Annotated in this window: 55 protein-coding genes and 2 pseudogenes (1 of these 57 only partly in view); 34 read left to right on the top strand and 23 right to left on the bottom strand. The window is 73.7% G+C overall.

All coding sequences use genetic code 11. From position 1 onward, the window contains the following. Together AVL62_RS15895 and AVL62_RS15890 are read left to right on the top strand one after the other, a co-directional pair. A protein-coding gene (locus AVL62_RS15895; protein ID WP_083519032.1) for an ABC transporter substrate-binding protein crosses the window boundary here: on the top strand, positions 1-700 show its end. It extends 716 nt beyond the left edge of the window; only the last 700 of its 1,416 coding nucleotides appear in the window; its start codon lies off the left edge, out of view; it ends in the stop codon at positions 698-700. Positions 701-705: 5 nt separating this feature from the next. Then, positions 706-2,511 carry a purine-cytosine permease family protein gene (locus AVL62_RS15890; protein WP_058892638.1) on the top strand — a complete coding sequence of 602 codons (1,806 nt, stop codon included), beginning with the start codon at positions 706-708 and terminating at the stop codon, positions 2,509-2,511. A gap of 91 nt (positions 2,512-2,602) precedes the next feature. On the opposite strand, the pseudogene AVL62_RS15885 reads toward AVL62_RS15890, so the two are convergent. The 3 genes and pseudogenes from AVL62_RS15885 to AVL62_RS15875 form a co-directional block, all read right to left on the bottom strand. Continuing rightward, positions 2,603-3,479, bottom strand: a pseudogene (locus AVL62_RS15885) (GTP 3',8-cyclase MoaA). Continuing rightward, a complete protein-coding gene (locus AVL62_RS15880; protein ID WP_058892637.1) occupies positions 3,473-4,021 on the bottom strand; it encodes a MogA/MoaB family molybdenum cofactor biosynthesis protein in 549 nt (182 codons plus the stop codon). Before AVL62_RS15880 ends, AVL62_RS15885 begins: the two are co-directional and overlap by 7 nt. A 20-nt stretch (positions 4,022-4,041) precedes the next feature. Beyond that, entirely contained in the window at positions 4,042-4,551 is a 510-nt protein-coding gene (locus AVL62_RS15875; RefSeq protein WP_083519031.1) for a MarR family winged helix-turn-helix transcriptional regulator, read from the bottom strand. Between the two features lie 96 nt (positions 4,552-4,647). On the opposite strand from AVL62_RS15875, the gene AVL62_RS15870 reads away from it, so the two are divergent. After that, on the top strand, positions 4,648-6,948 hold the full coding sequence (locus AVL62_RS15870) for an MMPL family transporter (RefSeq protein ID WP_083519030.1): 2,301 nt from the start codon (positions 4,648-4,650) through the stop codon (positions 6,946-6,948). Positions 6,949-7,064: 116 nt separating this feature from the next. Here AVL62_RS15870 and AVL62_RS15865 read toward each other — a convergent pair whose 3' ends face one another. The 5 genes from AVL62_RS15865 to AVL62_RS15845 all read right to left on the bottom strand — a co-directional run bounded on the left by AVL62_RS15865 (position 7,065) and on the right by AVL62_RS15845 (position 11,715). Further along, positions 7,065-7,478 carry a hypothetical protein gene (locus tag AVL62_RS15865; protein ID WP_058892636.1) on the bottom strand — a complete coding sequence of 138 codons (414 nt, stop codon included), beginning with the start codon at positions 7,476-7,478 and terminating at the stop codon, positions 7,065-7,067. Between the two features lie 256 nt (positions 7,479-7,734). After that, positions 7,735-8,553, bottom strand: a complete 819-nt coding sequence (locus AVL62_RS15860; protein ID WP_058892635.1) for an ABC transporter ATP-binding protein — start codon at positions 8,551-8,553, stop codon at positions 7,735-7,737. Next, complete coding sequence (locus tag AVL62_RS15855; RefSeq protein WP_058892634.1) at positions 8,550-9,599, bottom strand: FecCD family ABC transporter permease; 1,050 nt, start codon at positions 9,597-9,599, stop codon at positions 8,550-8,552. The genes AVL62_RS15860 and AVL62_RS15855 overlap by 4 nt, the downstream gene beginning before the upstream one ends. Then, on the bottom strand, positions 9,596-10,654 hold the full coding sequence (locus AVL62_RS15850; RefSeq protein WP_058892633.1) for a FecCD family ABC transporter permease: 1,059 nt from the start codon (positions 10,652-10,654) through the stop codon (positions 9,596-9,598). The genes AVL62_RS15855 and AVL62_RS15850 overlap by 4 nt, the downstream gene beginning before the upstream one ends. Continuing rightward, positions 10,651-11,715, bottom strand: coding sequence for an iron-siderophore ABC transporter substrate-binding protein (locus AVL62_RS15845; RefSeq protein ID WP_058892632.1), 1,065 nt, complete (start codon positions 11,713-11,715; stop codon positions 10,651-10,653). The genes AVL62_RS15850 and AVL62_RS15845 overlap by 4 nt, the downstream gene beginning before the upstream one ends. A gap of 105 nt (positions 11,716-11,820) precedes the next feature. On the opposite strand from AVL62_RS15845, the gene AVL62_RS15840 reads away from it, so the two are divergent. After that, positions 11,821-12,651, top strand: a complete 831-nt coding sequence (locus tag AVL62_RS15840; protein ID WP_058892631.1) for a siderophore-interacting protein — start codon at positions 11,821-11,823, stop codon at positions 12,649-12,651. Between the two features lie 88 nt (positions 12,652-12,739). Here the strand turns inward: AVL62_RS15840 and ilvA are convergent, their stop codons facing one another. Continuing rightward, entirely contained in the window at positions 12,740-14,059 is a 1,320-nt protein-coding gene (gene ilvA / locus AVL62_RS15835; RefSeq protein WP_235585735.1) for a threonine ammonia-lyase IlvA, read from the bottom strand. A 190-nt stretch (positions 14,060-14,249) separates the two neighbouring features. Here ilvA and AVL62_RS18265 point away from each other — a divergent pair. From AVL62_RS18265 to AVL62_RS15810, 6 genes and pseudogenes are all read left to right on the top strand, one after another. Further along, positions 14,250-14,600, top strand: a pseudogene (locus AVL62_RS18265) (hypothetical protein); the annotation flags it as partial. A 128-nt stretch (positions 14,601-14,728) separates the two neighbouring features. Further along, entirely contained in the window at positions 14,729-15,004 is a 276-nt protein-coding gene (locus tag AVL62_RS17985; RefSeq protein ID WP_058892630.1) for a hypothetical protein, read from the top strand. Continuing rightward, positions 15,001-15,564, top strand: a complete 564-nt coding sequence (locus tag AVL62_RS15825; protein WP_058892629.1) for an extracellular solute-binding protein — start codon at positions 15,001-15,003, stop codon at positions 15,562-15,564. The genes AVL62_RS17985 and AVL62_RS15825 overlap by 4 nt, the downstream gene beginning before the upstream one ends. Then, on the top strand, positions 15,561-15,959 hold the full coding sequence (locus AVL62_RS17980; RefSeq protein ID WP_058892628.1) for a carbohydrate ABC transporter permease: 399 nt from the start codon (positions 15,561-15,563) through the stop codon (positions 15,957-15,959). Before AVL62_RS15825 ends, AVL62_RS17980 begins: the two co-directional genes overlap by 4 nt. After that, positions 15,911-16,435: a sugar ABC transporter permease gene (locus AVL62_RS15815; RefSeq protein ID WP_327282558.1), complete on the top strand. Its 525-nt coding sequence runs from the start codon at positions 15,911-15,913 to the stop codon at positions 16,433-16,435. Before AVL62_RS17980 ends, AVL62_RS15815 begins: the two co-directional genes overlap by 49 nt. Next, the gene (locus AVL62_RS15810) at positions 16,432-17,280 is read left to right on the top strand and encodes a carbohydrate ABC transporter permease (RefSeq protein WP_058892626.1); all 849 of its coding nucleotides are present in this window, start codon (positions 16,432-16,434) and stop codon (positions 17,278-17,280) included. Before AVL62_RS15815 ends, AVL62_RS15810 begins: the two co-directional genes overlap by 4 nt. A gap of 24 nt (positions 17,281-17,304) precedes the next feature. On the opposite strand, the gene AVL62_RS15805 is transcribed toward AVL62_RS15810, so the two are convergent. Then, complete coding sequence (locus AVL62_RS15805) at positions 17,305-18,324, bottom strand: 6-phosphofructokinase (RefSeq protein WP_058892625.1); 1,020 nt, start codon at positions 18,322-18,324, stop codon at positions 17,305-17,307. A 188-nt stretch (positions 18,325-18,512) separates the two neighbouring features. On the opposite strand from AVL62_RS15805, the gene AVL62_RS15800 reads away from it, so the two are divergent. Then, positions 18,513-19,124, top strand: coding sequence for a biotin transporter BioY (locus AVL62_RS15800; RefSeq protein ID WP_058892624.1), 612 nt, complete (start codon positions 18,513-18,515; stop codon positions 19,122-19,124). Positions 19,125-19,265: 141 nt separating this feature from the next. Here AVL62_RS15800 and AVL62_RS15795 read toward each other — a convergent pair whose 3' ends face one another. Continuing rightward, positions 19,266-20,249: a hypothetical protein gene (locus AVL62_RS15795; RefSeq protein WP_058892623.1), complete on the bottom strand. Its 984-nt coding sequence runs from the start codon at positions 20,247-20,249 to the stop codon at positions 19,266-19,268. Between the two features lie 181 nt (positions 20,250-20,430). Between AVL62_RS15795 and AVL62_RS15790 the strand changes: the two genes are divergently transcribed. The 9 genes from AVL62_RS15790 to AVL62_RS17600 all read left to right on the top strand — a co-directional run bounded on the left by AVL62_RS15790 (position 20,431) and on the right by AVL62_RS17600 (position 31,987). Next, the gene (locus AVL62_RS15790; RefSeq protein WP_058892622.1) at positions 20,431-22,350 is read left to right on the top strand and encodes a cation:proton antiporter; all 1,920 of its coding nucleotides are present in this window, start codon (positions 20,431-20,433) and stop codon (positions 22,348-22,350) included. A 176-nt stretch (positions 22,351-22,526) separates the two neighbouring features. Continuing rightward, a complete protein-coding gene (locus AVL62_RS17390) occupies positions 22,527-23,174 on the top strand; it encodes a hypothetical protein (protein ID WP_058892621.1) in 648 nt (215 codons plus the stop codon). A 19-nt stretch (positions 23,175-23,193) separates the two neighbouring features. Continuing rightward, positions 23,194-23,775, top strand: a complete 582-nt coding sequence (locus tag AVL62_RS17385; protein ID WP_058892620.1) for a class F sortase — start codon at positions 23,194-23,196, stop codon at positions 23,773-23,775. Between the two features lie 144 nt (positions 23,776-23,919). Continuing rightward, positions 23,920-25,185, top strand: coding sequence for an MFS transporter (locus AVL62_RS15775; RefSeq protein ID WP_235585734.1), 1,266 nt, complete (start codon positions 23,920-23,922; stop codon positions 25,183-25,185). Between the two features lie 83 nt (positions 25,186-25,268). Next, positions 25,269-25,979 (top strand): VIT1/CCC1 transporter family protein, encoded by a 711-nt coding sequence (locus AVL62_RS15770; RefSeq protein WP_058892619.1) that lies wholly within the window; start codon positions 25,269-25,271, stop codon positions 25,977-25,979. A gap of 57 nt (positions 25,980-26,036) precedes the next feature. Beyond that, positions 26,037-27,404, top strand: coding sequence for a glucose-6-phosphate dehydrogenase (locus AVL62_RS15765; protein WP_058892618.1), 1,368 nt, complete (start codon positions 26,037-26,039; stop codon positions 27,402-27,404). Positions 27,405-27,460: 56 nt separating this feature from the next. Next, complete coding sequence (locus AVL62_RS15760) at positions 27,461-29,056, top strand: phenylacetate--CoA ligase family protein (RefSeq protein WP_058892617.1); 1,596 nt, start codon at positions 27,461-27,463, stop codon at positions 29,054-29,056. After that, on the top strand, positions 29,056-29,391 hold the full coding sequence (locus AVL62_RS15755) for a monooxygenase family protein (protein WP_058892616.1): 336 nt from the start codon (positions 29,056-29,058) through the stop codon (positions 29,389-29,391). The genes AVL62_RS15760 and AVL62_RS15755 overlap by 1 nt, the downstream gene beginning before the upstream one ends. Further along, on the top strand, positions 29,378-31,987 hold the full coding sequence (locus tag AVL62_RS17600) for a hypothetical protein (RefSeq protein ID WP_201023306.1): 2,610 nt from the start codon (positions 29,378-29,380) through the stop codon (positions 31,985-31,987). Before AVL62_RS15755 ends, AVL62_RS17600 begins: the two co-directional genes overlap by 14 nt. A gap of 36 nt (positions 31,988-32,023) precedes the next feature. Here AVL62_RS17600 and AVL62_RS15745 read toward each other — a convergent pair whose 3' ends face one another. Beyond that, positions 32,024-35,299 (bottom strand): efflux RND transporter permease subunit, encoded by a 3,276-nt coding sequence (locus AVL62_RS15745; protein ID WP_058892615.1) that lies wholly within the window; start codon positions 35,297-35,299, stop codon positions 32,024-32,026. Positions 35,300-35,359: 60 nt separating this feature from the next. Here AVL62_RS15745 and AVL62_RS15740 point away from each other — a divergent pair, with 60 nt between their 5' ends. Then, positions 35,360-35,827: a MarR family winged helix-turn-helix transcriptional regulator gene (locus AVL62_RS15740; RefSeq protein ID WP_058892614.1), complete on the top strand. Its 468-nt coding sequence runs from the start codon at positions 35,360-35,362 to the stop codon at positions 35,825-35,827. Between the two features lie 3 nt (positions 35,828-35,830). On the opposite strand, the gene AVL62_RS15735 is transcribed toward AVL62_RS15740, so the two are convergent. The 5 genes from AVL62_RS15735 to rpmB all read right to left on the bottom strand — a co-directional run bounded on the left by AVL62_RS15735 (position 35,831) and on the right by rpmB (position 39,072). After that, positions 35,831-36,067, bottom strand: a complete 237-nt coding sequence (locus AVL62_RS15735; protein WP_058892613.1) for a hypothetical protein — start codon at positions 36,065-36,067, stop codon at positions 35,831-35,833. Positions 36,068-36,185: 118 nt separating this feature from the next. Beyond that, positions 36,186-38,255 carry a M3 family metallopeptidase gene (locus AVL62_RS15730; protein WP_058892612.1) on the bottom strand — a complete coding sequence of 690 codons (2,070 nt, stop codon included), beginning with the start codon at positions 38,253-38,255 and terminating at the stop codon, positions 36,186-36,188. Positions 38,256-38,364: 109 nt separating this feature from the next. Next, complete coding sequence (gene rpsN / locus AVL62_RS15725; RefSeq protein ID WP_058892611.1) at positions 38,365-38,664, bottom strand: 30S ribosomal protein S14; 300 nt, start codon at positions 38,662-38,664, stop codon at positions 38,365-38,367. Position 38,665: 1 nt separating this feature from the next. Then, positions 38,666-38,836, bottom strand: a complete 171-nt coding sequence (gene rpmG / locus AVL62_RS15720; RefSeq protein WP_058892610.1) for a 50S ribosomal protein L33 — start codon at positions 38,834-38,836, stop codon at positions 38,666-38,668. Further along, positions 38,836-39,072, bottom strand: a complete 237-nt coding sequence (rpmB, locus tag AVL62_RS15715; protein ID WP_058892609.1) for a 50S ribosomal protein L28 — start codon at positions 39,070-39,072, stop codon at positions 38,836-38,838. Before rpmB ends, rpmG begins: the two co-directional genes overlap by 1 nt. A gap of 60 nt (positions 39,073-39,132) precedes the next feature. Between rpmB and AVL62_RS15710 the strand changes: the two genes are divergently transcribed. The 6 genes from AVL62_RS15710 to AVL62_RS15685 all read left to right on the top strand — a co-directional run bounded on the left by AVL62_RS15710 (position 39,133) and on the right by AVL62_RS15685 (position 43,124). After that, on the top strand, positions 39,133-39,399 hold the full coding sequence (locus AVL62_RS15710; RefSeq protein ID WP_058892608.1) for a type B 50S ribosomal protein L31: 267 nt from the start codon (positions 39,133-39,135) through the stop codon (positions 39,397-39,399). Continuing rightward, on the top strand, positions 39,396-40,493 hold the full coding sequence (locus AVL62_RS15705; RefSeq protein ID WP_058892607.1) for a GTP-binding protein: 1,098 nt from the start codon (positions 39,396-39,398) through the stop codon (positions 40,491-40,493). Before AVL62_RS15710 ends, AVL62_RS15705 begins: the two co-directional genes overlap by 4 nt. Positions 40,494-40,594: 101 nt before the next feature. Beyond that, positions 40,595-40,762: a 50S ribosomal protein L32 gene (gene rpmF, locus AVL62_RS15700; RefSeq protein WP_058892606.1), complete on the top strand. Its 168-nt coding sequence runs from the start codon at positions 40,595-40,597 to the stop codon at positions 40,760-40,762. Next, entirely contained in the window at positions 40,759-40,881 is a 123-nt protein-coding gene (gene ykgO, locus AVL62_RS15695) for a type B 50S ribosomal protein L36 (RefSeq protein ID WP_058892605.1), read from the top strand. The genes rpmF and ykgO overlap by 4 nt, the downstream gene beginning before the upstream one ends. Positions 40,882-40,924: 43 nt before the next feature. Beyond that, positions 40,925-42,439: a S10 family peptidase gene (locus tag AVL62_RS15690; protein ID WP_083519041.1), complete on the top strand. Its 1,515-nt coding sequence runs from the start codon at positions 40,925-40,927 to the stop codon at positions 42,437-42,439. 61 nt (positions 42,440-42,500) lie between these two features. Next, entirely contained in the window at positions 42,501-43,124 is a 624-nt protein-coding gene (locus AVL62_RS15685; RefSeq protein ID WP_058892604.1) for a DUF4230 domain-containing protein, read from the top strand. Between the two features lie 18 nt (positions 43,125-43,142). On the opposite strand, the gene AVL62_RS15680 is transcribed toward AVL62_RS15685, so the two are convergent. Further along, on the bottom strand, positions 43,143-44,177 hold the full coding sequence (locus AVL62_RS15680) for an EamA family transporter (RefSeq protein WP_058892603.1): 1,035 nt from the start codon (positions 44,175-44,177) through the stop codon (positions 43,143-43,145). A 109-nt stretch (positions 44,178-44,286) separates the two neighbouring features. Here AVL62_RS15680 and AVL62_RS15675 point away from each other — a divergent pair, with 109 nt between their 5' ends. Both AVL62_RS15675 and AVL62_RS15670 read left to right on the top strand, forming a co-directional pair. Next, a complete protein-coding gene (locus tag AVL62_RS15675; protein WP_327282547.1) occupies positions 44,287-44,898 on the top strand; it encodes a CGNR zinc finger domain-containing protein in 612 nt (203 codons plus the stop codon). A 22-nt stretch (positions 44,899-44,920) separates the two neighbouring features. Then, positions 44,921-46,006, top strand: a complete 1,086-nt coding sequence (locus AVL62_RS15670; RefSeq protein WP_058892601.1) for a trans-sulfuration enzyme family protein — start codon at positions 44,921-44,923, stop codon at positions 46,004-46,006. Between the two features lie 104 nt (positions 46,007-46,110). Here AVL62_RS15670 and AVL62_RS15665 read toward each other — a convergent pair whose 3' ends face one another. Together AVL62_RS15665 and AVL62_RS15660 are read right to left on the bottom strand one after the other, a co-directional pair. Next, the gene (locus AVL62_RS15665) at positions 46,111-46,833 is read right to left on the bottom strand and encodes a hypothetical protein (RefSeq protein WP_058892600.1); all 723 of its coding nucleotides are present in this window, start codon (positions 46,831-46,833) and stop codon (positions 46,111-46,113) included. After that, entirely contained in the window at positions 46,830-46,982 is a 153-nt protein-coding gene (locus AVL62_RS15660; protein WP_058892599.1) for a hypothetical protein, read from the bottom strand. The genes AVL62_RS15665 and AVL62_RS15660 overlap by 4 nt, the downstream gene beginning before the upstream one ends. A gap of 125 nt (positions 46,983-47,107) precedes the next feature. On the opposite strand from AVL62_RS15660, the gene AVL62_RS15655 reads away from it, so the two are divergent. Further along, entirely contained in the window at positions 47,108-47,422 is a 315-nt protein-coding gene (locus AVL62_RS15655; protein WP_058892598.1) for a YciI family protein, read from the top strand. 137 nt (positions 47,423-47,559) lie between these two features. On the opposite strand, the gene AVL62_RS15650 is transcribed toward AVL62_RS15655, so the two are convergent. Then, a complete protein-coding gene (locus tag AVL62_RS15650; RefSeq protein WP_058892597.1) occupies positions 47,560-48,486 on the bottom strand; it encodes a carbamate kinase in 927 nt (308 codons plus the stop codon). 78 nt (positions 48,487-48,564) lie between these two features. On the opposite strand from AVL62_RS15650, the gene AVL62_RS15645 reads away from it, so the two are divergent. Beyond that, positions 48,565-49,116, top strand: a complete 552-nt coding sequence (locus tag AVL62_RS15645) for a DedA family protein (RefSeq protein WP_058892596.1) — start codon at positions 48,565-48,567, stop codon at positions 49,114-49,116. Here AVL62_RS15645 and AVL62_RS15640 read toward each other — a convergent pair. Beyond that, positions 49,076-49,993 carry a DsbA family protein gene (locus tag AVL62_RS15640; RefSeq protein ID WP_058892595.1) on the bottom strand — a complete coding sequence of 306 codons (918 nt, stop codon included), beginning with the start codon at positions 49,991-49,993 and terminating at the stop codon, positions 49,076-49,078. The two genes, AVL62_RS15645 and AVL62_RS15640, sit on opposite strands and share 41 nt — an antisense overlap. A 47-nt stretch (positions 49,994-50,040) precedes the next feature. Here AVL62_RS15640 and thpR point away from each other — a divergent pair, with 47 nt between their 5' ends. Continuing rightward, positions 50,041-50,613, top strand: a complete 573-nt coding sequence (thpR, locus tag AVL62_RS15635) for an RNA 2',3'-cyclic phosphodiesterase (RefSeq protein WP_058892594.1) — start codon at positions 50,041-50,043, stop codon at positions 50,611-50,613. A gap of 96 nt (positions 50,614-50,709) precedes the next feature. Here the strand turns inward: thpR and AVL62_RS15630 are convergent, their stop codons facing one another. Next, positions 50,710-52,452 carry a metallophosphoesterase gene (locus AVL62_RS15630; RefSeq protein ID WP_058892593.1) on the bottom strand — a complete coding sequence of 581 codons (1,743 nt, stop codon included), beginning with the start codon at positions 52,450-52,452 and terminating at the stop codon, positions 50,710-50,712. Positions 52,453-52,508: 56 nt separating this feature from the next. Between AVL62_RS15630 and AVL62_RS15625 the strand changes: the two genes are divergently transcribed. Continuing rightward, the gene (locus AVL62_RS15625) at positions 52,509-54,227 is read left to right on the top strand and encodes an FAD-binding dehydrogenase (RefSeq protein WP_058892592.1); all 1,719 of its coding nucleotides are present in this window, start codon (positions 52,509-52,511) and stop codon (positions 54,225-54,227) included. A 222-nt stretch (positions 54,228-54,449) separates the two neighbouring features. Beyond that, positions 54,450-54,962: an NUDIX hydrolase gene (locus AVL62_RS15620; protein ID WP_058892591.1), complete on the top strand. Its 513-nt coding sequence runs from the start codon at positions 54,450-54,452 to the stop codon at positions 54,960-54,962. Positions 54,963-55,032: the final 70 nt, after the last annotated feature.

Genomic DNA, 55,032 nt, shown 5'->3' with positions numbered 1-55,032 from the left:
GTGGCGCGCGGCCGCCGAGACCTACCTCGCCCTCGCCGCCCTGGCGCCCGAGGGTGTCGCCGAGGCCGGCTACAGCGAGAACCTCGCCCTCTTCCAGGAGGGGGAGTGCGCGGTCTGGGTCGACGCCACCTCGGCCGCCAGCTTCGTCACCGACCCGGAGGCCTCGACGGTGGCCGAGGACGTCGGCTTCGCCCGGGCGCCGGGCACGCCCGAGGGGCGGGCGAGCAACTGGCTCTGGTCGTGGGCGCTCGCCATCCCGGCGTCCTCCGACAACAGCGAGCTCGCGCGCGCGTTCGTCACCTGGGCGACGTCCAGCGAGTATGCCGCGCTCGTCGCCGAGGACCGGGGCTGGGCGGCGGTGCCGCCGGGGAGCCGGGTCGACCTCTACGACAACCCCGACTACCTGGAGGCCGCCGAGCCCTTCGCCGAGCTGACCCTGGAGTCGATCCGCACCTCCGACATCACCGAGCCGAGCTCGGAGCCGGTCCCCTACGTCGGCATGCAGTACGTCGACGTGCCCGCCTTCCAGAGCCTCGGCAACGCCGTCGGGCAGCAGCTGACCCAGGCCGTCACCGGCGACCTCGACCTGGACGAGGCGCTGGAGCGCAGCCAGTGGGTCGCCGACCAGACCATCGAGCAGACCCGACTGCTCGCCGACCAGGAGGACGCCGAGGCCGACTCCGAGAGCACCGAGGACTGACCGCGATGGCACGGACCGCCGAGCAGATCGACCGCCAGATCGCCAACACCGACCCTGAGCTGCTGCCCGTCGGCGAGCACGAGAAGCACGGCGCCAAGCACTTCGCCGGCCTCTACGCCGCGGAGAACGTCGCCGGGACCGAGTTCGTCTTCGGCGCCACCTTCGTCATCCTCGGCGCCGGGATCTGGGATGTGCTCATCGGGCTGCTCATCGGCAACGCCCTGGCCGTCCTCACCTTCTGGCTCATCACCACCCCGGTCGCCCGCGAGGTCGGGCTGAGCGTCTACACCTACCTGCTGCGGTTCGGCGGCGGCTCGATCTCCCGGATCTACAACCTCGCCAACGCGATCGTCTTCGCCGTCATCTCCGCGGCCATGCTCACCGTGTCGGCGACCGCCGTCCAACGGGTCATCGGCATCCCGACCCAGGCGGAGGCATACCCCACGCATCTCGGTTTCGTCATCCTCGTCGTGGCCTTCAGCATCGTCGCCGTGCTCGTCGCGGTGTTCGGGTTCAACGCGCTCGCCGAGTTCGCGACGATCTGCGGGCCGTGGCTCGCGACGATGTTCACCGTCGGTGGTCTCGTGCTGCTGCCGGCCGTCGCCGAGTCGGTCACCGGCGTGACCACCATCGGCAGCTTCGGCGAGTTCGTCGACATCGCCGGGGCGACGGTCTTCACCGGCGTCACGCCCGAGGGGGAGCCTGGCATCGGGATGATCGAGGTCGCCGGCCTGGCGTGGGCGGCCAACAGCTTCGCCCACGCGGGGATGATCGACATGGCGCTCCTGCGCTACGCCCGCAAGGGCTGGCACGGGCTCATGACCTCGACCGGCATGCTCTTCGGTCACTACGTCGCCTGGTTCTCCGCCGGTCTCATGGGCGCCGCCACCGCCGCGCTCACGCTGACGAGCATCACCGTCCTGTCCCCGGGCGACGTCTCCTGGGTCGCCCTGGGGTGGGCCGGCTACGTCACGGTCGTGGTCGCGGGCTGGACGACCGCCAACGCCAACCTCTACCGCGCGGGGCTGGCCACCCAGGGCGTCTTCCCGTCGATGTCGCGCGGTCGGGCGACCCTCATCGTCGGCGTCATCGTCGTGGTCGTCGCGTGCTTCCCGTTCGTCTACCGCAACTACGCCCCGCTGGTGACCTGGGCCGGGGTCCTCCTGGCGCCGGTCGGCGGCATCGTGTATGCCGAGCACAAGCTCTTCCCCCGCTTCGGCCTCACGGAGTACTGGGCGCGGTTCAAGGGGGTCACCAACGTGCCCGCCATCATCGCCTGGGGGACCGCCTTCGGCCTGGGTGCCGTGCTGAACATCACCCAGATCATCTCGCCCTACTTCGCCTTCGTGCCCGCGTGGATCGTCGCCAGCCTGCTCTACGTCGCCCTGGCCCGACGGGCCGGAGCCGCCGACGACTACACGGAGGAGGTGAAGGACAACGAGCTGTTCCTCGAACGCGCCCAGGCGTTCAAGCGCGAGCAGGCGAAGTCGCTGCCGGGGCACGTCAAGGACACGTCCACGCTGACCCGCGTGCTGCGGGGGGTCTGGATGCTCGCGCTCGCCGTCATCCTCGTCGACGCCCTGGTGGTCTTCCTCGCCAGCCCGGACATCTACACCTACCTGACGCAGCGCAACACGTTCTACACCATCGCCATCACCGGCACGGTGATCTACTTCGTCGCCGCCTACTGGGAGCTGCGGCGGGGCAAGGCGCTGGACCGGAGAGCCCACGAGGAGGCCCGGGCCGACGCGGGCAGCACCGGGGAGGACGGCGAGGGCGGCGAGAAGGAGCCGGTCGGCGCCGGGGTCTGACCTCTCGGCCGACGGTGCGACCTCTGGCCCGACCCCGTGGGGTCGGGTTCGGGGTGTGCGCGGCCGCGGCGGTTCGGCGGGTCGGGCCGGCTCAGCCGCCGATGGCGCTCATGGGCCGGGGCGGCTGCAGGAAGTCGGGCTGGTTGATGCCGTGCCCGGGCAGCTTGGCGGTGATCGAGCCCCGGAGCAGCGCGGCCAGCTCGTCGTCCGAGGCGCCCTCGCGCAGGGGGGTCCGCAGATCGGTCTCCCCGGCGGCGAAGAGGCAGTTGCGGATCATGCCGTCGGCGGTGAGCCGGACGCGGTCGCAGCTGCCGCAGAACGGCATCGTCACCGAGGCGATGGCGCCGACGGTGCCGAGCGGCCGGCTGTCGGGGGAGGCCCCCAGGGGCCGGACGTCGAAGAGCTCGGCCGGTGCGCTGCCGCGGGACTCGTCCGGCTGGGGGGTGAGGTCGTAACCGGTGCGCAGCATGTCCAGGATCTCGGCGCCGCTGATCATCTGCGAGCGGTCCCAGCCGTGCTGGGCGTCCAGCGGCATCTGCTCGATGAAGCGCAGCTCGTAGGCGTGCTCGAGGGCGAAGGTCAGCAGGGCCACGACGTCCTCGACGGCGTCGTTGATCCCGCGCATGAGGACGGTGTTGATCTTGACCGGGACCAGGCCTGCCTCGGCAGCGGCGTGGACCCCGGCGAGGGTGTCGGCCAGCCGGTCCCGCTTGGCCAGGGCGATGAAGACGTCGCGCCGCAGCGTGTCCAGGCTGACGTTGACNNATCTCGTCGATGCCCATGGACACCGCCACGTCGGCGAGACGCACGACCTCCTCGGTGGTGAGCATCGTGGCCCGGGGCAGCCAGGGCACGCCGTCCTCGGGCATGCAGTAGGTGCAGCGCAGCGAGCAGCGGTCGGTCACCGAGATGCGCAGGTCGCGGTGGACGCGGCCGTAGGTGTCGATGAGCGGGTCCCGGGTCACCACGTGTGGTCACCCCCGCTGACCTGCGAGAGCACGTGCCGCAGCAACGACCCGATGATGTCCATGCCCTCGGTGACGGCGGCCGGGCGGCCGGGCAGGTTGATGACGAGGGTGCCGCCGACGCCGCGCTCGGCCGGCCAGTCGACGACCCCGACCACCCCGCGCGACACCGCGGCGTAGGGGGTCTGGCGGGATCCCTCCCGGCGCATGAGCTCGGCCATGCCGGGGTTCTCCCGGGTGATGACCTGCCGGGTCCCCTCGGGCGTGAGGTCGCGAGGACCCATGCCGGTGCCGCCGGTCGTGACGACGAGGCGGGCGCCGTCGGCGACGGCCGCCCGCAGCGCGTCGGCGACCGACTCGACACCGTCCGGGACGACGATCGAGGGGGGGACGGCATACCCGAGGTCGCGGAGCGCGGCGACCAGGAGTCGCCCGCTCTCGTCCTCGCGGCGTCCGTCGGAGCTGCGGTCGGAGATGGTGATCGCCACGGCTCCCGTGCGCCCGGGCGTCGTCTCCTGCGTGTGCTCGCCAGCCTGCTGGCTCATCACGTCAGTCTAGGTGCGGCTCACAGCAGGCGCCCGACGGCCCGGTCCGCGTCGGTGAGGAAGCGCAGCACGACCTCGCGTTCGGCGTCCGTGAGCGAGGCCTCCACCTGCGCCAGCTCGGCGAACATCGGCATGAGGTGCCCCATGAGCTCCTCGCGCCCGCTGGGGGTGGCGACCACCGCGGTGCGGCGGCGGTCGGTGGGGTGCGGCTGGCGCTGCGCGTGCCCGCGGGAGACGAGCCGGTCGACGATCCCGCTGGCGGCGGCCGTCGTCACGCCGAGACGCTGGGCGAGCTCGCTGGGCCCTGCCGGGTCCTCCATGAGGTGCTCGAGCACGGCCAGCTCGGTATGCGTGAGCCCGGCCCGGCGCGCGAGTGCCGGGGTGGCGCGGCGACCGCTGTCGAGGAGCCGGCGCAGGGTGTCCAGCACCGGGCCGGGCTGCCACGCGTCGACCCACCGGGTCTGCGGCCCCACCTCGGGGCGCACCGGGTCCTGCCCCGCCGGGGGCGACGCCGCCTCCTGGCTCGTCACCGGGGGCTGTCCTGTGCTACTTTCGGTCACTAGATTGCTCACTTGGTTAGGTACTTGCCTGACGATTCCGTCTCAGCCTACGCCGGAGGACCCCAGATGTCTCGCCTCGTGACCACGCTCACCGCACCTCGGTCCTGGATCATCGCGCTGGTCGGGCTGCTGCTCGGCGTCGGCCTCATCGCCGGGGTCGGCCAGGCCGAGCGCAGCGCGTCCGCCCTGGACACCCTGCCGGCCGGCTTCGACAGCACCCAGGGTCAGGCGCTGCTGGACGAGCTGCCCGACGAGGGCAGCAAGACGGCGATCGTGCTCTTCACCGCCGACTCCGACATCGAGGCGTCGCTGCCCCAGCTCGCCCAGCTCATGGAGGACGTCGCCCCCGAGGGCGCCGAGCCGCCGGCCACCCAGGGGTCGGGTGAGGGGGCCGGTGCTCCCGAGGGGGCCGAGGGGGGTGGCGCTCCCGAGGGGTCCGGTACTCCCGAGGGGGCCGAGGGGGGTGGCGCTCGCGAGGGGGCGGGTGCTCCCGAGGGGGCCGGCCAGGAGGGTGGTGGACCCCCGCCAGGGCTGAGCGGTGACTACCCGGTCATCCCCGCCGAGGACGGCACGGCGGCGATCAGCGTCATCGACCTGGACGCGCCGACCGCGACCGACACCCAGCAGGTGGTGACGCAGCTGCGCACCGACCTGGCCGACGGCATACCCGACGGTGTGACGGCGCAGGTCACCGGCCCGGCCGCGATCGAGGCCGACCTGGCCTCCGTCTTCGACGGCGCCAACATCACGCTGCTCGGGACCACCGCTGCCGTCGTGGCGCTCCTGCTCATCGTGACCTACCGCAGCCCGATCCTGTGGGTCATCCCGCTGCTCGTCGTCGGCGTTGCGGACCAGACCGCCGCCAGCGCGGCGACGCACGTGCTCAAGCTCTTCGGCATCCCCTGGGACGAGTCGACCATCGGCATCCTGTCGGTCCTGGTCTTCGGTGCCGGCACCAACTACGCGCTGCTGCTCATCAGCCGCTACCGCGACGAGCTGCGCACCCACTCCTCCCGGCACGAGGCCATGGCGCTGGCGCTGCGCCGCGCGGCCGAGGCGATCATCGCGAGCGCCAGCACGGTCGTCGTCGGCGTGCTGTGCCTGCTGCTGTCGGTCTTCCCCTCGACCCGCGGTCTGGGGCTGGCCTGCGCGGTCGGCGTCCTGGTGGCGATGGCCTTCGTGCTGCTCGTCCTCCCGGGTGCGCTCGTCGTCTTCGGGCGCTGGGTCTTCTGGCCCCAGGTGCCGCGCGAGGGGCAGGCCGTGCTCGCGGAGTCGCGCTCGCTGTGGCGCCGCATCGGTGACGCCGTGGCGAAGGCCCCCGCGGCCTACATCGCCGGGACCCTCACCCTGCTCGCAGCCCTGGCGTTCGGCATCACCCAGATCAGCAGCGGGCTGGCCCCGGAGGACCAGTTCCTCGAGACGCCCGAGGCGATCACCGCGGCCGAGCGGCTGGGCGAGTCCTTCCCGGCCGGGACCTCCGACCCGCTGGTGGTGGTCACCCGCGGCGACGAGGCGCAGGTGGAGGAGCTCGCGGCCGCGGTGGAGGACGTCGACGGGGTCACCCAGGTGACGCCGGTCGAGCCGGTCGACGGCATCGGTCAGGTGCAGGTCGTGCTGGAGGCGGAGCCCGGGAGCGAGGCCGCCCAGGAGGCCGTCGGGGAGGTGCGTGCCGCCGTGGACGGCTATGCCGACACCCACGTCACGGGGGGCGACGCCTCGGCGCTGGACGAGTCCGACGGCAACGTGCGCGACCGCTTCGTCGTCATGCCGCTCATCCTCGCGCTGGTGCTGCTGGCGCTCATGGGTCTGCTGCGCTCGGTCCTGGCCCCGGTCATCCTCGTGGCCTCCGTGGTCGCGACCTTCTGCGCGGCGATTGGGGTCTCGTGGTGGCTGTTCACCGGCGTCTTCGGCTTCGGGGCGATCGACGCCAGCATGCCGCTGCTGGCCTTCCTCTTCCTCGTCGCGCTGGGGGTCGACTACAACATCTTCCTCATCACCCGGACGCTGGAGGAGGCCGGCGTGCACGGGACGCGCGACGGCGTGCTGCGGGCGCTGAGCGCCACCGGTGGCGTCATCACCTCGGCCGGCATCCTGCTGGCGGCGGTGTTCGCGGTCCTCGGCGTGCTGCCGCTGGTGGTGCTGGCCCAGATCGGTGTGGTGATCTGCATCGGTGTGCTGCTCGACACCCTGCTGGTGCGGACGGTGCTCGTCCCGGCGATCGTCCGGGTGCTCGGCGAGCGCTTCTGGTGGCCGCGACGGGTGGACCACGCCGGCCGCCACCGCCCCGACGAGGTGGAGGACGACCCGGCGGCCGGGGATGCGGGCGGGGCCGAGCTGGCCCCCGCCGGCGCACCGGACGCGCGGTGAGCCCGCACCGGACGCGCGGTCAGGACGCACCGGACGCGCGGTTAGGACACACCGGACGCGCGGTCAGGCCGCACCGGACGCGCGGTCAGGACGCACCGGACGCGCGCTGAGGACGGTCAGGGGCCACTGATCGCCCTCTCGTGCCAGGTATGCAGCAGGGCCACCTCGTCATCGGCCGGCTTCATCCCCTCGACCAGGGTCCTGCGGGTCTCGCCGCGGATGACCAGGCGCTCCGGGTAGCTGGGAGCCGGCCGGATCTCGGTGACCTCGCCCCACGGGACCAGGCGACGGCCGTAGAACCAGTGGCCGTGCAGCCCGTCTGCGTCGGCGGTGACAGTCAGGGCGCCGGTCAGGGTCAGGACGAGCAGCGCGGCCGTGCCCAGGGAGAGCACGAGGTCGACGACCAACCAGGCAGCACCGTCCCGGACTCCGTCGACCAGGCGGAGAGCAGTAGTCGCGAGCATCAGGGACCACAGGCCGACCATGAGCCAGTACCGGGTCCGGGTCGGAGGGATCTGGACGCGCGGCATACCCCCATCGTGGCAGTCACGACGCCGCTGCTCCTGCCGTCACCTCGTCCGCGCCGCACCGGACGCGCGTCCGGTGTGTCCCGACCACACGTCTGGTGTGTCCCGACCACACGTCTGGTGTGTCCTGAACGCGCGTCCGGTGCGTCCTGACCGCGCGTCCGGTGTGTCCCGTCCACACGTCTGGTGTGTCCCGACCACACGTCTGGTGTGTCCCGACCACACGTCCGGTGCGTCCTGACCGCGCGTCCGGTGCGGCTCAGGCGTGCGTGACGGGCTGGAGGGCGTGGTGACGGCCGATGGGCAGGACCATCGGCTTGCCGGAGACGGGGTCGGCCACGACCTGGCTGCGCAGCCCGAAGACCTTCTCGACGGTCGCGGCGGTGAGCACGTCCTCGGGCCGCCCTCCGGCCAGCAGCCGGCCTCCGCACATCGCGACGAGGTGGTCGGCGTAGCGCGCGGCGAGGTTGAGGTCGTGCAGCACCATGACGATGGTCGTGCCGCGGGTGCGGTTGAGGTCGGTGAGCAGGTCGAGCACCTCGATCTGGTGACAGATGTCGAGGTAGGTCGTGGGCTCGTCCAGCAGGAGGATGTCGGTCTGCTGCGCGAGGGCCATGGCGATCCACACGCGCTGGCGCTGACCGCCGGAGAGCTCGTCGACCGCCCGGTCCACCAGGTCGCTCGTCCCGGTCAGCTCCAGCGCCTCCTGGACCGCCTGCTCGTCGGCGACGGCCCACCGGGACAGCATCCGCTGGTGCGGGCTGCGTCCACGGGCCACCAGGTCGGCCACGGCGATCCCCTCCGGGGCGAGGGGGCTCTGCGGCAGCAGACCCATGGTGCGCGCCACGGCCTTGGTGGGCTGGGTGTGCACGGCCTTGCCGTCGAGGACCACCTGGCCCTGCGAGGGCGCCAGCAGCCGGGAGAGCGCGCGCAGCAGCGTGGACTTGCCGCAGGCGTTGGCGCCGACGACGGCCGTGATGCGGCCCGGGGGCACCGTGAGGTCGAGACCGTCGACGACGGTGCGGTCGCCGTAGCCGAGGCTGACGCGCTCGGCGACGAGGGTGTGCGAGTCGGTCACAACGAGCCTCCGGCGCGGTTGGTGCGGATGAGCAGGTAGACGAGGTAGGGCGCCCCGAGGACCCCGGTGATGACGCCCACCGGGTAGCGGGTGCCGAAGAGGTGCTGCCCGGCGAGGTCGGCCGCCAGCACGAGCAGGGCGCCGGTGAGCGCCGCGGGGATCATGAGCGAGCCCCCCGGTCCGACGACGCGAGCCGCGATCGGCCCGGCGAGGAAGGCGACGAAGGCGATGGGGCCCGCCGCGGCGGTCGCGAAGGCGATGAGCGCCACCGCGGCCACGATGACGGTCAGCCGGGTGCGCTCCACCCGCACGCCGAGGGCGCTGGCGGTGTCGTCCCCGTGCTGGAGGAGCTCCAGCTGCCGGGACTGGGCGAGCAGCGCCGGCATGAGCACCGCCGCCGCCACGACGAGCGGCAGCACGATGCCCCACGTGGCGCCGTTGAGGCTCCCGGTCAGCCAGCGCATGGCCACCTGCAGGTCCCACGCGGCGGCGCGCACGATGACGTAGGCCACGACGGAGTCCAGCATCGCCGCGATGCCGATGCCGATGAGGATGAGCCGTGTGCCGAGGACGCCGTCGCGGTAGGCGAGCAGGTAGATGACCAGCGCCGTCACCAGCGCTGCCACGATCGCCATCCCGGACACCAGCGCCTCGTCCACCCGCAGCACCACGATGCCGACCACGGCGGCGGCGCTGGCCCCGGCGCTGATGCCGATGATGTCGGGGGAGGCGAGGGGGTTGCGCAGCATGGTCTGGAAGGTCACGCCCGCGATCCCGAGGGCGGCGCCGGCGACCAGCCCGAGGACGGCGCGCGGCAGCCGGAGCGTCCCGACGGTGAAGGAGGCGCCGGGCACGTCCTGCCCGAGGACGACCCGCCACACCTCGCCGGGGCCGTAGAACGTCTGGCCCACCATGAGGCTCAGCGCGAAGAGCGCGAGCACCAGCACCCCGAGGAGGGCGGCGGCGCGTCGACGGCTCGCGGCACGGCGCCGACGCCCGGCACGCAGCGGGGAGAGAGCGGGAGGGGCCGTGGAGGTCGTGCTCACAGCGCCCTCGCCCGCATGCGACGCACGATGATGATGAAGACCGGCGCGCCGATGAGCGCGGTGATGATGCCCACGTCGACCTCCGCCGGCCGCGCCACGACCCGCCCCACGACGTCGGCGAGGGTGAGCAGGACCGCCCCCACGAGCATGGACAGCGGGAGCAGCCACCGGTGGTCGGTGCCGACCACGAGCCGGCAGGCGTGCGGGACGACCAGGCCGACGAAGCCGATCGGTCCGGCCACCGCGGTCGCCGCGCCGCACAGCGTCACCGCCCCGACCGCGGCGAGGGCACGGGTCAGCGCCACCCGCTCGCCCAGCCCGGCGGCCAGGTCGTCGCCGAGCGCCAGCGAGTTCAGACCCCGGGCGACGAGGAAGGACAGCAGCGTGCCGACGAGCAGGAAGGGGAGGGCCACGGTGATCTTCTCCGGCGTCGCCCCGCCGACACCGCCGATCTGCCAGAACCGGAAGGAGTCCATGACCTGGATCCGCGGCAGCAGGATGGCGCTGACGAGGGAGGAGAAGGCCGCCGACATCGCGGCCCCGGCCAGGGCCAGCTTGAGCGGGGTGGCGCCACCGCGCCCCATCGAGCCGATGGCGTAGACGACGGCGGCCGCGACCGCGGCGCCGAGGATCGCCACCCAGATGTAGCCGCCGGAGGTCGACAGCCCGAAGAAGGCGATGCCGACCACCACCGCCAGCGAGGCGCCCGAGGTGACCCCGAGGATGCCGGGGTCGGCGAGAGGGTTGCGGGTGACGCCCTGCATGACGGCGCCGGCCAGCCCGAGGGCGGCGCCCACGAGCATGGCCAGGAAGGTGCGAGGGACCCGCTGCGCCACGGCGGCCTGCGAGATGTTGTCCTGCGCGCCACCGAGCGCGGCGACGAGGTCGGCATACGCGATCTCGCGGGCGCCGAAGGTGACGGACAGGACGCCGGCGAGCACCAGCGCGCCGAGCGCCGCGACGAGGGTGGTGAGGCGGTATGCCCGCGTGCCGACCCGCCGGCGCGCCGCGGGGGTCGCGGCGTCCGGCGGGGCGGCGGTGAGGGTGTCGGTCACCGGCTCTTCTCTGCGGCGGCGGAGACCAGGTCGAGGAAGTCGGTCAGGCCCCACTCGAGAGCGAGCGGCGAGGGGTTGGCAGCGGCGGCGAGCGGGGTGTCGTTCTCCAGCATGACGACGGCGCCGTCCTCCACGGCCGGGATCTCCGAGACGAGGGCGTCGTCCTGCAGCTGGGTGAGCAGGGCGTCGTCGCCGTAGGTCACCAGCAGGTCGACGTCCTCGAGCAGGTCGGCGTTCTCCGCGCTCACCGTCTCGTAGAAGGTGTCGCTCTCCGCGGACCGCTCGGCGACCAGCTCGGGCGTGGTCATCCCGAGCTCCTCGAGGAAGAGCGCGCGCGGGTCGTTGGTCGTGTAGAAGCCCACCTGGCTCAGGTCGTCGGTGCTGTGCGAGCTGAACATCGCGCTCATGCCCTCGAGCTCGGGGTAGTCGGCCACGGTGTCGGAGACATAGCCCTCCAGCTCCTCGACCAGGGCGTCGCCCTCCTCGGCCAGGCCCAGGGCCTGGCTGTTGAGCTCGACCATCTGCTGCCACGTGGTGCCCCAGGCCAGCTCGGGGTAGGCCACGACCGGAGCGATCTGGCTGAGCGTGTCGTACTCCTCCTGGGTGAGGCCGGAGTAGGCGGCGAGGATGACGTCCGGCTCGGTGTCGGCGACGGCCTCGAAGTCGATGCCGTCGGTCTCGTCGAAGAGGACCGGGGTCTCGGCGTCCATCTCGGCGAGCGCGTCCTCGACCCACGGCAGCACGCCGTTGTCGTCGTCGTCGCCCCAGGTCGCCTCGCTCATGCCGACCGGCACGATGCCGAGGGCCAGCGGCACCTCGTGGTTGGCCCAGGCGACCGAGGCGACCCGCTCGGGCTGCTCCTCGATGGTGGTCTCGCCGAAGGCGTGCTGGACGGTCACGGGGAAGGCGCCCTCGGCCGCGCCGTCGGAGGAGCCCTCGGTGGCGCCCGCCTCGGCGTCGGCCTCCTCGGAGGAGCCGGAGGACTCACCGCAGGCGGTCAGCGCCAGGGCGAGGGTGAGCGCGGAGGCGGCGCCGAGGACGCGGCCGCGAGAGGATCGCATGGTTCTCCTTAGTCGAGTTAGGCAAGGCGAACCTAATGTATATGCTGGCCCTGGGTGGTCGGAACCACCCCGCCCCGTCGCCCCCACCGCAGGAGACCGATCACCATGGCCAAGAGCAACCTGCAGGCCACCCGGCGCAAGCCCCGGGTCGCGCGCGCCCTGCGCCTCCGGGTGCGCGGCGCCCACCGCCCCACCCCCACCTTCGCCCGGACCACCCTCGGGGGCGCCGACCTGACCGACTTCGAGGTCATCGGTGACGACCAGTGGTTCCGGCTCTTCCTGCCCACCGGCGGCGCGGACTCGCTGCGGCACGTCCCGGACCAGCTGACCACGGCGGCCTACGCGAAGTTCATGCTCGTCCCGGCCGCCCAGCGTCCGGTCATCCGGAACTACACGGTCCGCGCCTACCGCGAGCACGGGGTGGACGGGCCCGAGCTCGACGTCGACTTCGTCGTCCACGGCAGCGAGGAGCACGGTGACGCCGGCCCCGCCTCACTCTGGGCGCAGCGCTGCGAGGTGGGGGACGAGGTGGCCATCATCGACGAGGGGGCGATCTACCACCCGCTCGAGGAGGCGCCCCTGCTGCTGGCCGCCGACGAGTCGGCGCTGCCGGCGCTCGCCGGCATCCTGCGGCACGCCCCGAGCCAGGCCCGCGGCACGGCGGTCGTCGAGGTGCCGCACCCCGACGACCGGCAGGCGCTCCCGGCGCCGGAGGGCATCGAGGTCCGCTGGGTGGTGCGTCCGGCGGGGGCGACCCCCGGGGCGTCCGTCCTCGCGGCCCTGCAGGAGGTGCCGGTGCCCGAGGGCCCGGTGTATGCCTGGGTCGCGGGCGAGTCCGACCTCGCCACCGCCGCGCGCCGCCACTGGGTGCGCCACGGCATACCGAAGAAGCAGATCAGCTTCTGCGGCTACTGGAAGGCCGGCACCAGCCACTGACGCCCGGCCACGCGTCCGGTGCGGCCCGGCCACGCGTCCGGTGCGGCCCGGCCACGCGTCCGGTGCGGCCCGGCCACGCGTCCGGTGCTCAGAGGATGAAGCGGAAGAGCGGGCTGTCGGGCTGGATGGGCTCGACCTCCATCGAGCTGGCGTCCAGCCGTTCCAGGAGCGGCGCGAGGTCCTCGCGTGCCCCGAGCTCGATGCCGACCAGGGCCGGGCCGGTCTCGCGGTTGTTGCGCTTGACGTACTCGAAGAGCGCGATGTCGTCGTCCGGGCCGAGCACCTCGTCGAGGAACTGCCGCAGCATGCCCGGCTCCTGCGGGAAGTCCACGAGGAAGTAGTGCTTGAGGCCCTCGTGGATGAGCGAGCGCTCCATCACCTCGGGGTAGCGCAGCAGGTCGTTGTTGCCGCCGGACACCACCACGACGACCGTGAGGCCGCGCAGGTCGCCCAGGCCCTCCAGCGCCGCCGGTGCGAGCGCCCCGGCGGGCTCGGCGATGATGCCCTCGCTCTGGTAGAGCCGGATCATCTCGGTGCAGATGCGGCCCTCGGGCACGGCGACGAGCTCGGGGGTGTGCCGTCGCACCACCTCGAAGGTGTGCGTCCCGACCTTCTGCACCGCGGCGCCGTCGACGAAACGGTCGATCTCCTCCAGCGCGACCGGCTCGCCGGCGCGGGTGGCGGCCATCATGCTGGCGGCGCCGGCCGGCTCCGCGGCGACGACCCGCACCCCGGGCGCGTGCTCGCCGAACCACGTGAGGCACCCCGCGAGCAGCCCGCCGCCCCCGCACGGGACGACCACGAGGTCCGGCGGGCCGGGCAGGTCCTCGCTGATCTCCCGGGCGATGGTCCCCTGCCCGGCGATGGTGTGCGGGTGGTCGAAGGCCGGCACGAGGGTCGCGCCGGTGCGCTCCGCGTCGGCCAGCGCCGCCGCCGCGGCCTCGTCGTAGGTCCGGCCGCCGACGACGACCTCGACCCAGTCGCCCCCGATGTCGGCGACCCGGTCGCGCTTCTGCCGGGGGGTGGTGGCGGGCAGGTAGATGCGGGCGTTGACACCCAGGGTGGCGCAGGCGTGCGCCACGCCCTGCGCGTGGTTGCCGGCGCTGGCGCAGACGACCCCGGCCCAGATCTGCTCGCTGTCGAGCTGGGCGATGAGGTTGGCGGCGCCGCGCCCCTTGTAGGACCGCACCGGCTGCTGGTCCTCCCGCTTGAGCCACACCGAGGCGCCGGTCTGCTCCGAGAGCCGAACGCTGCGCTCCAGGGGGGTGCGCGCGACCCGGCCCGCGATCCGCCCCGCCGCCTGCTCGATGTCGGCCGCCGTCGGCAGCGCTGCGAGGGTCGCGGAGGGGTATGTCGTGCCTCCCGCCGACGCACCGGGCGGGCTGGAGGGGGTGGGGGCTGCGGGCATACCTCGATCCTAAGCCCGGCTGACGTCACGTCAGGCGAGCCCGGCGCCGCCCCGCCGTCGGGGCTGGCCGCTTGGAGTCGCTCCCGGACCTGGGCTCGCATAGCGTGACCGTGCCCCGCTCCGGACCGACCCCTGGAGCGCACATGACACGACACGACACCGTCCGACTCCTCGCGACTCCCATGGCGAGGTGGGGGACGGCACCACGGCGCCGGCTGGACGACCGCTGCGAGTGACACGCAGGGCCGCTCTGCTGGGCGCCGCCACGGCATGCCTGTCGGGCTGCACCGGCTTCCGCCTGCAGGACTCCGGCGCCGACCGGCCCGACGACGTGCTGCAGCTGACCCTCTGGGCCGGGCCCGAGGAGGAGGCGGCGTTCCGCGCCCTGGCCGAGGCGTTCCGCCAGGAGACCGGGGTCGAGGTACGCCTCCAGATCGTGCCCTTCTCCCAGACCCTCACCACCGTCGACACCGGGCTGCGCACCGGTGCCCCGCCGGACCTGTTCCGGGTCACCTACAACGACATCGGTCTCTACCGCAGCCAGGGCGTCCTCAGCCCGCTCGCCGCCTCCGCGGTGGCCGAGCTGGAGCCGGTGGTCGCCGAGCAGTTCTGGGCGGCGGTGAGCGACGAGGACGGCACCTTCGGGGTGCCGCACCACACCGACACCCCATGGTGCTCGTCAACACCGCCGCGGTCGAGGCGGCCGGCGTCACCCGGCTGCCCGGGTCGCTGGACGACGCCTGGACCTGGGAGGAGTTCCTCGAGGTGTCCCGCCGGGTGGCCGACGGCGCCGGCCCGGGGCGGACCGCGCTCGCCGTCAACTGGCAGCAGGCCGGCGCCTACCGGTGGCTCAACTGGGTGGACCAGGCCGACGGCCGCCTGCTCTCCGAGGGCTGGACGACGCCGCGCCCGACCCGTTCGCCGTCGTCGCCGCCCTGGGGATGACCCGGACCTTCTTCCGTGAGGGGCTGACCCCGAGCTCGGCGCTGCCCAAGAGCAGCCAGTACACCGACCAGCTCTTCGGCGCCCAGACCGTCGCGATGGCCTTCGTGGGGAGCTTCACGCTGCCCGGCCTCGAGGTGCCCTTCGACTGGGTCGCGACACCGCTGCCCCGGCAGCGACGGGCCAGTGCCGACCTGGGCGGCAACGCCCTGGCCGTCGTCGACGGGCCGCGCGCCGAGGCCGCCGCCGCGTTCGCGGCATACTGCGTCGGCGCCCAGCAGCAGGCGGACTTCTGCGCCGCCACCGGGGTCCTGCCGACCCGCACCGACGTGGACGCCTCCGCGCTGGACTTCCCCGCCTACCCGGAGGTGATGCAGCAGTACGTCGAGCAGGTCACGGTCGTCCGGCCGGACCTCGTGCGGCAGGTGACGGTGCCGCAGTTCAACGCGGTCAACAGCACCCTCGTCGACCAGCTGGAGCTGGCGTTCCTGGCGGGGGAGCGTCCCGAGCAGCAGGTCGCCGACGACCTGCTGCGGGCCGTGGCCGCGGAGGTGGCCCGGTGACCGCGCGCGCCCGGGAGCACCTCACCTCCTACGCCATGCTGCTCCCGGCGCTCGTGCTCTTCGGGGTCTTCCTCTTCGCGCCCCTGGTCAGCGCGGTCGTCACCTCCTTCCCCTCCGACAGCGGTGTCGGTGCGGCGGAGTGGGTCGGCCTGGGCAACTACCGCCGGATGCTCGACGACGACGCCTTCTGGCGGGCGTCCTTCAACACCGTCCTGCTGGCGGTGGTCTCGGTACCGCTGGCGCTCGGGCTCGGGCTCGGCATCGCCATGCTGCTGCAGGGGAGGTCCGTGGGCGCGCGCTGTTCCGCACCATCGTCCTCGCGCCGGTCGTCATCTCGGGCGTCGTCGTGGCCATGGCCGGGCGGTTCATCTTCGACGAGAACGTCGGCGTCGTGAACACCGCCCTCGGCTGGGTCGGCCTGGGGCCGGTCTCCTGGCAGTCCGGCGGCGGCCCCGCCATGCTCGTCGTCCTGCTCATGCTCACCTGGTCCCGGGTGGGCCTGGCCGCGATCATCTACCTCGGGGCGCTGCAGAACGTCGACGACCACCTGCACGAGGCGGCCGCCCTCGACGGCGCCGGCTGGTGGCAGCGGCTGCGGCACGTGACCGTCCCGCAGATCCAGCCGACCACCTTCTTCCTCACGGTCATCCTCGTCATCGAGACCTTCCAGGTCTTCGACCTGGTGTGGGTGATGACCGGCGGCGGCCCGGGGCGGGCGACCGAGCTGCTCGTGACGTATGCCTACGCCGAGGGTTTCGAGGCCCGCCAGCTCGGCTACGGGACGGCCCTGGGTGTGGTCGTCTTCGTCGTCATCCTCGCCGCCACGGTCCTGTGGTGGCGGGCCCAGCGCGACGCGGAGGAGTCGCTGTGAGCGCCACGACCGCCACCACCCCGACCCGGCGCCGGGAGCGCGCGGGACGCCGCTGGCGCTTCGTCGCGCTGCTGCTCATCTCCCTGGTCTGGCTCTTCCCGCTGGTGTGGATGACCCTGACCGCGCTCTCGCCGCCGGGGAGCCTCGTCGGTGGCGGCCTGCCCCGGCTCGGCGAGCTGGGCCTGACCACGGTGCGCGAGGCGCTCGCGACCTACCCGGTGACCACGTGGGCGGTGAACTCGCTGGCCATCGCGGTCGTCGCCGTGGTGCTCACGGTCGTGGTGGACCTGCTGGCCGGCTACGTGCTGGCCAAACGACGCTTCCCCGGACGGGCCGTCGTGCTCATGGCGATCGTCGCGACCCTGATGATCCCGGTGCAGGTGCTGCTCATCCCGCAGTTCGAGCTGGTCGCGCAGCTCGGGTGGGTCAACTCGTACTGGGCGGTCATCGTGCCCCGGTCGGCGGAGGCCTTCGGCATCTTCCTGGCCCGGCAGTACCTCATGTCCATCCCGGACGAGTTGCTCGAGGCGGCCCGGCTGGACGGCGCCAACCAGTGGCAGGTCTTCACCCGGGTGATCCTTCCGCTGGCCCGGCCCCTGGTCGCGGTCCTCGTCGTCATGACGTTCATGTACCGCTGGAACGAGTTCGCCTGGCCGCTGGTGGCACTGCGCGACCCGGACCTCTACACCCTGCCGGTGGGGTTGGCCTTCCTGCAGGGGCAGTACGCCACCGACTACCCGACGCTCATGGCCGGGGCGCTGCTGTCGATGCTGCCGATCCTGCTGCTCTTCGTCGTGGCGCAGCGGTTCTTCGTCGCCGGCCTCGCCCGCAGCGGGCTCAAGTGAGGCATACCGGAGGGCGCAGCGGCCTCAGCCGAACATGATCGCGGCCTCGTCCCACTGGTCGCGGGGGACGAGCTTGAGCTCGCTGGTCGCGTCGCGCAGGTTGACGTTGACGATGTCCATGCCGGAGAGCGCGACCATCGTGCCCCACTTCTTGGCGCTGACCGAGTCGATCGCGGCGGTGCCGAAACGGGTGGCCAGCACCCGGTCGTAGGAGCTGGGGACGCCCCCGCGCTGCAGGTGTCCCAGGGTGGTGTTGCGGGTCTCGATCCCCGTGTGCTCCTCGATGGCGCGGGTCACCGCCTCGCCGATGCCCCCGAGCAGCGGGCGGCCGAAGCCGTCGACCCGGTCGCTGGCGACCTGCTCGGCCCCCGCGAAGGTGAAGCCCTCGGCCACCACGATGGTGGGCGCGCGGCCGCGGTCCATGGCGTTCTGCACCCACTGGCACAACTGGTCGGAGCTCACCGGCACCTCGGGGATGAGGATGGCGTGCGCCCCGCTGGCGATTCCGGCGTGCAGGGCGATCCAGCCGACGTGGCGGCCCATGACCTCGACGACCATGCACCGCGAGTGGGCCTCGCCGGTGGTGCGCAGCCGGTCGATGGACTCGGTCGCGATGGAGACCGCGGTGTCGAAGCCGAAGGTCCGGTCGGTGGCGGAGAGGTCGTTGTCGATCGTCTTGGGCACGCCGACGACGTTGATGCCCTCGTCGTGGAACATGCGGGCCACGGTCAGCGTCCCCTCGCCGCCGATCGCCACGAGCGCGTCGATCTCGTGCTTGTCCATGACCTCCTTGACCCGGTCGATGCCGCCGGTGCGGATCGGGCTGATCCGGGAGGTGCCGAGGATGGTGCCGCCGACCTTGGACAGTCCGCGCACCCGCTTGCGCGGCAGCGGGACGATGTCGTCCTCGACCAGTCCGCGGAAGCCGTCCTTGATGCCGACGAACTCGTGCTCGTAGATCCGGTCCCCCTTGAGGACCACCCCGCGGATGACGGCGTTGAGGCCGGGGCAGTCACCGCCGGAGGTCAGCAGGCCGATCTTCATGCAGTGTCCTTCGTCGGGGTCTCACAGGGCGGCAACGACGTCGCGCCGGCCACCCCAGGGGGCAGTGACCGGCGCCAGTGCGGTCCCAGGGTATGACGTGACGTCACCCGGGTGCCAGTCGCCCCGGGGTCTGCGGGGCCGGTCGTGGCGGCCCGTCGCGTGGGTGGGGCTGTGGCATCCTGTGGCCCATGTCGACCGCCTCCGCCTCGTCCCCCGCACCGTCGCTCGTCCTCGCCGACCGGCTCCTGCCGCGGCGGGGGGTCCTCACCGACATCGGCCTCGTCGCCGGCGGTGTGGTCGTGGTCTCGTTGCTGGCCCTCGTCGAGTTCCGTATCGGCCCGGTCCCCATCACCGGGCAGACCCTGGGCGTCATGCTCGTCGGGTCGGCGCTGGGGATGCGCCGGGGTGCCGCGGCCCTGACGACCTACATGGTCGCCGGCCTGGCCGGGGCGCCGATCTTCGCCGGCGGCGCGGGCGGCCCGGCCTACCTCCTGGCCCCGTCCTTCGGGTTCATCATCGGCTTCGTCGCCGCCGCCGCCATCGCCGGGTGGGCCGCCGAGCGGGCCTGGGACCGGCACGTCGGGCTGGCCATGGTCGGCTTCCTGCTCGCCACGGCCGCCCCCTTCCTCGTGGGCGTGCCCTACATGGCCGGCATCCTCGGCATGACCGACCCGGCGGCCATCGCCGCCGCGGGCATCACGCCCTTCATCGTGCCCGGCATCGTCAAGGCCGGCATCGCCGCCGCGATCTTCCCCGCCGTGTGGGCGATCGTGCGTCGGCTCGACTCCGGGCGCGACTGAGCGCACCACACTCCCACGCAGAAGGTGTTCCTCCGCCGGGATGCATTCCCGCAGAGGAACACCTTCTGCGTATGAGTGGGGTCGGCAGGCTCGTGACGTGACGGGGCGCCCCTCCCCGGCGGGGGACGCGAACCGGCCTGCTCAGCCGGCGTCCTGCGCCTCCTCGAGCCGGCGTCGCGCCTCGTCCCGGGCGGCGCGGGCCGCCGCCAGGCCCTCGTCCGCGGCATCCTCCTCCCCCTGGGCACGGTCGGCACGCTCCTGCGCCGTGGTGGCGTGCTGCTCGGCCTGGGCCAGCAGCCGGCGGGCCTGCTCCACCCCGGACCGGGCGACCCCGAGCTCGTCCCGTCGCCGGGCTGCCGTCGCCGCGGCCTCCTTGCGGGTCTCTCGCGCCCGGCCGACCTCCGCCTCGGCCGCCTCCAGCTCGTCCTGCAGCCGCTGCAGTGCGTCGCTGTCGTCGGGCTCCTCAGCCGCCCCGTCGGGTCCCGCCGGCGTCGCCCCGTCGTCGTCGCGGGACGGGTCCCCGGCCACGGCGGGTGCCGGCTCGTCCTCGGCGCCGCCACCCTCGATCCGGGTGAGCACCACCCCGGTGCTCGTGCGCGCCACGGCGTCGGCCACGTCGACCTCGCCGAACCCGCTGTAGGCGAGCGCCCGGGTCAGCGTCCCACCGAGCACCACCTCGGTCGCGTCCGCGCCGGCCAGGGCGGCGACCCCCGTGTCGCGGACCTCGCTCTCCCCTCCTGCCGTGAGCGGCACGGGCGCGTGCCGGCGGGCGGCCGCGACCCACGCGGCCAGCACGGCGTCGCGCTCGGCGCGCAGCTCCTGCAGCCCGGTCACGTCCATCGCCGACTGGGCGTGCCGCAGCCGGGCCCCGACCTCCTTCAACCTCTCGGCGGCCGGGTCCCCGGCCCGCACCAGGGCGTTGACCGCCGCCGCCGACACGCTGGGCTTGCGCAGCGCGCCGACCTCCTTCGCCAGGTCCTTCCGCCCCTGCGAGCGCAGCCGGCCGACCCACTCCTTGCGGGTCGCGACGAAGTCGGCGGGCGCGGCGGCATACACCGCGGAGACCGCCGCGCGCAGCGCCTCCTCGCCGGACTCCTCCGCCTGCTCGTCCACCTGCTCGTCCACCCGGCCCAGGCTAGCCAGCGCCGCCCAGGTCCACCTCGCGCAGCGGGTCGCCGCCGTCGACCACAAACCGAGCGCCGGGGCCAGTCCCGACGCCGTGCCTCCTCACCGGGCCGGCGGGCGCCGAGGACCCCGACGCGCCGGTGGACCGGGCCGGGACGCGCGGTGCTGGCAGACTGCGAGCGTGTCGCCCGCCCCCTACCTCGCCCTCGTGCTCGGGGTCGCCATCGTGTGCCAGCTCACGGCATACCGGCTGCGGGTGCCCTCGATCCTGCTGCTGCTCGTCGTCGGGTTCGGGCTGGGGCAGTTCGTCAGCCCTGAGACGGTGCTCGGCCGGGACCTGCTCTTCGCGGGCGTCAACCTGGCGGTCGGCGTCATCCTCTTCGAGGGGTCGCTGTCGCTGCGCTTCCGCGACCTGCGGGGTCTGAGCACGGCCGTCCTCCGGCTCTGCTCCGTCACCGTGCTGCTGGCCTGGGCGCTGACCACCGTGGCCGCCATCGTCGCCGGGGTCGAGTGGCAGCTCGCGCTGCTCATCGGGGCGCTGCTCGTCGTGACCGGCCCCACCGTCATCGCCCCCATCATCCGCCAGCTGCGCCCCACCCGACGGGTGTCCTCCATGCTGCGGTGGGAGGGCATCGTCGTCGACCCCATCGGCGCGATCCTGGCCGTGCTCGTCTTCCAGGCCATCATCGTCGGCGGCCCCGACGGGGCGCTCGCCACGGCCGCCCTCACGCTGGGCCGGACGGTCGTCATCTCCACCGTGCTCGCGCTGCTCTTCGGCGTCCTGCTCGAGGTGGCCATGCGGCGCCACCTCATCCCGGACTTCCTCGAGGGCGTGACCTTCCTCGCGGCCGCGGTCGGGTCCCTGGTGCTCTCCAACGAGCTGCAGTCCGAGAGCGGCCTGCTGACCGTGACGATGCTGGGGATCTACCTCGCCAACCGGCCGGGGCTGCGGCTGGAGCACGTGCGGGAGTTCAAGGAGCACCTGCAGGTGCTCATCGTGGGCGCGCTCTTCGTGCTGCTGGCCGGGCGGGTCAGCCCTGCCGAGGTGGTGGCCATCGCGCCGACCGCGGCGGTCTTCGTCCTGCTCCTGATCCTGGTGGTGCGCCCGGCGTCCGTGGCGCTGGGCCTGCTCGGCACCCAGGCGACCCGGCAGGAACGCACCCTGCTCGCCTTCATGGCGCCGCGGGGCATCGTGGCCGCCGCGGTGACGAGCATCTTCGCGCTGGAGATCGAGCACGCGGCCGACGAGGCGCGCTCGCTGGCCGCGCTCGGCGGCGAGGACGCCCAGGAGAGCCTGGCGCTCGAGGCCACGGCGGAGCGGCTGGAGCAGCTCGTGGTCGCCTCGGCCGACCTGGTGCCCCTGGTCTTCGTGACGATCGTCGTGACGGTCGCGGTCTACGGGCTGGGGGTGGGGCGCCTGGCCGAGCGGCTGGGGCTGGCGACGACGACGCCGAACGGCGTCCTCTTCGCCGGGGCGCCGCTGTGGGCCCGCCAGGCCGCAGGGGTGCTCACCGAGCTCAAGGTGCCGACGCTGCTCGTCTCGCTGGCGCCGGCCGAGGTCGCCCAGGCGCGGATGGCGGGGCTGCGGGTGGAGCGCACGCACATCCTGTCGGAGTATGCCGTGGAGGACATGGAACTGGCCGGTCTCGGCTCCCTCGTCGCGGCCACGCACGACGACGACACCAACTCGACGGCGGCGCGCGAGTTCGGGCACGCCCTCGGCCAGTCCAACACCTACCAGCTGCGGCGCCAGGGCGAGTCCCTTCCGCGGCGCTCGCGACCCCGGGACCGGACGAGCGGGGGCAGCGGCGGCACGCTGTCGGAGGCCAAGGCCAAGCAGCAGACCGCCAGCAAGCTCACCGCGCAGGTCGCCTTCTCCCCGCCGATGTCGGCGCCCGAGCTGGACACCGCGACCCGGGAGGGGATGCAGGTACGCAAGACCCGGCTGACCTCCCAGCACACGCTCGACGACTTCCGGGAGCGGGAGCCGGAGGCGGTCCTCATGTTCGTCGTGCAGGACGGGGTGGCGACGGTCGTCACCCCGCGCAGCAACCTGCCGCAGGAGGGCGCCACCCTCGTGGCCCTCGTGCACGCGCGCTGACCGACGCGGCGTCCGCGGTTCGGCGACACGCCGGGCAGGTGGGTCGGGGTGCGGGCCCGCCCTCGCTAGGGTGCGGAAGCGTCAGATGTGGCAGATGTGATGTGTGTGACCGGGTGGGTCCGTGCGCGGGACGACCCGGCACCGCGACCAACCGCGTGCCTGCGGAGAGGACCCTCATGAGGACGACGACCCTGCGGACCCTGACCGTCGCGGCCGGAGCGGCCGCGCTCACGGCGCTGGCCGCCGGCCCCGCCCTGGCGGTCGACGAGGACCAGCTGGCCGACACCTACGACAACGTGCGGTGCGACGTCATGGCCATGCCCGGCACGGCGACGGCGACGTACCTCGACGAGGCGACCCACGGGCCCTACCTCGAGGGGGGCAACGAGTGGGTCGCCCTGACCCTCACCTCGGACGACAGCACCGTCGAGGTCGCGAACCCCGGCTACGGGGAGACCTACAGCAGCGAGGGCGGGGCGGTCATCCGCGAGATCACCTTGTGCCAGGGCACTGCGGCCGCCGAGGAGGAGGCACCGGCGCCCGAGGAGGAGTCCGACGGCGGTGCGGCCGCCGAGGACCAGGCGGCCGAGGACGAGACCGCAGCCGGGGACGACGAGGCGACCGCCGGCAGCGACGACGCGGCCGCGGGCGACGACCCGGCCGAGGAGGACGTGCAGGCCGCGGGACCCGCGGTCGAGACCGACGGGCCGCTGCGTGAGACCGGGCTGTCGCCGCTGCTCGTCGGTGGTGCCGTCCTGGCGGTCGCCGGTGCCGGCGCGGCCGCCGTGGGTCTGCGTCGCCAGCCGCGGGGCGACCAGGGCTGAGCCCCGCCGGAGCCCCAGCGTGAACGCCCGCCTGCTGCTGCCCACCGGGCTGCTGGTGGGCGCCCTCGGCGTCAGCGCGCTCGCCGTCCAGGCGGTGGGGGCGATCCAGGGCACCGACGGGCGGCCCGTCCACGCCGAGGGCGACGCCGCGCCGGCCTGGGTCACGGTGCCGGCGGCGGGGCTGGAGGAGGAGCCGATCGCGCCCGAGGGGCTGACGCCGCAGGGGACGATCAACCCCGACCAGGGCGAGGCGATCTGGTACGCCGGGTCCGGACGCGTCGTCCCCGGCCAGGTCGGGACCGCGGTCGTCGCCGCGCACGTCACCTACTACGACGAGCCGGACGTCTTCTACGACCTGGCCGAGGTGAGCGACGGCGACGTCGTCACGGTCGGGTACGGGCACGGCGGGACCCGCGACTTCGTGGTCACCTCGACCCAGCAGATCTCCAAGGAGGGCCTGCAGCGCAGCGACGCGGTCTGGGGCGACCAGGACGAGGTCGCGCGGATCGCGCTCATCACCTGCGACCCCTCGCTGGGCGCCCGCAGCGACGGTGGGCAGAAGGCCAACTTCGTCGCGATCGCCGAGGCCGTCGACGGCTGACCCGCGCGTCGCCGCCGGTCCGCACCCGCCCGCCGGTGCCCGGCGGAGGGAATGGGTGCGGGGGGCGCCAGGGTTAGGCTGGTGGGGCCTGCGCTGCGCGTGCGGGCTCCCCCACCGTCGTGCCCCTCTGACCCGAGGCCTTCTTTGTCGACCCTGTCCGCCACCGCCCAGCCCGTCACCGAGCGTCCCCCCGCGGGCGGGCAGGGGCCCACCCTCGCCCTCGCGGCGCTCATCCTGGGCGGCGTCGGCATCGGGGTCGCCGAGTTCGTCACCATGGGGGTGCTGCCGCAGATCGCGACCGGGCTCGACGTCTCCATCCCGACCGCCGGGTATGCCATCTCCGCCTACGCGCTCGGTGTCGTCGTGGGCGCCCCGGTCGCCGCGGTGGGGGCCGCCCGGCTGCCGCGGCGCGCCGTGCTCGTCGGGCTCATGCTGCTCTTCGCGCTGGCCAACGCGGCCGCGGCGCTCGCGCCAACGCTGGGGACGCTCGTGGCCGCCCGCTTCGTCGCCGGGCTGCCGCACGCCGGCTTCTTCGGCCTGGCCTCGCTCGTCGCCATCTCCCTCGCACCTCCCGGGCGCGGCGGCCGCGCGGTCGGCACCGTCATGCTGGGCATCCCCATCGCCCTGCTCGTGGGGGTGCCGCTGGGCACCTGGGCCGGCCAGGTCTTCGGCTGGCGGGTGAGCTTCTGGGCGGTGGCCGTCATCGGGCTGCTCGCGGCGGTGCTCGTGCACCTGTGGGTGCCGCGCACGCCGAGCGACCGGACCCGCTCGCGCAAGGCCGAGCTGCGCGCCTTCACCAGCACCCAGTTCTGGCTCACTCTCGCGATCGGGGCCATCGGCTTCGGCGGCATGTTCGCCACCTACTCCTACATCGCCCCCACGCTCACCGACGTCACCGGTCTCGCCGAGAGCTGGGTGCCCGTCTTCCTGCTCGTGTACGGCGTGGTGTCGGTCGTGGGGACGTGGCTCGGCGGTCGGCTGGGGGACTGGTCGGTGCTGCGCACCCTGGTCCTCACCGGCGTCGGTTCGGCGGCGGCGCTGCTCACCTTCTTCTGGAGCTCCGGCGCGCTCGTCCCGGCCCTGCTCACCGTCGCCGCGATCGGCCTCTTCAGCTCGGCCTGGGTGATCGGGCTGCAGCTGCGGCTCATGCAGGTCGCCGGCCCGGCCAGGACCCTGGGCGCGGCCATGAACCACGCCTCCCTCAACGTGGCCAACGCGCTCGGCGCCTGGGTCGGCGGCCTGGTCATCGCCGCCGGCTACGGCTACCGTGCGCCCGCCCTCGTCGGCGCCGCGCTCTCCGTGGCCGGCCTCGTCGTCCTCGGCGTCTCGCTGCTCGTGCACCGGCGCCACGTCGAGGCGCGCGCGGCGCGCGCCGACCGGACCGTCCGCGAGGCCGACCTGACCCGGTGAACGCCACACCCTCCTACCGCCCACCGGGGTAGCGAAGCCTCACCGTCCTGGCGGGCCCCGCCGGGACGGAGGACGCTGGAGGCATGGCCGCACCACCCGTCCAGCAGCACGCCGAGCCGCGCACCACCGCGAGCACGCTCAACTGGCTGCGCGCCGGGGTCCTCGGCGCCAACGACGGCATCATCTCCACCGCCGGTCTGGTCATCGGTGTCGCCGCGGCGACGAGCGACCGCACGGCCATCCTCACCGCCGGGCTCGCCGGGCTCGCGGCGGGGGCCATGTCGATGGCGGTGGGGGAGTACGTCTCGGTCAGCACCCAGCGCGACAGCGAGCGCGCCCTGCTCGACCTCGAACGGCGCGAGCTGGCGGAGATGCCCGAAGAAGAGCTGGCCGAGCTCGCCGAGATCTACCGCGCCAAGGGCCTGTCCCCCGGGCTCGCGCAGCAGGTGGCCGTCGAGCTGACCGAGCGGGACGCGCTCGCGGCGCACGCGGAGGCCGAGCTGCACATCGACCCCGACGAGCTCACCAACCCCTGGCACGCGGCCTGGGCCTCGCTCGTCGCCTTCACCCTGGGTGCCCTGCTGCCGCTGCTCGCCATCATCTCCCCGCCGACGGCCTGGCGGGTGCCGGTCACGGTGTGCTCCGTGCTGCTCGCCCTGGTGCTCACCGGCTGGGTGAGCGCCACCCTGGGCCGCTCGCCGCGGCCGCGTGCCGTCGCCCGCAACGTGCTGGGCGGCTTCACGGCCATGGCCGTGACCTATGCCATCGGTGCCCTGGTCGGTACGCAGCTCTGACCCCGAGGTGCCACACTGGCGCGGACGCGTCATACCCGAGGGAAGAAGGACGTCCGCATGGCCGACCAGACCACCACCCTGCTCATCCTGGGAGCCTCCGGGGACCTGACCCGGCGGCTGCTGCTGCCCGGGCTGGGGACGCTGCTGCGCGAGGAGACCGACCGGAGGGTGCGGGTCCTGGGCGCGGACCGGCTCGAGCTCAGCGAGGAGGACTGGCAGGGCAGGGTCCGCGACAGCCTCGCCGAGGCCGAGGTGCCCGAGGAGGTCGCCGAGCCGGTGGTGCGCGCGGCGACCTACCTGCGGACGGACCTCCTGGAGCGCGACCAGCTGCAGGCCCTACTCGACGCCGTCGACGAGCCGGTCGTGCTCTACTTCGCGCTGCCCCCGGCGGTCACCATCAAGGTGTGCGCGCTGCTGGAGGAGCTGACGGTGCCCGAGGGCACCCGGCTGGCCCTGGAGAAGCCCTTCGGCGACAGCCTGGAGACGGCGCGCGAGCTCAACCGCCAGCTGCTGCGGGTCGTGCCCGAGGGTGACATCTTCCGGATCGACCACTTCCTCGGCGTCAACACCATCCTCAACCTCATCGGCATCCGCTTCGCCAACCGGCTGCTGCAGCCGATCTGGTCGGCCGAGCACATCGAGAAGGTCGACATCTGCTACGACGAGACGCTGGCGCTGGAGGGGCGGGCCGGCTACTACGACCACGCCGGCGCGCTCATGGACATGATCCAGAGCCACCTGCTGGAGGTGCTCGCCTTCTTCGCCATGGAGGCCCCCGCGACCATGCACGCCGAGGAGATCCGCGGGCTCAAGGCGCAGGCGCTGCGGGCGACCCAGCCGTGGGGTCACGACCCGGCCGCCGCGTCCCGGCGGGCGAGGTACGTCGCGGGCGAGCTCGGCGACCGCACGGTCCCGGACTACGCGGCCGAGGAGGGCGTCGACCCCTCCCGCCAGACCGAGACGCTCGCCCAGCTGACCGTGCAGCTGGACAACGCCCGCTGGGCCGGCGTGCCGTTCCGGCTGCGGTCGGGCAAGGCGCTGGGCACGGCGACCAAGCAGGTGGTCGTGACCTTCCGGGCGCCGTCGCACGTACCCCACGGGCTCACCGACACCCCGGACCCGGACCGTCTCGTCCTCGAGCTCAAGCCGGGCAGCGTCTCGCTGGACCTGTCGATGAACGCCGAGGGCGACCCCTTCGAGCTGGAGCAGAAGGAGCTCACCGCCGAGCTCGGCAAGGCCCGGATGCTGCCCTACGGCGAGATCCTCGGCGCCATCCTCGACGGCAACCCGCTGCTGACCATCCGCGGCGACGAGGCCGAGGAGCTGTGGCGGATCGTCGAGCCGGTCCTCGACGCCTGGCAGGCGGACGAGGTGCCGCTGGAGGAGTACGCCGCCGGCTCGGCCGGGCCGGACGGCTGGGTCTAGCCTCCGGGGTGGCGAGCTCCGGCGCCCCCGTCCACTCAGGCGCTAGAGTCCCGGCCATGGGATGGAGAGACCTGGGGGAGTCGGTCTGGACGAGCACGCCGCTGACGGTGGCGCGCCGCGGAGCGCTCAGGGCGGGGACCCGGGCCCTGAGCACGACGTACAGCCTCTACAAGGTCCACCCGGCGACCTGGCGGCTCACCGCGACGCACTACCAGCCGTGGATGGGCGACTTCGCCCGCCTCCACGCCTGGATGACCTGCCAGCTCGGGTCGCTGCACGTGCCGGCCTACCGTCAGCACCTCGCCGAGCACGACTGGCGCTTCCGCTGGTGGGACCTGGAGAACTACCCGCCCACCGACAAGAAGAGCTACGTCCAGCGGTATGACGAGACCTCCCGCACGCGCTCCGGTCGCCTCGAGCTGCGCGGGACGCTCGTGGACGAGAGCTCGGGCAGCTCCGGCACCCCCTTCAACTGGGTGCGCGGGCGCGACGAGCTCGCCGACATCCACCGCAACGTCGCCGGGTTCACCGCCCTGATGATGCGCGACGAGGAGCGGCTCTTCGTCATCAACGCCTACTCGATGGGCGCGTGGGCCACCGGCACCAACACCGGGATCGCCATGGCCAAGATCGCCATGGTCAAGAACACCGGCCCCGACCTGGACAAGATCGTCGACACGATGCGCCACTTCGGGCCGTCCTTCACCTACCTGGTCTCGGCCTACCCGCCCTTCCTCAAGGACCTGCGCGACCGGCTGGACGCCGAGGGCTGGGACTGGCCGGCCTGGCGGATGCACGGCCTGGTCGGCGGGGAGGGGATGACCGAGGCGCTGCGCGACTACTGCGAGGAGCGCTTCCTCACCGTCCGCTCCGGCTACGGCGCGTCCGACCTCACCATCGGGATCGGCGGCGAGACCGACCTCACGGTGTGGCTGCGCCGGGCGCTGCTGGAGGACCACGACCTGCGCGAGGCGGTGCTCGGGCCGGGGGAGACCCGGACCCCGATGATCTTCCAGTACAACCCGCTCGAGACCTACCTCGAGACGACCCCCGAGGGCGAGCTGCTGTGCACGCTGACCTCGACCGCGGTGCTCTCGCCCAAGCTGCGCTACAACATCGGCGACGAGGCCCGGCTCATGGACTGGCACGACCTCGCGGCGGTCCTGCGCAGCCAGCCGGAGTGGCAGGCGCCGGCCCGGGAGGCGTTCGCCAAGCAGGGGATGAAGCTGCCGCTCCTGCTGCTCTTCGGCCGGGCGGACGCCACGATCTCCTTCATGGGCGCCAACATCTACCCCCAGGACGTGGAGAACGGTCTCTACACCGACCCGCGGCGGGCCGCCCAGATCGGCTCGTTCACCCTGACCCTCGAGGACGTCGAGCAGGACGCGACCCGTCAGCAGCCGACGATCCACCTCGAGCTGCGCGAGGACGTGCGGCTCGAGCCGGCCGAGCGGACCGCGCTCGCCGACGGCGTGCGTGCGGGCGTCGTCGACTACCTTGTCCGGACCAGCCGCGACTTCGCGCAGTCGCTGGAGGAGAGCGAGCGCAGCGACGACATCGAGGTCCGGGTGCACGACGCCGGCACCGGACCGTTCGCCGCGATGCCCACGAAGCTCAAGCGCGTCTACCTCCGCCCGGGCGCCGAGGGCTGATGGAGGGCGCAACGGCGGTCTTCGTCGGCGCGACGCGCTACACGTCCCCGCTGGCCTGGGTGCGCCTGGCGCCGCGCTGGCGGGCGATGGTCGACCAGATGCGCCGGATGCCGGGCTACGTGCACCACCAGGTCTACCTCGACCCGCCGTTCACGCTCGGGACCGTCGGCTACTTCGCGACCCGCGAGGACCTCCTGCGCTTCGCCCGCAGCGGGGTGCACCGCGAGCTCATGCAGTGGGTCACCGATGGCACCCAGCACGCGACCGGCGGCTACATCCGGGTCTACGAGCGGCCCGTCGCGGGCGCGAAGGAGGCCGGTCGTGCGCACGCGTGACTTCTCGGCGGCGCCCCCGCTGGCCCGGGCCGCGGTGATGCTCACCGTCCAGCCGGCGCGGGGGCGCGCCTCGGGCGGGTGGTTGCGCTCGGTCGCCCGCGCGCTGGAGGCGGCCGGCCCGGTGCGGCGCGAGTGGCTGCGCGCCGGGGTGCGGCGCACCGGCGTCATCGCCTGGTATGCCGACACCGCCTCCGGCGCGGACGCGCACCGCCGGGTGCAGGAGGCAGGAGGGGCCGTGGTCCAGGTGCACGAGGCGAACCCGGACGGCTACAGCAACGGGGTGTGGCGGGCCGAGGACGGGCGGATGGCGCACGTCGAGCGCTTCACGCCGGTGGGCCGCGAGGAGGTCGGTCCCCCGGTGGCCCGCCGGCGACCCGGTGGGGGCGCGGGCCTGCGGGTCGAGCCGGTCCTGACCCGGGCCGACCTGCGCGACTTCCTGCGGGTGCCGCCGTGGGGGACCCGGCGTGAGACCCACGGGGTGCCGTTGTGGCACAGCACGGTCCGCTCCTGGTGGACCGGGGAGGGGCCGCACCACGCGCACGGGGCGGTCGAGCTCTACGTCGTGCGCGACGCCGGGGGCGTGGTCCACGGGCGCACGACACTGCATACCGACGACCGGATGGACCACAAGCTCGGCGAGCGCACCCTGCTCCTGGGGGCCACCGAGTTCGCCGGGGAGGCGGCGCTCGCGGTGATGGTCGAGCACGCCGAGGCGCTCGCCCGGCAACGGGGTCGGACCCGCCTCCTCGGCCCGGTGTCCCTGCTGCCGAACCAGGTCGGTGGCGTGGTGACCTCGGGGTGGGACGAGCCGGGCTTCCTGGACGGGCCGTGGAGCCCGCCGCACTACCCCCGGGACTGGGAGGCGCTCGGCTTCGAGCGGATCTGGACGGGGTCGACGTGGATCTGCCCCGACCTGGCCCGGCTGGACCCCACGGCGCTCTTCGGCGACGACCCGCTGCCGGACGGGGTCGTGCTGCGGCACGCCGACCGGCGCCGGCTGGAGGAGCAGCTGCCGGTGCTGCGGCAGATGCTCAACGCCTCCTTCGCCGAGCTCGGCTACTACACCCGCATCGAGGCCGACGAGCTGGCCGCCGCGACCGACGGCCTCGGGCACCTGCTCGACGAGCGCCTGCTGCTCTGGCTGGAGCGCGGCGGGGAGCCGGTGGCCTTCGTGCTGGTGGTGCCCGACCTCACCGGCTTCGTCCGCTCCACCGGGGGGCGGCTCGGGCCGGTCGACGCCGTGCGGCTGCTGGCGACCCGGCGGCGCCACCGCCGCGACGCCGTGCTCGTCATCAAGGGCACCGTGCCCGGTGCGCGCGGCCAGGGGCTCATGCGCCACCTGTCCCGCGAGCTGCTGCGGGGTCTGCAGGCCGGAGGGTATGCCGCGCTCCGGGTCACCTTCGTCGAGGACGGCAACGCGGGGTCGCAGGCGCAGTTCGTCACCATGGGCGGGCGCCCGCTGCACGGCACGTGCTTCTACACCCGCGCGGTGCACGTCGGCGCGGGTCCGGGTGGGGACCGGGGCACCACCGAGACCCCGTCGTCGACCACCCGGGCGGGCGGCCCGGCGGTGCGGTTGCTCGCCCGCGCCCACGACTGGGGCCGCGCCCCCAGCGCGCACAACACCCAGCCGTGGGACGTGCGGGTGCTGGACGAGGACACCCTGCTGCTCGGGTGGCACGCCGAGCGGGAGCTGCCCGTCGCCGACGCGGGCCGGCGCGACCTCCTGCTCTCGCTCGGGGCCCTGGCCCTCAGCCTCCAGGTGGTGGCCGCCGACCTCGGGCTGGAGGCGGAGGTCACCTGGGGGGTGGACGTCGACGCCCGCCGGGCCGCGGTGGTCAGGCTCCGCGCCCACCCCGGCCCCGGCGCGGGGTCGCGGCACCCGCAGCACCCGCAGCCGTCCGCGGGCGCCCGGCCCGCGCCGCCGCCCTGGTCGGTCGCGGAGCTGCACGCGCGCGCGACGGTCCGCACGGCATACCCGCAGCGGCCCAACCCGTGCCAGGTCGCCGAGATCGCCCGCACGGCCGGGCTCGGGGAGGGCACCGGGCTGCTGGAGCTGCCGGACGACCTCGTCGACGAGCTGCTCCCGCGCGCGACCGCGCACACCCTCACCGGGCCCGCGGCGTCCGAGCTGGCGCAGTGGTTGCGGCTCTCGCCGCGTCACCCGCGTCGCGACCTGGACGGTCTGAGCGCGACGGCGCTCGGGCTGTCCCCGACGGAGGCCCGCGGCCTGGCGCTGCTCACCTCGGCCGGGCCCCTGCGTCGGGCGCTGGAGACCAGCCGGCTCGACCGGTGGGTGGCGCGGGCCGGCGAGCTGCGACCGCGCGGCGCGGTGCTCGCCCTGTGGAGCGCGCCGGGGCTCCCGCCGGAGGAGCTCGGCCCCCTCGGCGGGTCGCTCCTGGCGTGCTGGCTGGCCGGCGAGCGCGGCGGCTGGTCCGCCCACCCGCTCAGCGAGCTGCTGGACGAGCCCCGGGCGGCGGCCGCTATCGCCGCCCACGTCGAGGCCGAGCTCGGGCACCCCGCCCAGGTGTATGCCGTGTGGCGCTGCGGCCGCCCCGACGCCCTGCCCTACCGCAGCCCCCGCCTCACCGACTGAGCCGACGGCGCCGTCGTGGGCGCGGCGTCGCGTCGCTCAGCCGGCCCGGCGCTCCTCGCGACGCGACCGCAGGCCGCCCGCCCAGGTCGCTCCCCGGCCGACGAGCTCGTAGAGCACCGGCACGAGGATCAGCGTGAGCGCGGTCGAGCTGATGAGGCCGCCGATGACGACGATGGCCAGCGGCTGGGAGATGAACGCCCCGCCTCCGGTCACGGCGAAGGCCATCGGGGTGAGCGCCAGGATGGTCGCCAGCGCGGTCATGACGATGGGCCGGAACCGGTGCCGCGCCCCCTCGAGCACGGCCTCGGTGCGGCCCAGGCCGCGGGCGCGGTACTGGTTCACCAGGTCGATGAGGACGATCGCGTTGGTGACGACGATCCCGATGAGCATGAGCAGGCCCACCATCGAGGCGACGTCCAGCGCGGTGTCGGTGAGCAGCAGCAGCGCGATCGAGCCGGTCGCCGCGAAGGGCACCGACACCAGCAGGATGAGCGGCTGGACCAGTGAGTTGAAGGTCGCGACCATGACGAGGTAGACGATGGCGATGGCCGCCAGCAGGGCCAGTCCGAGGGCCGCGAAGGCGTCCTGCTGGTCCGAGCTCACCCCGCCCAGCGTCACGTCGACGCCCTCCGGGGTCTCCAGGTCGTCGAGACGCTGCTGCAGGTCGGCGGTGAGCGCGCCGAGGTCGTCGGTCGCCGAGCGCCCGCTGACCGTGGCGGCGCGCAGCCCGTCGACCCGGGTGATGCTGACCGCCTCGTCGACCGTGCGCAGCTCGGCCACCTCGCCGAGGGCGACCGGGTCGCCGTCGGGGTCGGAGCCCACCTCGAGGTCGCGCAGGGCGGCCACGTCCTCGGCCGAGCCCTCGCTCACGACGACGTCCACCTGGGTGGCGTCGATCTCCACCTGCCCGACGACCGCGCCGTCCGTGGCGGCCTGGATCGTCTGGCCCAGCTGGGCCTCGGCCAGCCCGGCCGCGGCGGCGGCCTCGCGGTCCACCTCGACCTGCAGCGCCGGCACGGTGTCGGTGAGGTTGTTGGTGACGTCCAGCGCGCCGGCCTCCTCCATGAGCGAGACGACGTCCTGGGCCGCGGCGTCGAGCTGGTCGAGGTCCTGGCCCTGCACCTGCACCTCCAGCCCGGCCGTCGTGGGCCCGCCCTGCTGGCCGGCCTGCGCGGTGAAGGTGGCGCCCTCGGGCAGGTCGACGGAGGTGGTCAGCTCCTCGCCGAAGGCCTCGCCGTCCACGCCGTCGTCCAGGGTCACCGCGAAGGTCGCGGAGTTGGCCCTGCTGCCGAGGAAGACCGCCTCGATCCCACCCGGGCTGCCGGCGGTCACCTGGTAGGTCGCGACCTCGTCCTGGTCGGCGAGCCACGCCTCCACCTCGGCCGCCTGGGCGTCGGTGTCGTCGAGCGTGGTGCCGGTCGGCATAGTGAGGGTGCCCTGCAGGGTGTTCTCGCCGGTGCCGCCGATGAAGTCGGTCTTGAGCAGGGTCGCGGCATACCCGGTGCCGCCCAGCAGGAGCACCGCGAGGCCCACGGTGAGCCATGGCCGGTCGAGGGCGCTGCGCAGCACCGGGAGGTAGGCCCGCTGCATCCGGTCCGGCTCGTCGGTCTGCCCGGTCTGCTCGGTGAGCGCCGACTCCGGCTCGTGCTTGCCCGCGCCGGAGCGCCGGCCCAGGAACCAGAAGCCGAGCACCGGGATGATGGTCAGCGCCACGAGCAGCGAGGCCAGCATCGCCAGGGTCACGGTGACGGCGAAGGGCCGGAACAGCTCGCCCACCTGGCCGCCGACGAAGCCCAGCGGCAGGAAGACCGCGACCGTCGCGACGGTCGCCGAGGTGATGGCACCCGCCACCTCCCGGGTCGCCTCGACCACGGCGGTGCGCCGGTCCTCGCCGCGCGCGACGTGGCGCTTGATGTTCTCGATGACGACGATCGAGTCGTCGACGACGCGGCCGACCGAGATGGTCAGGGCCCCGAGCGTGAGGATGTTGAGGCTGTAGTCCGCCACCTGCAGCCCCAGCAGCGCGATGAGCAGGGACAGCGGGATCGACACCGCGGTGACCAGCGTCAGGCGCACGGAGAGGAGGAAGAGCAGCACCACGAGGATGGCGAAGCCGAGCCCGAGGAGACCCTCGGTGGCCAGGTCCTCGATGGACTTCTCGATGAAGGGCGCGCCGTCGAAGATGGTCACCAGCTCGCCGCCGTCGAGGTCGGTGGTGATCTGGTCCTGCAGCGCCGCCAGCTCGCTGGAGATCTCCACCGCGTTGCCGTCCGGGGTCTTGGTGATGGCGAGGCCGACGCTGGGCTCCCCGTTGGTCCGGGTGTAGGCCGTCGCCTCCTGCTCCTCGAGCGTCACCGTCGCGACGTCGCGCAGGAGGGGGATCTCGACGTCGCCGGCCTGCTCGGCGGCGGCGGTGGCCTGCTCCGCGGCGCCGGCGGCAGCCGCCGCGGCCGCGGCCAGCTCGGGGTCCTCGGGTGCGGCCTGGGCGGCCTGCGCCGCCTCGTCGGCGGCGGCCTGCGCCTCCTGCGCCTGTCCCTGGGTCTGCGCCGCGGCCTGCTGGGCGGCGATCGCCTGCTGCCCGAGCATGGGCAGCGCGCCGATCTGCTCGGCGGAGGTGAGCCGGGAGCCGACCTGCACGGGGAGCTCGGTGTCGCCGTCGAGCACCGACCCGCCGGGCAGGACGACACCGTTGGCCTGCAGCACCTGGCTGACGGTCTGCAGCGTCACCCCGGCCGCGGCGGCCTCCTCCTCGTCGAGGTCGACGGTGACCACGCGGTCGGCCACGCCGGAGAGGGTGACCGAGCGCACGCCGTCGATGTCCTCGATGTCGGGGATGACCACCCGCTCGAGCCGGTCGACGAGGTCGCGGGCGTCCTCCCCGCCGCTGGCGGCGAGCTGGATGATGGGGAAGTCGTCCAGGTTCCCGGCGAAGATCTGCGGGGAGGCCGAGTCCGGCAGGCCGGGCAGCGACAGCACGGCCCGCTGCAGGTCGGTCTGGGCGGCGCCGGTGTCGGTGCCGTAGTCCAGCTCGACGACGACCGAGGAGAAGCCGTCGGTGCTGGTGGAGGACACCTCGACGACGTTGTTCAGCCCCTGCGCGGCGACCTCGACCGGTTCGGTGACCTGCTCCTCGACGACCGAGGTGCTGGACCCGGGCGTGCTGGTGGCGACGACCAGCACGGGGAACTGCAGCGAGGGGAAGAGCTCCCGCGGCAGGCTGCTGGCCGACCAGAGGCCGGCCAGGATGCCGAAGACGGTGGCGAGCGCCACGAGCGCCCGGTTGCGGACGCTGAACAGGGTGAGACGTGCCATAGGATGCCTAGCCTAAGGCGAACCATTACCCTCGACCGAATCGACGAAGGAGCGCAGCGCATGGACCAGGCCGACCAGCAGGGACGCGCGGCGCTCCTGGGTCGCATCAGCGCCAGCGAGGCCGGGCTGCACGCCGTCGCCATGCGGTGGCTGGACCCGCAGCCCGTCCCCGCCGAGCTGACCCTCCGCCAGGTGCAGGTGCTCGTCCTGGTCCGCGCCAACCCGGATCTCAGCGGTCAGTCCCTGGCCGAGCACCTGGGCGTCTCCACCCCGACGACGAGCGGGATCCTCGAGCGCATCGTCGCGCGCGGGTGGCTGCGGCGCGAGCACGACCCGGCCGACCGGCGGCGGCTGCTGCTGCGGATCACCCCGGAGGGCGAGGAGGTCCTCGCCTCGCTGGAGGGTCCGGTCCTGCAGGCCAAGGCCCAGGTCCTCGACCGGCTCAGCGACGCCGAGCTCGCGGACCTGGCGCGGCTCACCGAACGCATGCAGAACGTCGCCGAGCAGATCGACGCCGAGCGCGGCTGAGCCTCAGATGCCGTGCGGGCGCTCCGGCGGTGTGGGGAAGGTGGCCCGGGCGCGCGACTCCGCCTCGTCCTGGCCGCTGCCGAGGGAGCCGGGTCCGCTCGTGGCCTTGATGACGTGCAGGGACGCGACCGCGAGGAGCACGACCATGACCCCGAGGGCCACCCACGACTGGGTCACCACCCACCAGCCGAGCACCACGAGGCCCACGAGGGCGTAGGGAATGAGGGGGAAGGACTTCATCGGCCACCTCCTGAGTGGCCCACCACCGTAGCAAGGTCCGGCTCCCGCTGCCGGTCGACGACGGGACCCGCCGGCGCCGCGTGCCGCCGGCCGCACCGGACGGGGGGCGGGGAGTGGCTCAGCCGGTCAGCCCGAGCCGCTCCAGCAGCGGGCCCACCTCGGGGTCGCGACCGCGGAAGCGCCGGTAGGTCTCCAGCGCCTCGATGGACCCTCCCCGGCCCAGCAGCTCCCGGCGGAAGACGTCACCGGCGGCGCGCGTCATACCCCCGGGGTGGTCGCTGTCGCCCTGCTCGCGGAACCACTGGACGGTGTCGGCGTCCATGACCTCCGACCACAGGTAGGAGTAGTAGCCGGCGGCGTACCCACCGCCGAAGATGTGGTGGAAGTAGGCGCTGCGGTAGCGCGGCGGCACGAGGGGGAAGGCGACCCCGGCCCGCTCGAGGGCCGCCTGCTCGAAGGCCTCCACACCGGAGCCGTCCTCGGGCAGCTGCGTCAGCGGCGTCTGGTGCCAGGCCTGGTCCAGGATCATCGCCTTGAGCAGCTCGATGGTGTGGTAGCCGGTCTCGGTGCGGCTGTCGACGAGCTGGTCGACCCACTCCTGCGGGATCGGCTCGCCGGTCTCGTGGTGACGGGCGTAGCGCTGCAGGAGGGCCGGCTCCCAGGCCCAGATCTCGTTGACCTGGCTGGGGAACTCGACGAAGTCGCGCGGCACGGACGTGCCCGAGCGCGAGGGGTAGCGCACGTCCGAGAGCAGCCCGTGCAGGTCGTGCCCGAACTCGTGGAAGAGCGTGATCACGTTGGTCCAGGTCATGAGGCTGGGCTGTCCGGCCGAGGGCGGCGGCACGTTGCACGTGTTGGTCACCACGGGCAGGTCGCCGAGCAGGTGCGACTGGTCGACGATGCTCGTCATCCAGGCCCCGCCCTTCTTGGTCGGCCGGGTGTAGGGGTCGATGGCGACGGCGCCCAGCTGGCGGCCGTCGGCCTCGCGCACCTCGAAGACCCGGGCGGCCTCGGTGTAGCCGACGAGGTCCTCCCGCTCGTGGAAGGTGATGCCGTAGAGCGCCGTGGCCGCGGCGAAGACGCCGTCGGTGAGCACCCGCTCGAACTCGAGGTAGGGCGTGAGCTGCCCGGTGTCGAAGCCCTCCCCGGCGCTGCGGGCGGCGAGGAACTGCCAGTCCCAGCCCTCGAGCGTCGCCTCCGGCTCGAGGGTATGCAGCTGCTCGGCCAGGGCGTCGGCCTCCCGCTGGGCGATCTGCACCGCTCCCGGGGCGAGCCGGCCCAGCAGGTCGTTGACCGCGTCGGTGGTCTGGGCGCAGCCGACCTGGTGCACGTAGGACGCGTGGTGCTCGTAGCCCAGCAGCGTGGCGCGCTCGGCGCGCAGCCGGGCGATCCGGACCAGGATGTCGCGGGTGTCGTGCGCCTCGTGACCCTCCCGGCCCAACCCCCGCTCGACCGAGGCGCGGAAGACCCGCTCGCGCAGGCCGCGGTGCTCCAGGCTGTCGAGGACGGGCTGCCCGGTGGTGTTGGTGAGGGTGATGAGCCACCCGTCGAGCCCCTTGGCCTCGGCGGCCTCCCGCAGCCCGGTCCGGGCGTCCTGGCTCAGCCCGGCCAGCTCGGCCTCGTCGGTGACGTGCACCGCGGCCGCCGCCCGCCCGGTCACCAGCAGCCGGTCGAACTCCGTCGACAGCGTCGCCAGCTCCCCGTTGAGCTCGCGCAACCGGGCCTGGCCGGGCGCGTCGAGGGTGATCCCGCCGCGCTCGTAGGCGCGCAGCCGCTCGGTGAGCACGAAGGCGTCCTGCTCGTCGAGGTCGACCTCGCCGGCGTCGGCCCGGTCGCCCAGCTGGGTGAGGCGGGCGTAGAGGCTCTCGTCGAGCATGATCGTGTCGGTGTGCGCGGCCAGCCGCGGCGCGAACTCAGCCATGATGGCGTCCCGCTCGTCGTTGGTGTCCGCGGACTTGGCGACCCAGAACGCCGACAGCGTGCGGTCCAGCGTCGCCCCGGAGGTCTCCCAGGCGTGCAGGACGTTCTCCACCGTCGCCGGCTCCGGGTCCTCGGCCAGGGCCCGCAGCGCCTCGAGCTGCTCGGCCATCCCCACCTCGACCGCCTCCCGGACGTGGGCGTCGGTGAGGTTCGCGTAGTCGGGGAGGGAGAAGGGCAGCGTGGACGGGGAGAGGAGGGGGTTGGTCATACCTCTCATCAGATCACAGGCCACCCACGCACACTTCTGGACATAGCTTTCTGGGGAACGGGTCCCAGAAACCTATGTCCAGAAGTGGGGGCCAGGAGGGGTGCGCGGCCTACCAGCTGGACTTCGTGATGCCCGGCAGCTCGCCGCGGTGGGCCAGGGCGCGGAAGCGGACCCGCGACAGGCCGACCTTGCCGACGTAGCCGCGGGGGCGGCCGTCGACGGCGTCGCGGTTGCGCAGCCGCGTCGGGCTCGCGTCCCGGGGCTGGCGCTGCAGCTCGCGCTGGGCGGCCTCGCGCTGCGCCGGTGACCCGGTGCGGACGGTCTCCTTCAGCTCGGCCCGGCGCTCGGCATACCGCGCGACGACCTGCTCCCGGCGCCGCTGCGCCGCGATCTTGCTCTGCTTGGCCATGTCAGCGCGACTCCTTGAACTCGACGTGGCGCCGGACCGCCTTGTCGTACTTCAGCAGGACCAGTCGGTCCGGGCTGTTCCGGCGGTTCTTCTCCGTGACGTAGGTCGTGCCCGTCCCCGCGGTCGAGCGCAGGGTCACCTTGGGCCGGACGTCCTTGCTCCTGCCGGCCATCAGACCTTCTCCCCCCGGGCGAGCATCTGGGCGACGACGGCGTCGATGCCGTCCCGGTCGATGGTCTTGATGCCCTTGGCGCTGAGCGTGAGCGTGACGTGACGCCCCAGCGAGGGCACCCAGTAGCGCTTGCGCTGGATGTTGACGTCGAGGCGGCGCTTGGTCCGCCGGTGGGAGTGGGAGATGGCGTGGCCGAAGCCGGGGCTGGCGCCGGTCACCTGGCAGACGCGGGACACGGGGGCTCCTGTTCGTGTGTAAGATGAGAACGATTCCCAATATAACCCAGAGAGGGCACCATGCAGAACGGCATCCACCCGCGCTACGAGCCGGTCGTGTTCCGGGACACCTCGACCGGGCACATGTTCCTGTCGCGCTCCACCCGGATCCCGGAGGCGACCGTGCAGTTCGAGGGCACGACCTACCCCGTCGTCGACGTGGAGATCTCCAGCGACAGCCACCCCTTCTGGACCGGCACGGCGCGCACCCTGGACACCGAGGGTCGCGTCGAGCGGTTCCGCCGGCGGTATGCCGCCGCCTCCGGAGCGCAGGGAGGTGCGCGGTGAGCCTCGCCCCCGGTTCGGTGCCGGTGCACCTGGTCACCGGCGTGCACCCCGGAGCCATGGCGGCCACGACCATCGGCCTGCAGTTCGACCTGCCCGGGGCGGTCGTCGTCGAGCACCGCATCGACCCGGAGCACCAGCGGCTCGTCCGGGTCGTGAGCGACCTCACCGGCAAGCTGGAGGAGGAGGTCGTCGACCTCGAGCACGCCTGCGTCAGCTGCGCCATCCGCGAGGACATGGTGACCACGCTGGACCGGCTGGGGGAGATCGGGCGGTGGTCCTCCATCGTGGCCCACCTCGCCGCCGGGGCCGAGGCGTCGCAGGTGTGCCGGGTGGCGGGGTATGCCGAGCACCGCCTGTCCTTCCACGTCGCCTCGGTCATCGCCAGCTTCGACGGGGTGGGGCTCGGGGACACGCTGCTGGGCGACGAGCTGCTCGCCGACACCCAGGTGCCCACGCTGCCCGAGGAGGACCGTGGGCTGGCGGAGGTGGCGGTGCCGATCCTGGAGTACGCCGACCTCGTCGTCGTCCCGGGCCGCCGTGACCCCGTCGGCCACGACGCCGTCCGGGCCCTGGCCCGCCCGGGCGCCCTCGTGCTGCGCGACAGCGGCGAGATCGACGCCCGCATCCTGCAGCAGGGGGTGCACCACCACGCCACGACCGAGGACTGGGTGAGTGACGTGCGCCGCGGGCCGGTGCCCACGCCGCAGACCGACCAGGTCTGGACCATGGACCTGTCCGCCGACCGGCCCGTCCACCCGCGCCGGCTGGAGCAGCGCTTCGAGGACCTGGGCGTCGGCTCGCACCGGGCCCGCGGCTGCCTGTGGGTGGCCACCCGGCCGGGGGACGTCATCGGCTGGGACGGGGCCGGCGGCCAGCACCGGCTGGGGCCCGTCGCGACCTGGAGTGCCCTCGGCGGCCCGCTGACCCGCGTGGTCGTCACCGGACGACGCGACGACGACCGCAGGTCCGCCATCCGCGGCGCCTTCGGCGACTGCCTGCTCACCGACGCCGAGCTCGCCCGCCTGGGCCCGCGGTGGGAGCAGCACCAGGACGGGCTCGAGCCGTGGCTCGGCCCGATCCGGCGCGTCGCCTGACCCCACCCTCGCCGGCCCGACCCGACCCTGACCGACCTGACCCCGACCCGACCTGACCGTCCGGCCGCAGCCCGCGCCCGGCATACCCGGAGGAGAATCCCATGGCCGTCCCCAAGCGCAAGCTCTCGCGCTCCAACACCCGGCACCGCCGTTCGCAGTGGAAGGCGACCCCCGTCGACCTCGTGCCCGTCACCGTCGACGGCCGAACCGTGCAGGTGCCACGCCGGCTCGCCCGGGCCGCCGAGCGAGGGCTGACGGTGCTGCGATGAAGGTCCGCACGTCCCTCCGCTCTCTCACGAAGGCCCCCGGCAGCCAGGTCGTGCGCCGCCGCGGCACGGTCTACGTCATCAACAAGGAGAACCCGCGGTTCAAGGCCCGTCAGGGATGAGGCGGCGCACCGGCCGCGACGAGGACTGCATAGGGTGGCGGCCATGAGCGACGAGGCCTCGACGACCACGGGTGACAGCCCGGCGACCGACCCCGCGACCCCGGGGGGCAAGGACCGCCCCGAGCCCCGGGACGTGCTGGTCGAGACGACCCACACCATCGGCACCACCGAGGGCGAGCTGACCTACACGGCGCGGACCGGGCGGATCGTCATCCGCGAGGAGGAGGTCAAGGACGACGTCTTCCAGGGCTGGACGCCGCGCGGGGAGCTGGCGGTCACGGCATACACCCTGGTCGACGGGGAGGGTGAGCTCGACCGGAGCCGCCCCATCACCTTCGTCTTCAACGGCGGCCCCGGGTCGAGCTCGGTGTGGCTGCACCTCGGCGTGCTCGGGCCGCGCATCGCCGACGCGGGCGAGCCCAACGACCCGACCGCGCCGCCCTACGCCCTGCACGACAACCCGCAGACGCTGCTGCGCGCCTCCGACCTGGTCTTCATCGACCCCATGTCGACCGGCTGGTCGCGTGCGGTGGAGGGCGGCAAGGCCAAGGACTACCACGGGTGGAAGAAGGACGTCGAGCAGGTCACCGAGCTCATCCGGCTCTGGTGCACCCGTGAGGACCGGTGGATGAGCCCGAAGTTCCTCGCCGGCGAGTCCTACGGCACCACGCGGGCCGTGTCCGTCGCCGAGCGCCTCTTCGCCGGCTTCGGTATGCAGCTCAACGGGCTGGTCCTCATCTCCAGCGTGCTGGACTTCGGCACCCAGGACTTCCGCTTCCTGCGCCACGACGAGGCGTGCCTGTCCTACCTGCCGACCTACGCCGCGATCGCGCACTACCACGGCAAGCACGAGGGACGCAGCCTCTCGGAGGTGCTCGAGGAGGCCGAGGAATTCGCCGCCGGGACCTACCGGTGGGCGCTGGCCCGCGGCAACCGGCTCATCGAGGACGAGCGGGCCGACGTGGTGGAGCGGCTGGTGGCCCTGACCGGGCTGTCCCGCGACTACGTGGAGCGGTGCGACTTGCGGCCCGAGCACTGGCGCTTCTGCACCGAGCTGCTGCGCGACCGGGGCGAGACGGTGGGCCGGATCGACGGGCGCATCCGCGGCGTGCTGCACTCCGGCATCGCCGAGGGCATGGACGCCGACCCCAGCATCGACGCGATCATGGGTCCCTACGCCGCGGCCATCCACCACTACCTGCGGGCCGAGCTGCGCTCCGAGCTGGACCTGCCCTACGCCGTCTTCTCCGACGCCATCGAGCACTGGTCCTACAAGGAGTTCGAGGGCAAGCCGATCAACGTCGCCGACAAGCTCGAGCGGGTCATGCGCGCCAACCCGCACCTGCGGGTCCGCTTCGAGTACGGCTACTACGACCTGGCCACGCCCTACTCGGCGGCCGAGGACACGGTCGCGCACCTGCGGCTGCCGGACGCCGCGATGGACCGGGTCGAGCACGCGTGGTTCGAGACCGGCCACATGCCCTACGTCGGCGAGACCTCGCGCGTCGAGGAGGCCGAGGGCATCACCGACTTCGTGCGGCGGGCCGCCGGCCGCTAGGTCGGGCGTCACGTCCTGCTCCACCAGGAGGCCCGACCCGTCCGCCGCTAGGGTGTGCCGCATGCTGGGTCGCGTCGTCGGGGTCGTGCTGATGGTCCCCGTCGTGCTGCTGGCCGTCGTGGGCGGGTTCAGCCTGCTGACCGACTGGCGGCCCTCGCTCAACCCCTTCGCCGAGGAGGAGGTCGACCGCACCGGGCCCTCGGTCCTGGAGTCGCTCACCGAGATCAGCGAGTTCCACGCCGCCAGCGCCTACTACGAGACGGTCGTCGACCTGGAGCGGGACACCCGCTTCGTGCCTGACTGGATCAGCGGCGAGCGCGTGCTCTACGTCGGCAAGGGCGACGTCGACGCCATCGTTGACTTCAGCGAGCTGGACTCCCGGCGGGTGCAGGTGGCCGAGGAGGACGGCGCGGTGACGGTGCGGCTGCCCCCACCCACGGTCGGCGAGCCGACCCTGGACCTCGAGGCGAGCTACGTCGTCAGCGTCGACCGGGGCATCGCCAACCGCTTCCGGGGCTCCGACCTCGAGCAGGAGGCCCAGCGGACCGCGGTGGCCCAGATGAGCAGTGCCGCCTCCGAGGGTGGGCCGCTGGTCGACCTGGCCGAGAGCAACACCGTCGCCATGCTCGAGGGCCTGCTCGACGCCCTGGGGCACAGCGACGTCACCGTCACCTTCGAGGGCTGAGCGGCCGTGGCCGCGTGCTCAGCGGATCGGCGTCGTGTCGTCGGCGACGTCCGGGAGCGGCTCGACCTCGTAGGTCCCGACCGGGAGCCCGCTCTCCCGCTCGTCGGCCTTGATCGCCGCGACCCCGGCCACGATGAGCACGCCGCCGACCAGCTGCACCGGTGCCGGCATCTCGGCCAGCAGCAGCCAGGCGAAGAGCACGGCGAACATCACCTCGGCCAGCCCGACGAACGAGGACACCTTGGCGCCGAGCATCCGGGCGGCGACGATCCCGGTGAGGTATGCCCCGGCGGCCGCGACCAGGCCGAGCCACAGCACCGGTACCCACCACGGTGCGTCGAGGCCGGCGAGGAGCACGTCCTGAGTGCTGATCCCCATCGGCACGACGCCGAGGACGCCGGCGAGGGCGAGCGCGACGGCGCCGATCGTCATGCCCATCGCGGCGAACGCGGTCGGGGGCAGGCCGCTGGCGTCGTCCGCGCCCACGACGAAGAAGACCGCCAGCCCGACCGCCGCGAGCAGGCCCCACATGACCCCGACCGCGCTGAGCTGCACGTCGCCCAGCACGTCGAGCACGAGGAGCAGGCCGGCGATCGCGAGCACGACGCCGCCGATCGTCAGCGGGCGCGGGCGCTGGCCGTGCCGGGCCCAGAGCCAGCCGACGACGAGGATGGGGCCGAGGTACTCCAGCATGAGGGCCACGCCGACCGAGAGCCGCTCGACGGCGAGGAAGTAGAACAGCTGGCACCCGGCCACCGCCACCAGGCCGAAGAGGCCGGTGTGGATCCAGGTGATCGGGCGGCGGAGCAGGTGCCAGCGCCCGCGCATCGCCACGGCCGCGGGCGCGGCGAGCACGAGGGCGCCCAGGGCGACCCGGGCGGCCACGGCCGCGCCCGGGGTCCAGCCCTGGAGCAGCAGGCTCTTGCCGACCGCGCCGGCGGTGCCGAACATCGAGGCGGAGAGCAGCGCGACGGCCAGCCCCAGCAGGAGGGTGCGCGCCCCCGCCCGGCGGGTCGTCGTGGTGGGGTGGTCGAGGCTGGTCCGGGTGGTCATGGGGCTGGCCCCCTCTCTCGCGGTTGGCATCAGGAGCGTTCTTCTACGACACTCGTGACGATATCCAGACCTCACGTCAGGAGTCAACTTGCCTTTCACTCATGACGCGGTGGAGGCGCTTCGCTCGGCGGCGGCGCTGGTCAACACCCGCACGGGCGCCGGCAGCGGCAGCGACCACCTGCCGTCCGAGCGCGCCGCCCAGGCGCGCGCCGTGGGGGTCGACACGCTGACGACCGTGGCCGACCTGGAGGCCTTCGTGGGGCACTGGCAGTGGTCGGGCACGCCGCCGCGGCGGTCCGCCGAGGTGCAGCGGGTGCGCCTCGTCCGCCCCCGGCTCGCGACGTTCTGGGAGCTGGGGGAGGAGGAGGTCGTGGACCTCGTCAACGTGCTCCTCGCCGAGGAGCGGGCGGTGCCCCGGTTGGTCGACCACGACGGCTGGGGGTGGCACCTGCACGCCGTGCCGGACGACGCGCCGTTCGCGACCCGCATGGCGGTCGAGGCGGCCATGGCGATGGTCGACGTGGTGCGCGCCGACGAGCTGCAGCGACTGCGGCGCTGCGAGGCCGACGGGTGCGACGGGGTCTTCGTGGACCTGTCCCGCAACCGGTCCAAGCGCTTCTGCAGCACTGCCTGCGGCAACCGGGTCGCCGCCGCGGCCTATCGTGGGCGGCAGTCCGACAAGGGCGACCCGGGAGCTGCCGGCGGCGCCGCGGACGGATGAGACGGCATACCGGAAGAGAGCGATGACCCACCACGACGACCTCGCCCCCGCCACCCGCGCCGTGGCGCTGGGCCGGCCCGCCCGGGAGCCCGGCGCGCCGGTCAGCACCCCGGTGACCTTCACCTCGACCTACGTCGCCGACGGCGAGGTCGCCTACGCGCGCACCTCCAACCCCACGTGGGAGGCGCTGGAGGAGGTGCTCGGCTCGCTCGAGGGGGGCTCGGCGCTGACCTTCGCCTCCGGGATGGGTGCCGTGGCGGCCGTGGTGGCGCTGGTGCCCGTCGGCGGGGTCGTCGTCGCGCCGCGGCACGTCTACAACGGGACCACCGGGCTGCTGGACGAACGTGAGGCGGCGGGGGCGCTCACCGTCCGCCGGGTCGAGGCCGAGGACGTCGACGCGATCGTCGAGGCGTGCGCGGGCGCCGACCTGCTCCTGCTGGAGTCGCCGACGAACCCCATGATGGAGCTCACCGACGTGCCGGCCGTGGTGCGCGGGCTGCGGGAGCGGTATGCCGATGCGCGCCCCGTCGTCGCCGTGGACAACACCTTCGCGACGCCGCTCGCGCAGCAGCCGCTGGCCTGGGGCGCGGACGTCGTCATCCACTCGGCGACGAAGTACCTCGCCGGGCACTCCGACGTGCTGCTCGGCGCGACCGTCGTCGCCGACGGCCGGGCGGACCTGCGCGAGCGGCTGCGGACCCACCGGTCGCTGCACGGGGCGATCCCCGGACCCATGGAGGCGTGGCTCGTGCTGCGGGGCGTCCGCACGCTCCACCTGCGGTTGGAGCGGGCCCAGGCGAGTGCTCAGGTGCTGGCCGGGCGGCTGGCCGAGCACCCGGCCGTGACGCGGGTGCGCTACCCGGGGTTCGGCGGGATGCTCTCGGTCGAGGTCGTGGGAAGGGCGGAGGGGGCCGAGCGCGTCTGCGGCGCGACCCGGCTGTGGACCCACTCGACGAGCCTGGGCGGGGTGGAGAGCCAGATCGAGCGTCGTCGCCGCCACCCGCTGGAGGTCGCGACCGTCCCCGAGGACCTCGTCCGCCTCTCGGTCGGCGTCGAGGACGTCGAGGACCTGTGGGCCGACCTGCGCCCGGCGCTGGACACGGCCTGACTCCCCTCCCCTCCCTCGACCGGGCGTCGGCCCAGGCATAGTCCCGCACCGGACGCGTGCTCAGCCCGCACCGGACGCGTGCTCAGCCCGCACCGGACTCGTGCTCAGAGGCGCTTGTAGCCGTAGTGGTCGGTCTGCCGCTCGTTGACCCAGATCTCCTTGATGCCGTCGGGGTCGGCGACCTGGACGGTCCGGCTGTAGGTCTCGTCGATGAGGGTGGCCTCGATGCCCGCCTCCGTGAGCAGGGCGAGGGCCTCCTCGACGTCCCCGTCCCACTCGAAAGCCAGCTCGAGCGCCGCGTCGTCCGCCCGGTGCGCGGCCACCAGCCCTCCGCCCTCGCAGGTCAGGTCGGTCCAGGTCCCGTCGTCGGCGACCAGGCGGGGGCGCGCCCCCAGGCCCTCGAGGACGCCGCGGATCATGCCGGTGTCGGGCCCGTACCAGATCGGCAATACGAGGAGACGTGCGTCGGCGGGCGGTCCGTCCTGCTCGACCGGGGTCGGTGAGTCCAGGGTGAAGGCCGTGCCGTCGGGCGCCGACACCATGCCTGCCTCGCCGTGGTCGGGACGGCCGAGGGTGATGGGCACGCCGGCCGCCGCTGCCGCCTCGACCGCACGGGGCACCGGCGTGGTCGTCGAGAAGGCCAGCGTCGTCCCGGGCGGTTGGGCGTCGCTCGACTGGTGCAGGGCGACCCGGCCCGAGCCCACGGCATACACCAGCCAGCCGGGCCGTTCCAGGACGAGCCGCGCGCCCACCGCCTCGAGGAGGCGCTGCCACCCCGGGATGTCGGCGGTGAAGCGGATGGGCTGGGCGGTCAGGTCGGTGATCATGCGTCGTCCTCCTGCGTCGAGGTGAGGTATGCCCGCAGCGCCTTCTCGACCAGCGCGGACAGGCTGATGGCTTCGTCGATGCCCCGGTGCTTGACCTGCGTGATGAGGTCCCGCGGCAGGTAGACGTTGAACTGCGCCTTGTCGGTCATTCTAGGATGCTAGCAATCTAGCCGCCCCGGGACAAGGTTGTCCGGATCTGAGCTGGCGGGTGGTGCGGGCCGGCTGGGCCGCCACGAGCGGCAGCCCGCACGGTCGCATCCCTAGGATGAGAGGCATGAGCCTCTTCGTGGTGCACTACACCTACTCCGACGACACCGCGGCCCGGGACGAGCACCGCCCCGCCCACCGGGAGTTCCTGGGCGGCCTGGGGCAGGAGGGCACCGCGCTGCTGACCGGGCCCTACGCTGAGGTGGAGGAGGCGCCGGACGCCGCCATGCTCATCCTGCGCGGCGAGAGCGCTGCGGACCTGGCCGAGCTGCTGCGGGAGGACCCGTTCCAGCAGCAGGGTCTGGTGGAGCAGGTGGCCATCCGCGAGTGGACGCCGGTGCTCGGCGCGTGGTTCGACGGGGCCCTGGCGGACCAGCTCTGAGCACTCCGTCGCACCTGGGCACGGTGGTGCAGCCTGTGCACGTGGTCTTCCCTACGTCCTGACTGCAGAAGCGTGCACAGGTCGCGCCCGGGTGGCAGATCCGTGCACCGGGTCGACCGGCCCGCCGGCCGGGCGCGTCACCCCTCCGCGGTCACGAAGGTCCCGGCCGAGCCGTCCACCAGCGCGGCGACCTCGTCCAGGCTCCCGATCGCGGCCGCCGCCCTCGGCCGCGCGGATCCCGCGACCTCGACGAAGCGGCATACCGCCTCGACCTTGGGCCCCATCGACCCGGCCGGCAGGTCCAGGGACCGCAGCTCCTGCGGCGTCGTGCGGCGGATCTCGCGCTGCCGGTCCGTGCCGAAATTCTCCAGCACCGCCGGCACATCGGTGAGCACGAGCAGCCGGTCGGCACCGAGCCGGTGCGCGAGCAGCGCCGCCGACAGGTCCTTGTCGATGACCGCCTCCACCCCCTGCAGGTCACCGCTGCTGGTGCGGACGACCGGCACGCCGCCGCCGCCGGCGCAGACGACGATGACGGACTCGTCGAGCAGCTGGCCGATGAGCCGGGTCTCGATGATTTCCCGCGGGCGCGGTGAGGGCACGACGCGGCGCCAGTGCTCGCCGTCGGCACTGACCTGCCACCCGTGCCGGTCCGCGAGCTCGCGCGCGGTCTCCTCGTCGTAGACCTCGCCCACGAACTTCGTGGGCCGCGCGAAGGCCGGGTCGTCGGCGTCGACGAGGGTCTGGTTGAGCACCGCGGCGAACTGCCGGTAGGGCCGCTCGTTGCCGATCGCCTGCAGGATCCAGTAGCCGATCAGCCCCTGCGTCATCGCCCCCAGCGCGTCGAACGGGTAGGGCTGGCTCAGCCGGGCGTCGTCCGCGCTCTCCATCGCGAGGATCCCGACCTGCGGCCCGTTGCCGTGCGTGATGACGACCTGGTGGTCGTCGGTGAGCGGGGCCAGGGCGCGCATGGCGCGACGGATGTTGGCGACCTGCGCCGCGGCGTCGGGCACCTGGCCACGCTGCAGCAGCGCGTTGCCCCCGAGGGCGACGACGATCCTCATGGGCGGAGTATGCCTGCCGCCCGGGCGGCGACCGCCCGCGCCGCGCGGGCTCGGGCCGATGCGTGGGACGATGGGCGGGTGGACGCCTGGCAGTCCTTCCCGCTCGGCCTCGCCCTCGCCTTCCTGTGGGGCGTGGCCATGCTGCGCGGCCAGGTGACCTACTGGATCGCGCGCAGCGTCACCGAGCAGACGTTGCGGCATACCCGTCCCACGTCGGGCTGGCGCGCCGCCGTGCACCGCTGGCTCGCCAGCGACGCCCTCGACCGCGGCCGCGGGGCGGTGGAGCGGTGCGGCATCGGCGCGGTCCCGCTGTGCTACCTCACGGTCGGGCTGCAGACGGTGGTGCTCGCCTCGGCCGGGGTGCTGCGGATGCGGTGGTGGCGCTTCACCCTCGCGCAGTCGGTGGGCGCCCTGGCCTGGGCCGCGATCTACGCGACCGTCGGTTTCGCCGTCTGGGCGCTCGCCTTCGAGGCCCTGCTCGCGGGCGGCCCGTGGCTGGTCGCGGGGCTCGCGGTCGCGCTCACCGTGGTGGTGGCGCTCGGGCACCGGTGGTATGCCGTCCGCCGCCGGGAGAGCGACGCCGACGGGGTTACGACTGCTCGGTCGCGTCCTGCCTCTGCTCCTCGATGATCTCCAGCATCCGGTCCGCGGGGTAGGCGCCCTGCAGCACCTGGGTGTTGATGAGGAAGGTCGGTGTCGAGGAGACCCCGATGGCCCGGGCCTCGGCGCTGTCCGCCTCGACCGCGGCGGTGAGCTCGCTGTCGGTGAGGTCGGCCTCGAACTGCTCCAGGTCGGCGACGCCGACCTCCTCGGCGATGTCGACGAGGTCCTCCCGGCCGTACTCCCCGTGGCCGTCCGTCGAGAGCGCGAACACGGCGCTCTGGAACTCCTCCAGCCGGTCCTGCTCCGCCGCGGCACGGCCGGCGACGGCGGCGAGCTGGGAGGTCTCGTCGAAGATGACGAAGTCGCGGAACTCGATGCGCAACGTCCCGTCGTCCACCAGCGGCAGCAGCTCGGGCCGGATCTCGAGGTGGAACTGCGCGCAGTAGGGGCAGCGGTAGTCGGCGTACTCGATCATGACCACCGGCGCGTCCACCTCGCCCACGGCCATCGGGTCCTGCGGGTCACGGCGCTGCAGGTCCAGCATCATCTGCGCGACCTCCGGAGGAGGGGTCTGCTCGGCGGCCCCCGGATCCGCCGGCGGCTCGGCCGCGGACCCCTCGTCGGTCGGCGTGGACCCGTCCGGCGCGCTCCCGCCGTCCTCCTGGGCGCCGCCCTGGGTGCCGCCCTCACCCTCGTCCGCGCCGCCCTCGGCGCCGTCCTCCTCGGGCGTGGACTGCGCGCCGGCCGACGGCGACGGGGTGGCCGCCTGCTCGGCACCGCGCTCGCCCAGGGCCAGCCAGGCGATGAAGGCCGTCGCCAGCGCGACGACCACCGCGGCCACGGCCCAGGCGACCGCGACGACGGTGCGGTCGGTGCGGGGCTGGGGCGAGGTCGGCGTGCTCACCCGGCCAGCGTCGCACACCGGTCCGACGCTGCTGCCAGGATGGTCCGGTGCGCGCCTTCATCGCCCTGCTGCCGCCGGACGCGGTCACCGAGGAGCTCGACCGCTTCCTCGAGCCGCGGCAGGACGCGCTGGCTCCCCGGGGGGACTGGCGCTGGACCCGCAGCGAGCAGCGGCACCTGACCCTGGCGTTCCTGCCCGAGCTGGAGGAGTGGCGCGAGGAGGAGCTGGTCGAGGCGGGGGCAGCCTGGGCGGGACGGACCCACCCGTTGCGGCTCGCCCTGCGGGGGGCCGGCGCGTTCCCCGACCCCGGCGCCGCTCGGGTCCTGTGGGCGGGGGTCGAGGAGCCGTCCGCCGGATCGCTCGGCGCCTGGGCGCAGGCGCTCCGCTCGCTCGCCAGCCGGTCCGGCGTCCGGGTCGACGGCACCCGGTTCAGCGCCCACGTCACCCTGGCCCGCTCCGCGGGCCGACCGCGACCCGCCGGTCACCTGGTGCAGGCGCTGGACACGCTGCATACCTCGTCGTGGCGGGCGGACGAGGTCTGTCTCGTGCGCTCCGAGCTCGGCCAGGGCCCCGGCGGCACCCCCCGGTATGCCGTCCGCCACACATGGTCCCTCGTCTGACCGCCCGTGCCCATGCACCGGTCCGCGCCTGCGCGAGCACGCGGGTGACGCGAGGTCCGGCACGTCGAGATGCGCTGGCCTGCGGCCGGCCCGGCCTCAGGGCTGCTCGGTCGTCCCGTCCGCGTCGGAGGAGCCGTCCGCGCCTGTCTCGTCATCGATCTCCGGCAGCTCCAGCGGCGGCAGCGTGGTGACGACGGCGTCGTCCGGCGGGGTCACCTCGACCTGCGTGGGGTCGGCCTCGGCGTCGTCGACGAGCTGCTCGACCGCCTGCACCTCGACCCCCTGGTCGGCCGAGCACGACCGGTCCTGCGGCACCTGCGGCTGGATGGTCCGGCCGTTGATGAGGCTGACGTCGTCGAACTGCGGACGGCCGGACACGAGGTTGCGGTAGCTGTAGCGGGTGAGGCTGCTGATCGCGCAGTCCTCCCCGAAGGTGAGGATGTCGAAGCTGTAGGCGTGGCCCTCGAGCTCGCCGGCGGTCTCCGGGTCCTCCTGCGCCGCCTCCTGCGCCTGCTCGGTGAGCGGCGGCAGCCGGAACTGGTTGACCAGCCCGCCGCCGGTGAACGACCCGACCTGCAGGTGCTGCCCGGTGAGGTCGGGGACGTGCATGTGCCCGTTGATCGTCACGGCGCCCGCGGTGACCCGGTCGGCGGCGTAGGGCTGGTGGGTGAGCACGATGTCGCTCGGCGGCAGCCCGGCGGTCGCCTCCCGGAAGCGCTGCGCGAGCGCGGCCTGGTCGGCGCCGTAGTCGTCGCTGCGCTGGTTGAAGTACCGGCTGTCGTTGAACCCGGTCACGGTCACGCCGTTGACGGTGATCTGCTGCAGCTCCCCCTCGGTCGGCTCCACGAGGAGCACGTTCGGCACCTGGTCCATCCGCTCCAGGACGCCCTCGTCGCGGGCGAAGGCGCCGTCGTGGTTGCCGCGCACGTAGATGTACGGCACGCCCAGGCTCTCGATGCCCTCGTAGATGCCGGTCAGGTCGCCCTCGTCCTCGCGCCCGAAGTTGAGCAGGTCGCCCGCGTCGATGACGGCGTCGATGTCCTGGGTCTGCACGATCTCCCGCATGAGGGGGTACTGGTTCATCCCGTGGATGTCGCTCACCAGCAGGAACCTCGCGGCGGTCTGGGTCTGCGTCGCGTCCGGGCTGAACTCCTCGCGCATCGCCGAGGACAGCGCCAGCAGGTTGGTGACGTAGACCGCGCCCTGGTCGGCCTTGCGGTCCAGCCCGGCGAGGATGTCGGTGTTCTGCTCGACGAGGGACAGCAGGCTGGTGGTACGGAACTCGGCGACCCGGTCGGTGCGATAGGTCAGGTATGCCGCCGTGCCCGGCACGAGCATCGCCAGCACCGTCGCCACGGCTGACGCGACGAGGCCGCGGGCCACGTGGGTGGGTCGGGCGGCGGCATACGCCAGCATGATGAGGGCGGTGGTGACCAGCGCGCCGGCGGCGAACTTCCACGCCAGCTCGGCGACGCCGTCGTCGATGGCGGCCCGCAGCTCCTCCGGGCTCGGCTCCAGGTCGGCGGTGCGCAGCTGCCCGCGGCGCAGCAGGTCGGTGACCTCCTCGCGCACCTGCACGCGCCCCTCCAGGCCCGGCGCGGGCAGCAGCCGGCGGTTGAAGGACACCTCCATGTCGCCGACGACGGTCGGGAGCAGGACGGTGGAGCTCAGCCCCGGCTCGATCGAGATGTCCGCGGCGAAGTACCGGGTCTGCGTGTGCACCGGCCACAGCTGGGTGGCGGCGACCCCACCGGTGTAGGCGACCACGAGCAGCAGGGCCACGACGCCGACGCGCCGCAGCCACGGGACCACGGCGGCGGTGCGCTGACGGATGCCCACCGGCCCGAGCCTAGCGACCGGCCCTCGGGGCGGCACCAGGGGTAACGTCGGCGGGCATGACCGAGCGCGTGGACGTCGTCGTCGTGGGTCCGGGCCTGGCCGGTCTCGTCGCGACCGCCGAGCTGGTGGCCGCCGGACGGCGCGTCGCCCTGGTCGACCAGGAGCCGACCGAGCACCTGGGCGGTCAGGCCTGGTGGAGCTTCGGGGGTCTGTTCCTCGTCGACAGCCCCGAGCAGCGGCGGCTGCGGATCCGTGACTCCCTCGACCTGGCGTGGCAGGACTGGTGCGGGAGCGCCGGCTGGGACCGGCTCGGCGACGGGGGCCGTCCGGGCGACGGGCCCGCGCCCGGTGACGGGCGCCCACCCGGCGAGGACGACTGGGGCCGCCGGTGGGCGCGGGCCTACGTCGAGTGGGCGGCCGGGGAGAAACGGGCCTGGTTGCGCCAGCGCGGGGTGCGCCTCTTCCCCGTCGTGGGGTGGGCCGAGCGCGGCGACGGCACGGCCGACGGCCACGGCAACTCGGTGCCGCGCTTCCACCTCACCTGGGGCACCGGGCCCGGTCTGGTCGAGCCGTTCGAGCGAGCGGTGCGCGACGGGGTGGCCGCCGGCCTCGTGCAGCTGCGGGGCCGCCACCGGGTCACCGGGCTCGTGACCGGCGGTGGCGCGGTGACCGGGGTGCGCTGCGAGCTGCTCGCCGAGGATCCCGTGGACCGGGGTGTGTCGTCCTCCCGCGCCGTCGTGGGCGAGGTGGAGATCGAGGCGGGGGCGGTCGTCGTCACCAGCGGCGGGATCGGCGCCAACCACGAGCTGGTCCGCCGCTTCTGGCCCGAGCGGCTCGGCCCGCCGCCGCGCGAGGTCGTCACCGGGGTGCCCGCCCACGTCGACGGCTCGATGCTGGACCCGCTGGAGTCGGCCGGGGCCAGGCTGGTCAACCGCGACCGGATGTGGCACTACGTCGAGGGTCTGGTCAACCACTCACCGGTCTGGCCGGGGCACGGCATCCGCATCCTGCCCGGACCCAGCAGCCTCTGGCTGGACGCGACCGGACGGCGGCTCCCCGCGCCATACCTCCCGGGGTTCGACACCCTCGGCACGCTGGCGCACCTGCGGCGGACCGTGCCCGAGCACGACCACAGCTGGTTCGTGGCGAGCCGGACCGTGCTCGGCAAGGAGTACGCCCTCTCCGGGTCCGAGCAGAACCCGGACCTCACCGGCCGGTCCGTGCGGCAGGTGCTGGGGCGCGTCACGAAGGACGTGCCCGCGCCCGTGCAGGCGTTCGTGGACCACGGCGCGGACGTCGTGGAGGCGGGCACCGTGGACGAGCTGGTGGTCAGGATGAACGCGCTCACCGGGGCCGAGCTGGTGGACGCCGCGCAGGTGCGCCGGCTGGTCGAGGCGCGGGACCGGGAGCTGGCCAACGGCTACGGCAAGGACGTGCAGACCGCGCTGGTGCGCGCCGCGCGGCGCTCGCTGGGCGACCGGCTCATCCGCACCGCGCCGCCGCACCGCTTCCTCGACCCGCGGCACGGCCCGCTCGTCGCCGTCCGGCTGCGCGTCCTCACCCGCAAGACCCTCGGCGGGGTGCAGACCGACCTGGCCTCGCGGGCCCTGGACGCCGAGGGGGCGCCGGTCCCCGGGCTGTATGCCGCGGGCGAGGTCGCGGGGTTCGGCGGCGGTGGGGTGCACGGGTACCGGTCGCTGGAGGGGACCTTCCTCGGCGGCTGCCTGTTCACCGGCCGGGCCGCCGGGCGGGCGGCTGCCGAGGCGACCCGCTGACGTGCTGGATCGCTGAGGTGCTGGATCGCTGAGGTGCTGGATCGCTGAGGCGCTGCCCTGCTGAGGTGCTGCCCGCCGACGTGTTGCCCCGCTGTCGTGCTGGCTCGCTGAGGTGCTGCCCCGCTGACCCGACAGCCGTTCTGGACATAGGTTTCTGGGACCCCCTCCCCAGAAAGCTATGTCCACAACGGCGGGTCGGGGCGGGTGTGGTTGGCTGGCGGGATGGACCTCTCGACCCTGCGCCGGAAGGCGAGCACGGCCGCGCTGGTGGGCTTCCGCGTCACGCCCGGGCCGCTCAAGCGCCTGGTCGTGCGCACCGTCGCGCCCAGCTACACCGTCGGCGCGGTATGCGTCATCGAGCACGACGGCGAGATCCTGGTCCTGTGGCAGCCGCACCGGCGGGGGTGGAGCCTGCCCGGTGGGCTGCTCGGTCGGGGCGAAGAGCCTGCCGACGCGGTGCGGCGTGAGGTGGCCGAGGAGGTCGGGCTCGACATCGACCCGGGCGACCCGGTGACCGTGCGCGTCGACGCCCTGGAGCAGGGGGTGGACGTCGTCTTCCGGGTCCTCCTCGACGAGCGTCCCGACCTCGACCTGGCGACCGAGGCCCGGAAGGCCCGCTGGACCCGCCGTGGCGAGCTGGGCGCGGCCGACCGCGACACCCGCGGCATCCTGGCTGCCCTCGACCGGGCGGGTGTGCCGGCCCGGCCGGGCCGCCTGCTCGATCTGCCGCAGTAGGTCTGGCTACGGCCGGCGGGGCGGCCCCGCTCGCCGTCAGCGGCGGCTGTGCACGCTTCTGCAGCCGAGA

Origin of the sequence: Serinicoccus chungangensis (assembly GCF_001483745.1) — a bacterium.
Taxonomy (GTDB): Bacteria; Actinomycetota; Actinomycetes; order Actinomycetales; family Dermatophilaceae; genus Ornithinicoccus; species Ornithinicoccus chungangensis_A.
The sequence above is the reverse complement of the archived record's forward strand: the minus strand, read 5'-3'. Positions and strand labels throughout refer to the sequence as shown.

Excerpts from the sequence above, each read along its gene's own strand:
- AVL62_RS15745 (WP_058892615.1), bottom strand. The coding sequence starts at position 35,299 with ATGGCACGTCTCACCCTGTTCAGCGTCCGCAACCGGGCGCTCGTGGCG.
- AVL62_RS15755 (WP_058892616.1), top strand. The coding sequence starts at position 29,056 with ATGGAGGGCGCAACGGCGGTCTTCGTCGGCGCGACGCGCTACACGTCC.
- AVL62_RS15665 (WP_058892600.1), bottom strand. The coding sequence starts at position 46,833 with ATGATCACCGACCTGACCGCCCAGCCCATCCGCTTCACCGCCGACATC.
- rpsN (WP_058892611.1), bottom strand. The coding sequence starts at position 38,664 with ATGGCCAAGCAGAGCAAGATCGCGGCGCAGCGGCGCCGGGAGCAGGTC.
- AVL62_RS15680 (WP_058892603.1), bottom strand. The coding sequence starts at position 44,177 with ATGACCACCCGGACCAGCCTCGACCACCCCACCACGACGACCCGCCGG.
- AVL62_RS15650 (WP_058892597.1), bottom strand. The coding sequence starts at position 48,486 with ATGAGGATCGTCGTCGCCCTCGGGGGCAACGCGCTGCTGCAGCGTGGC.
- AVL62_RS15865 (WP_058892636.1), bottom strand. The coding sequence starts at position 7,478 with ATGCCGCGCGTCCAGATCCCTCCGACCCGGACCCGGTACTGGCTCATG.
- AVL62_RS15685 (WP_058892604.1), top strand. The coding sequence starts at position 42,501 with ATGCTGGGTCGCGTCGTCGGGGTCGTGCTGATGGTCCCCGTCGTGCTG.
- AVL62_RS15825 (WP_058892629.1), top strand. The coding sequence starts at position 15,001 with ATGACCCGGACCTTCTTCCGTGAGGGGCTGACCCCGAGCTCGGCGCTG.
- AVL62_RS15800 (WP_058892624.1), top strand. The coding sequence starts at position 18,513 with ATGTCGACCGCCTCCGCCTCGTCCCCCGCACCGTCGCTCGTCCTCGCC.
- AVL62_RS15710 (WP_058892608.1), top strand. The coding sequence starts at position 39,133 with ATGCAGAACGGCATCCACCCGCGCTACGAGCCGGTCGTGTTCCGGGAC.
- AVL62_RS15730 (WP_058892612.1), bottom strand. The coding sequence starts at position 38,255 with ATGACCAACCCCCTCCTCTCCCCGTCCACGCTGCCCTTCTCCCTCCCC.
- AVL62_RS15740 (WP_058892614.1), top strand. The coding sequence starts at position 35,360 with ATGGACCAGGCCGACCAGCAGGGACGCGCGGCGCTCCTGGGTCGCATC.
- AVL62_RS17390 (WP_058892621.1), top strand. The coding sequence starts at position 22,527 with ATGAGGACGACGACCCTGCGGACCCTGACCGTCGCGGCCGGAGCGGCC.
- AVL62_RS15735 (WP_058892613.1), bottom strand. The coding sequence starts at position 36,067 with ATGAAGTCCTTCCCCCTCATTCCCTACGCCCTCGTGGGCCTCGTGGTG.
- AVL62_RS15880 (WP_058892637.1), bottom strand. The coding sequence starts at position 4,021 with ATGAGCCAGCAGGCTGGCGAGCACACGCAGGAGACGACGCCCGGGCGC.
- AVL62_RS15655 (WP_058892598.1), top strand. The coding sequence starts at position 47,108 with ATGAGCCTCTTCGTGGTGCACTACACCTACTCCGACGACACCGCGGCC.
- ykgO (WP_058892605.1), top strand. The coding sequence starts at position 40,759 with ATGAAGGTCCGCACGTCCCTCCGCTCTCTCACGAAGGCCCCCGGCAGC.
- AVL62_RS15805 (WP_058892625.1), bottom strand. The coding sequence starts at position 18,324 with ATGAAGATCGGCCTGCTGACCTCCGGCGGTGACTGCCCCGGCCTCAAC.
- rpmF (WP_058892606.1), top strand. The coding sequence starts at position 40,595 with ATGGCCGTCCCCAAGCGCAAGCTCTCGCGCTCCAACACCCGGCACCGC.
- AVL62_RS15890 (WP_058892638.1), top strand. The coding sequence starts at position 706 with ATGGCACGGACCGCCGAGCAGATCGACCGCCAGATCGCCAACACCGAC.
- AVL62_RS15845 (WP_058892632.1), bottom strand. The coding sequence starts at position 11,715 with ATGCGATCCTCTCGCGGCCGCGTCCTCGGCGCCGCCTCCGCGCTCACC.
- AVL62_RS15870 (WP_083519030.1), top strand. The coding sequence starts at position 4,648 with ATGTCTCGCCTCGTGACCACGCTCACCGCACCTCGGTCCTGGATCATC.
- AVL62_RS15625 (WP_058892592.1), top strand. The coding sequence starts at position 52,509 with ATGACCGAGCGCGTGGACGTCGTCGTCGTGGGTCCGGGCCTGGCCGGT.
- ilvA (WP_235585735.1), bottom strand. The coding sequence starts at position 14,059 with ATGCCCGCAGCCCCCACCCCCTCCAGCCCGCCCGGTGCGTCGGCGGGA.
- AVL62_RS15840 (WP_058892631.1), top strand. The coding sequence starts at position 11,821 with ATGGCCAAGAGCAACCTGCAGGCCACCCGGCGCAAGCCCCGGGTCGCG.
- AVL62_RS17985 (WP_058892630.1), top strand. The coding sequence starts at position 14,729 with ATGGTGCTCGTCAACACCGCCGCGGTCGAGGCGGCCGGCGTCACCCGG.
- AVL62_RS15660 (WP_058892599.1), bottom strand. The coding sequence starts at position 46,982 with ATGACCGACAAGGCGCAGTTCAACGTCTACCTGCCGCGGGACCTCATC.
- AVL62_RS15670 (WP_058892601.1), top strand. The coding sequence starts at position 44,921 with ATGACCCACCACGACGACCTCGCCCCCGCCACCCGCGCCGTGGCGCTG.
- AVL62_RS15760 (WP_058892617.1), top strand. The coding sequence starts at position 27,461 with ATGGGATGGAGAGACCTGGGGGAGTCGGTCTGGACGAGCACGCCGCTG.
- AVL62_RS15770 (WP_058892619.1), top strand. The coding sequence starts at position 25,269 with ATGGCCGCACCACCCGTCCAGCAGCACGCCGAGCCGCGCACCACCGCG.
- AVL62_RS15690 (WP_083519041.1), top strand. The coding sequence starts at position 40,925 with ATGAGCGACGAGGCCTCGACGACCACGGGTGACAGCCCGGCGACCGAC.
- rpmG (WP_058892610.1), bottom strand. The coding sequence starts at position 38,836 with ATGGCCGGCAGGAGCAAGGACGTCCGGCCCAAGGTGACCCTGCGCTCG.
- AVL62_RS15765 (WP_058892618.1), top strand. The coding sequence starts at position 26,037 with ATGGCCGACCAGACCACCACCCTGCTCATCCTGGGAGCCTCCGGGGAC.
- AVL62_RS15620 (WP_058892591.1), top strand. The coding sequence starts at position 54,450 with ATGGACCTCTCGACCCTGCGCCGGAAGGCGAGCACGGCCGCGCTGGTG.